Raw genomic sequence first — 43,159 nt, 5'->3', positions numbered from 1 at the left:
CGCGCCCGCCACATAGGCCCAGTCCACCAGAAGCGACGCGTCCTTCAGATCCAGAACACGACGGGCAGCAGGCTGGTGATGAACACTCATGGCAGAACTCCATCGAGTAAAGTGAGGACGAAAACTGAAAGGCATATATGGACCGCCCTCGGGCTTGTGAACCGCAGGAGATGCGGAGCCGGGTTGTCTGTGGAGCGGTCACGTTTCTGAGACCGTGGCTGAAATTAAGATAAAAATCAAAGACCTCTGCGACTTAAGGATGACCATTCTTCTCATTGATCGCGACCGAAGTGGCTGTACCTTTCTGACCATCGTCCGCACGCCTCAGCCTGCGGCTCCGGCAAGGGCAGGATCAATCTGCCTTGAGAATAAAGGGAAGGGACTCAATGCGCATCCTCAACAAGCTTCTGTTTGCCCTCAGCTGCACCGCCCTGGCCTCATCGGCCTATGCACAGCAGGCATCCGACGGCGTGGTCAAGATCGGCATCCTGAACGACCAATCCGGCGTCTATGCCGATTTCGGCGGCAAGTCCTCCGTGGAAGCTGCCCGCATGGCGATACAGGATTACGGCGGAAAGGTTCTCGGCGTACCGGTCGAGATCGTAAGCGCCGATCATCAGAACAAGCCTGACGTGGCCGCCAGCATCGCCCGCCAGTGGTACGACACGGACAAGGTCGATGCCATCATGGAGCTGACGACCTCCTCGGTAGCTCTGGCCGTTCAGGGCCTGTCCAAAGACAAGAAGAAGATCACCATGACGACCGGTGCGGCTACGACCGACCTCACCGGCAAGCAGTGCTCTCCTTATGGCTTCCACTGGGCCTATGACACCCACGCGCTTGCGGTCGGCACCGGCGGCGCGCTGGTGGAGAACGGTGGCAACAAGTGGTTCTTCCTCACCGCCGACTACGCCTTCGGCTATTCCCTCGAGGATCAGACTTCGAAATACGTGAAGTCGAAGGGCGGCCAGGTGGTCGGCGCCGTCCGCCATCCGCTGGCTGCCAGCGATTATTCGTCCTTCCTGCTCCAGGCACAGAGCTCCGGCGCGAATGTCGTCGGCATGGCCAATGCGGGCCTCGATACCGCCAACGCCATCAAGCAGGCGGCCGAATTCGGCATCACCCAGGGCGGCACGCGTCTCGCGGCGCTTCTCTTCACGCTGGCCGAGGTGAAGGGTCTGGGCCTGAAGGCCGCGCAGGGCCTGACCCTCACGGAGGGCTGGTACTGGGATCAGAGCGACGAGAACCGCGCCTTCGCCAAGAAGTTCATGGACAAGACCGGCCGCATGCCGAACATGATCCATATGGGCACCTACTCGGCCGTGACGCAGTATCTCAAGGCGATCGAGAAGGCCGGCACGGATGCGACCGAACCGGTCGCCAAGCTCCTGCACGAGATGCCTGTTCAGGACGTCTTCGCCAAGAACGGCAAGGTGCTGCCGAACGGCCGCATGGTGTACGACATGTATCTCTTCCAGGTGAAGAAGCCGGAAGAAAGCAAGAGCGAGTGGGACATGTACAAGCAGCTCGCCAAGATCCCTGGCGATAGCGCCTACATGAAGGTTGCCGACAGTGGCTGCCAGGTCACGCAGTAAGCGTCTTGAACGAGGTGGGGCAGCATGCAACGCTGCCCCACCTCTATTGTTGTCTGGCGTTGGCTGGTACAAACCATCGCCCTATCCAGAAAGTATCGGCCGAACCCTATGGTCAGTACGCAACCCATCCTCAATGCCACCGGGCTCACCATGGAGTTTCGTGGCTTCCTGGCCGTGAAGGACGTAACGCTGTCCGTCAATGAGGGCACGATTCATGCTCTCATTGGTCCCAATGGCGCGGGCAAGACGACAGTTTTCAACCTTCTCACCAAGTTTCTCACGCCCACCCGCGGGCAAATCACGTTCAAAGGCGCCGACATCACCCGGCTGAAGGCGGCCGAGGTCGCCCGCTTGGGTCTTGTGCGCTCGTTCCAGATTTCGGCGGTGTTTCCCCATCTGACCGTGCTCGACAATGTGCGCGTGGCGCTGCAGCGCCCATCGGGTCTCGCAACGCAGTTCTGGCGCTCGTCCAGCGCCCTCTCGGCGCTCGATGAACGGGCCATGGAGCTGATCGATGCGGTCAATCTCTCGTCCTACAGGGATCTGACGGCATCCGAGCTGTCCTACGGCCGCAAGAGGGCGCTCGAGATCGCCACGACGCTCGCGCTCGACCCGGCCATGCTGCTGCTCGACGAGCCCATGGCCGGCATGGGCCACGAGGATATCGGCCGCATTTCCGAGCTGATCCGGCGCATTGCCCGCAACCGCACCGTGCTCATGGTGGAGCACAACCTGAACGTCGTCGCCGATCTCTGCGACCGCGTCACCGTTCTGGCCCGCGGCGAGATCCTCTCCGATGGGTCCTACGACAAAGTCAGCCAGGATCCGCGAGTGCGTGAAGCCTATATGGGAACTGAGCATGAGTAGCGCTCCTCTCCTCGAAGTCCGCGGGCTCAATGCCTGGTACGGCGAAAGCCATGTCCTGCACGGGGTCGATCTCGACATCCGCGAGGGTGAGACCGTCACGCTGCTCGGCCGCAACGGTGCCGGCAAGACCACGACCCTGCGCGCGATCATGGGCATCCTGCGCCGTCGCGAAGGTGTCATCCGACTGCGCGGCAAGGATCTCCTGAGCCTGCCCCTGCACAAGGTCGCACAGGCCGGCATCGGCTACGTGCCCGAGGAACGCGGCATCTTCGCGAGCCTCAGCGTTTCCGAGAACCTGATTCTCCCGCCGACGGTGTCGGACAGTGGGATGAGCGTGGAGGAGATCTACACGCTCTTCCCCAACCTCTATGAACGGCGTTCGAGCCAAGGCACGAAGCTCTCGGGCGGCGAGCAGCAGATGCTTGCCATCGCCCGCGTCCTGCGCACTGGAGCGAAGATCATCCTCCTCGACGAGCCGACGGAGGGTTTGGCTCCCGTGATCGTCCAGCGCATCGGCGACGTGCTGGTGGCGCTCAAGGAGCGCGGCATGACGATCCTCCTGGTCGAGCAGAATTTCCGCTTCGCCAAGAAGGTGGCGGACCGCTTCTACCTCATGGAGGATGGGCGTATGGTGAACTCGTTCCCAGGGCACGAGCTCGATGCGCGCATGAACGAACTTCACGAAGTTCTTGGGGTGTAGAGTATCATGAATACGATTTTCGGCATTCCCACCCCGGCGCTTTACGGCCAAGTCCTGATCGGCCTGATCAACGGTTCCTTCTATGCCATGCTGAGCCTCGGCCTGGCGGTGATCTTTGGCCTGCTGCGGGTCATCAACTTCGCCCATGGTGCTCAGTACATGCTGGGCGCTTTCGCGGCCTACCTGCTCTTGAACTATGCCGGGGTGAACTACTGGCTTGCCCTCGTCCTGGCGCCCCTGGTCGTCGGCGTGATCGCTGTCGTCATCGAGCGCACCATGCTGAGCCGGCTCTATGGAGTGGACCATCTGTATGGCCTTCTCCTGACCTTCGGCCTCGCACTCATTCTCGAAGGCGCTTTCCGCTACTGGTTCGGGGCTGCCGGCCAGCCCTATGCTGCACCCTCTCAGCTGTCAGGGGGCGTCAATCTGGGCTTCATGTTCCTGCCGATCTACCGCGGCTGGGTGGTCATCGCCTCCCTGGTCATCTGCATCGGCACCTGGCTTCTCATCGAGAAGACCCGGCTTGGCGCCTATCTCCGTGCAGCGACCGAGAATGCCACGCTCGTTCAGGCCTTCGGCGTGAACGTGCCGCTGCTTCTGACCCTCACCTATGGCCTGGGAGCCGCACTGGCGGCCCTTGCGGGCGTGCTGGCGGCGCCAATCTATCAGGTGAGCCCGCTCATGGGCTCCAACCTCATCATCATCGTGTTTGCCGTGGTGGTGGTCGGCGGCATGGGCTCGATCCTGGGCGCCATCGTGACGGGCTACGTGCTCGGCGTTCTCGAAGGACTCACCAAGGTTTTCTATCCGGAAGCCTCGAGCATCGTTATTTTCGTGGTTATGGCCATCGTTCTGCTCGTCAGGCCGGCGGGTCTCTTCGGGCGGGAGGAGTAGTATCATGGCGGTCGGAACCGAATATCTTGCAGAGCAGCCGAAGCTGCGCACCCCCGCCATCGTGCTGGGCGCGATCGCCATCGCGGCTCTCCTGGCTGCTCCCTTCTTCTTCTATCCCGTGCTCCTGATGAGCATCCTCTGCTTCGCGCTTTTTGCCTGCGCGTTCAACCTGCTCATCGGCTATGTGGGCCTGCTCTCCTTCGGCCACGCCGCTTTCTTCGGCGGCGCCGCCTATTTCACCGCCCATGCCGCCAAGGTGTGGGGCTGGGAGCCCTTGGCTGCGATCCTCCTTGGTGTGGCGGGCGCTGCCGTCATGGGCCTCGTCATGGGCTTCCTGGCCATCCGGCGCCAGGGCATCTATTTCGCCATGATCACACTTGCCCTGTCGCAGATGTTCGCGTTCATCTGCCTGCAGGTGCCCTTCACCCATGGCGAGGACGGCATCCAGGGCGTACCTCGGGGATACCTGCTCGGCCTCATCGACCTGAACCAGCCGCTGGCTATGTATTATCTCACGCTGGCGATCTTCCTGTTCGGCTTCTTTGCCATCTGGCGCATCGTCCATTCGCCCTTCGGCAACATTCTCAAAGCCATCCGCGAGAACGAGCGGCGGGCGGTCTCGCTCGGCTACCGGGTCGACCGATACAAGCTCGGCGCCTTTGTCATGTCGGCAGCGCTGGCGGGCCTCGCCGGCAGCACGAAGGCGATCGTGTTCCAATTCGCGACCCTTACAGACGTGCAGTGGCAGATGTCGGGCGAGGTGATCCTCATGACCCTGCTCGGCGGCATCGGCACCCTGATCGGTCCGATCGTCGGCGCCAGCCTGGTGATCGCCCTGCAGAACTACCTCGCGGCCTCGGATTTCCCTGTCCTCGTGCTGATCGGCATCATCTTCGTGATCTGCGTGCTGCTGTTCCGCCGGGGAATTGTGGGTGAGATTCTGGAACTCATGAAGCGCAGATCGAAGGGCGCTGCGTAACTTAAGGGGCATCGGGAACCCTGCCGGCGCTCCTCGTCTTGAGCGTCGGCTCATTCATTGAGCTGGACCATGCCAGACAGCGAAACATTTGATTACGTAATTATCGGCGCCGGCTCGGCCGGCTGCGTTCTCGCCAACCGCCTGTCCAAAGACCCGCGCAACGCAGTCTGCCTTCTCGAAGCGGGCGGCAAAGACAACTGGATCTGGTTTCACATTCCGGTCGGCTATCTCTTCGCCATCGGCAATCCGCGCGCCGACTGGATGTTCAAGACCGAGGCGGAGGCGGGCCTGAACGGCCGCATCCTCAACTATCCGCGCGGCAAGGTCCTGGGCGGCTGCTCCGCCATCAATGCCATGATCTATATGCGCGGCCAGCGCGAAGATTACGACAATTGGCGCCAGATGGGCCTTGAGGGCTGGAGCTGGGACGATGTGCGGCCGATCTTCCGCCAGCATCTCGACCATTATCTCGGTGCGGGCGAGCATCACGGCGCGGGTGGAGAATGGCGCGTCGAAGAGCCTCGGATGCGGTGGCAGATCCTGGATGCCTTCATTGAGGCTGCCGTCGAAGCCGGCATTCCCCGGGTGAGCGATTTCAATACGGGCAGCAATGAGGGCATTTCCTACTTCCACGTCAATCAGAAGAACGGGCGCCGCTGGTCGGCCGCCCGCGGCTTCCTCAGGCCGGCCCTGTCACGCCCCAATATGAAGGTCGAAACGCACGCTCATGCCACACGCATTCTCTTCGAAGGCAAGCGCGCCATTGGCGTGGAGATCCTGCAGAACGGCAACCTTAGGCGGATCCTAGCCCGCAAGGAGGTCATTCTGTCTGCGGGTGCCATCGCGTCGCCGCAACTCCTGCAATTATCCGGCATCGGCAACGGCCCCCTCCTGCAGGAGCATGGGATCGACGTCGTCCACCACCTGCCCGGTGTCGGCGAGAACCTTCAGGATCACCTTCAGCTGCGGCCTATCTACAAGGTCAGCGGCGTCCGAACCCTCAATGAGGAATACCGCTCGCTGTTCAAGAAGGGCCAGATGGCGCTTGAATATGCACTTTTCCGCAAAGGACCGCTCACCATGGCGCCTTCGCAGCTGGGAGCTTTCGCCCGCTCCTCGGCGGACTACGCCACTCCGAACCTCCAGTTCCACATCCAGCCTCTCTCGCTCGATAAGTTCGGCGAGGATCCACACCCCTTCCCGGCTTTTACCGCAAGCGTGTGCAACCTACGGCCCACCAGCCGCGGGGCGGTCCGGATCCGCAGCGGCCAAACCGGAGAGGCACCATTTATTCGTCCGAATTACCTCTCGACGGAAGAAGACCAACGAGTGGCCGTGGATGCCCTGCGCCTCGTTCGGCAGATCATCGCAATGCCGGCGCTTCAGAGGTACCGTCCCGAGGAGTACAAGCCTGGGGCTCAACTCTCTACCGACGAGGAACTCCTAAAGGGTGCAAGGGACACCGGCACGACGATCTTTCACCCTGTGGGCACCGCCAAAATGGGCATCGACGGTGATCCGATGGCCGTGACCGATGCACGGCTGAGGGTTCGCGGCCTCGAGAGCCTTCGCGTCATCGATGCATCGATCATGCCAACGATCACGAGCGGCAATACCAATTCGCCTACGCTGATGATTGCCGACAAGGGAGCCGCGATGATTCTTGAGGATCAGGCGCCGACACGCGTCGAGGTCCTGCGCTCAGCCTAAGCTCTTCGAATCTTTCTTAGTTTTGCCAAAAAGGGAAAGGGAGCCATTGGCTCCCTTAACGACAGCTCCAGCAATCGACCCGATCAGCTGACGGTTGCCGCCCGGTTCGCAGACAGATGACTCGCTGCCCAGATCGCCGCCTGAGTTCGGTTCTTAGCCTGGATCTTACGCAGAATGGCCTTGACGTGAACTTTCACGGTGGCTTCCGTGATATCGTATTTACGCGCGATGATCTTGTTCGAGTCTCCATCCATCAGGCAGCGCAGGATGACTGTCTCTCGGCCGGACAGACCCTTCGCAGGAGGGCTCAGCTCTTGAGGCCCTTCAGGAGCTGACGCCTGCTTGCCCTGCTCGGGGCGGGCTTCCTGATCGCGCAGAAGATCGATAATAGCACCAGGGAAGATGACCTCTCCCAGTAGAACAAGATCCAGCGACTTGACGAGCACCTCATAGGAGATTGATTTCTTGAGGTAAGCATCCGCCCCTGAACGGAAGGCGGTGAGCACATGGGTTAGGTCATATTGCTCGACCAGCATGACCACTTTCGCATTCGGGTTCTGCTCTTTCAGCAGCTTCGTCTGACGGCAGAGTCCCTCGTGATCGCGGCTTGCATCCGTGATGAGGACAACCGTACCGCTGTCTGGCCCGCACTGGGAACTGACCTCGTCGAGGGTTCCCGCTGCAGCCGAAGGGGCATAGACGGTTTCCGACAGAATTCGTCTCAAGCCTTCTCGCAACAAGGCATTGGGCTCGACAAGAAATGTCCTGATCGGTCGGACAGCAGCGTGGTCTGCCGACGAGGGCTCAACCGAACGCGCCAGTTCCATATACCTGGAATATGCGACATCCTTGGCCGATGAGGCACCTGGATGAGGAAGACTATCAAGATCGTAGGTGTTCCGCATTGCAGATGCCTTTCTGGTCTTGATTCGGTGAGACGCAGAGTTAATATTCCCTTAAGTTATCTAGCTTATAATCTTATTAGAAGCAATCAATACCCATTCAAAACATTTTAACAATCGTTCATCAAAAGGTATGAATAAGATATAAAATAACGGACGCAGGGGAATGCGCGGTTCGACCTAGCTCTCCAGTGAAAAGAAACGTTGAACGTTATTTTGCTTCAATTCTGAAGAATTAAACGCCGCAATCCCTGATGATACTCCGAGGCTTTATTACAACAAGTAATGCCCTGAGTCGGGCGTCCTAGATCTACGCACATCAATTCAGGATAGGATCAAGTCTTCAGGTGGCGCGACGCTTCAGGTCGCAACATGCACCCCGACAATCGTGACCTTCGTCACGAGAATTTTGCTCGGGCAGGCTTTGAAGCCACTATGCTCTCCAAGAGAGGATAATCACCTCGAAAGTTTTGGATCATCCTCTGATGGAATATGCACCGACAGCAGCCGATGCAAAATCCATTACCACATCCAAGAACGCAGCTCAGCGCAGATTGTGCGCTGTCAGACTTTCACTCGAGTGGAGTGATGAAGCCTCGCCTCCGCCGGCAGAAAGATGATTGACTGCCCACATAGCCGCCTGCGTTCGATTGGCCACCCGAATCTTGCGAAGAATAGCTTTGATGTGCACTTTGACTGTTGCCTCAGCAACGTCGAGCTTGCGCGCAATCACCTTGTTCGGGGCTCCCTGCATGAGGCACTGAAGGATTTCAGCCTCCCTGCTCGAAAGCGTCCGTATGGGAGAATCCTGGCTCTCGAGAGTAAGAGGTACATGATTGGGAGGAACCGTAATCGCCGATGTCTCCTTCCAAGTATCCGTCTCGTACCGAGTGTCCGAAATTGCATTGAGGAATGCAGCGGATGGAAAAACCACCTCGCCCAGCATGACAAGATCGAGGTACTTGATCAGAGCCTCACATCCTGTCGTCGCAAGACAATAGCCATCCGCTCCCGAATGAAACGCCGATTTCATGTCATCGAGATTAAAGCTGTCGGAGAGAACGACAACTCGCGCTTGAGGATACTGCTCCTTGATGGAAACTATCCCATGCGCCAGCCTTGATGGATAGAGATTTGCATCGAGAATGACGAGAAGCGCCGAACCAGGCATGTCCTGGTTCAGAATGATCTCACCGCGCGTCATACCTTCTGAATGCAACTTAAAGCGCGTGCTTGAGAGAACGTGCTTCAAGCCTTCGCGGAGCATGGAATTCTTGCAACCCAAGACAGTGTTGACCGGCAACAGGTTTGACATGAAATGTGCCTTTTCCGCAGAGATTACCTCTAATTGTACAAAATTGCGCCTCTTCAACCATCCCTAATAAAGAGGTAAAGAGCTATGCTTAGGAGGTAGAAATAAAATACCAATCACAGAGACGCTCACATTAGATTGTTGCGCGCATTATCGCCAACAAATCTGTCGAGCAGGTACCGAAAATGAGGATGTTTCCTGCAGGAATATCTGCTCAATCAACCTGACTACTCGATTGATTACCTTCGGCAGCATTCGCTTCGAATCGGGTGATGTTCGATTCCTTTAGCTCCACTGGGCTCCGTCTAAAGGTATGCTTCCAAGCACCGATGAGCACAGAATCTGAAGAGTAGCCCAGCGTCACATCTCTTACCAAGAAGTGGCAACAGGCAATCATTTCCGCAAAATCCGGGTCACTTCACGGCAGCCTCGCTCGCTTGGCCCGGAGTTTTCGCAGGCTCCTCGACCGGGTTTGTAATGGCCGGCTCCATCATGGAACTCAGCGCGACGGCAGCGAGAGGATAGCCGCTCTCCTGAGCGCTTGTCATGAGCTCGACCGCTCTACCGAGATCGGCGGCGACGCCTAAACCCGATTTATACATGAGCCCAAGCCGATATTTCGCCTCCGGAACTCCCGCGTCTGCAGCCTGCTGCAGCAGAGCGGCTGCCTTCTCTGGCGAGGAATCGACTCCGATTCCTTCTGAGTAAGCATGGGCTAGGCCGATGAACGCTTCCGTGTTGCCAGCAGCGGCTGCCTTCTCCAGAGCCGTGACGATGTCAGAGACCAGATCCCCTGACGGTCGCAGAGCAAGCAGGCGCGAGAGGCTTTGCCCCGCAACAAGATTGCTCTTGTCTTGAGCGGCAAGGCTGTACCATTGTACAGCTCGCCGCTGATCCTCGACGTTGGTGCTGCTGGAGAGCGCATTCGCCAGATGGGCGGCAGCGCCATTATCGCCGCGCTCGGCAGCGACCCGGATCAGATGACTTGCGGCCTCTCGATCCTGGACACCGCGCGTCCCTCGCTCGAGATCGAGAGCAACCTGATAAACGGTGCTGGGTTTGATCTGGGCTGCGCGCTCAAAGAACCGAAGAGCGGACGGCATATCCTGCAAGCCTTCCGTGCCCAGCACGAGAGACCATCCGATCTCAAGGAGAGTGCTCCGCTGTCGCCCCTCGTTCACGCCATCAAGCCATTTTAGAGCAGTAGCCTCGTTACGCTCCAATCCGCGTCCCGTGCCATAGCCATAGGCTGCATGAGCCATAGCGCGCTCGTGCCCGACCCGCGCAGCCCACAGATACCATTCCGCGGCTTTCTTCGTGTCCGCCGGGACACCGTCGCCGCGGTCATACATATTGGCAATGGCGAGGACAGAGCTCGAAGCGCCTCGAAGGGCTTCAAACCGGAAGCGACGTTCCAGCTTTGCACGGTCGTCAGCTCCAAGAATGATCTGATTGCGAGCCATGATCTTGGCCATGAGACGGGTTGCCTCACGGTCTCCACGTGCAGACGCGATTTTGATGGCGTCGAGCCCGGTCACGAAATCCTGCGTATCCATTTCTACGGTCAGCGCCTTCTGTCCAAGCTTCAAAAGGCGCACGGTAGGCATCGCTCGGAGCTGCGCCTGGCTAGGTGGTGTGGCTGGCACGGCAGCCTGAGATGATCTTGGCTGCGCTCTGCTGCCTGAATTCGAGGCCGCCATCGCGGCTGGCGCAGGGATCACCACCAGAGAGCTCAGGAGCACAATTTGGATTGTTCTAAACATTTGTCTCTCCTAACCGCCATATAGAGACGGTTACACCGGCTCCACGTTCCGAATTACAGCTCACTTGCGGGTTGCCCCTTCGGCTGTCTTTAGCCACTCCTGCGCTGCAATGGGATCAATATCCGTTCCAAAACCGAGAGTCATGGCGAGGCTCAGTCCCTGCATGGCCTCTGCATCGCCGGCTTGTGCGGCGCGCTGCAGCCATTCCGTGCTGGAGCGCGCCGAGAGTTCGACGCCATAGCCGGAGGCATAAGCGCGTGAGAGCTCCTTCATAGCAGGGATATCACCTGACTCTGCCGCTCTGCGCAGCCAGGAGGCACCGACATCCGGTCGTGGGGCCATTCCCAGTCCAAGTTGCAGGCTGCGGCCATATTCGCGCATTGCAGGCACAAAGCCGCTCTCCGCGCTATTCTTCAGAATAACAATCGCTTCAGCTCCCTCGGCACCGGGGATAGCGGCTAGGCGGGACAGGTCAGCGGCCACGCTGCCGTCGCCGCTGCGCAGAGCCTTCGATAGCCATTCGACGGCCACTTGCATGTTCCGCTCACCGAATTGGCCCGATATATAGCCGCGTCCCAGATATCGCATCGCATCGACACGCCCGGCATCGGCAGCGAGCTTGATGTAGGTGATAGCCGCCTCTTTATCGGCCATTCCGCCGACGCCGTCGGCCATGGCTCGTCCGACAAGGAACAACGCTAACGGGTCCTTTGCACCATCCCGAACGTTGCTGAAGGCTTTCTCCATCCAGTGGCGCGCACGCTGATCATGCTGAGGGCCAGCTGCTTTGTGATAGGTTTGTGCGAGCTCGACCATATCCCGTGTTGCGCAGACCGGCAGCGCCTCGGCACGGGAAAGCCAACGCGCTGCGTCCGCCTCTTCCTTCGCCGCCGATGCAAGCGCAATGGCCGCGCGGGGGTTGCCTGCCTCTGCAGCCGCTCTCTTCCATTCCTGCGCTGTCCTTCCAGTCGATGACAGCAGTTCGTTCGGAGCCTCGGACAATATCAACATGGCCGCAGCATTTCCTGAACCTGCGGCCACCCGGAGAAGCCGCAGGCCGCGCAGCACATCTGCCTTATCGCCACGTTGAGCGATCAGAAGGCGTCCGAGCTCCAGCTGAGCGCCCGGCTCACCTTCCTGTGCGGCCTGCTCAAGAAGCGTCCTTACCGCGCTATCATCCCGTGTTCCCTCCTCACCGCTCAGGATTCTGCGTGCCATGAGGAGCAGTGCACGGGATCGCCCCTCGCCTGGTGCAAGCGCGGCATCGCGCCACCGATCGGCTGTCTGGGTATCCTGCTTTACACCCAGACCCGAACGATAAGCATGGGAGAGCAAAACCATGCTTTCCCGGTCGTCCCGCTCCGCGGCACGAAGAAGGGCTGCTGCGTTCTTCTGAGCCGACATCTGATCGGACGCCTTTCGGGAGGCGACGGCAAGAATGCTGCGCACGTGGCCCATCTCCGCTGCTCGGTCCAACCAAGCTTTTGCTTGAGAAGCATCGGGAGTGACGACCGTGCTGCAGGCATACAGCTCCGCGAGGACGCCCATGGCTTCAGGATGGTTGCGGGCTGCCGCCTCCTTAAGCAACCGCAATGGGTCTTCAGGGCGTCCCTCCTGCGTATGGTTCAGCAGAAGTTTGGCCATGTCGGTCAGAGCTCCCACATCCCCCCGATCCGCAGCCTGACGATAATAGGTCAGCGCTGCCTTGATGTCCGGTTGGCCATTCACGCCGATGGCATAGAGCCGTGCGAGGCCAACAAGGATGCTCGTGCTGTGGCCAGGCAGACGGCTCGCTTTTGCAAGGGCATCTGCAGCATTCGGCAGGTCTTGGGCAGCACCGAACTCCCCGCGGTAATGTCGCGCAAGAAGCTTGTAGGCCTCAGGATCGGCATTGAGGCCGGCACGCTCCAGCCATGTGACGGCCTTTGGGACATCCTTGGGCGCTTTATCTCCCAGCATGAGGCGCTCGCCCAGCAGAGTCATGGCACGGGGTCTTCCGCCTTCTGCAGCCCGCTCAAGGTGGTGGATGAATCGGTCCGGAGCGGCCTTGGCGCGCTCCTGCAGATAGATCTCGGCAAGGGCGAGATCGGCGTTGGTGTCGCCCTGTCGAGCGGCGGCCTCAAACCACTTTATGGCTTCCGGTACACCACCAGGGACAAGGCTCTCGTCACTGAGGATAAGCCCAATCCGATAGAGCGCGGAGCACCGCCCCCTGCTCAGCTCGCCGTAGAGGGTCTGCAGGGCAAGGTTGACGAGATCGTTGGTTGCCGCCTGAGGCGCCGAGCCAAGACGTCCGCTATGCTGCAGCAGAGCCAAGCCGATCAATCCGTCGACATGACCTGCTGTGGACGCGGCTCGAAGAAGGCGCTCCGCCTCCGCCGCATTGGCGCCACCGACCCGCCCCTGGACATGAAGATCGGCCAGCAGAACAGATGCGTCCATGTTCAACATGGATGAGGCAGTCGCAAGGTGTGCCGCAGCCCGTTCAGGATCGACAGGTCCTGCGATCGGATCGAGAAGCAGTTTGCCAAGGCGGAAGTGAGCCCGCCCCCGTCCTGCCCAGGCCCTGCCGGTCAAGTCCTCAAGCAGGCGTTTCGCCGCGGCAGGGTCGCGTGTGAGAGTAGAACTTCCCTCGGCATACCCGATGGCCGCATCGTACATTTCCTCAGGATCGAGGACGGGCTGAGACTTGTCCCACTTGCTCCAGTCGCGTGTCAGGAACGGCTTGGGAGCCGGCGAGCAGATCTTGCTGAAATCCGAGGTAGGCGCCATCGACTGAGGTGGCAGGACTTGCGCATCAGCGAAACCGCCGAGGAGCATGAAAATGGCGAATGCTGTCCCGGCAAAAATCGCGAGAGATTGCATCATGCCGCTTCTTACTTTTCTGGTGGTGGAGCGGTGGAGAATCGTCATTGTCGCGTTCCGTTCTGCCTGAACCTGTCCCGAAGCCAGCTGCCTCACGCCCGTCGTCACGTCGTCACCCTCTTACCCCGGCTCTGCTGCAGAAGCGGCCAGCTTCTGAAGCGTCTTGGAGGCTTGCGAATGCCCGGCCTGTGCGGCCTTCTCAAGCCACTCACGAGCGGCTGTCTTGTCCTGCTCGGACGCTCCCTGCTGATGACGCATCGCGAGGCGGTACATGGCAGGGGCATGGCCGCTCTGCGCCGCTTGCCTGAGCCAACGCTCTGCCTCGCGCGCATTGGGTTTGGGCCCGACGTCATAAAAGCGGTGGAGCTCGAACATCGCATCCGGTGAGCCGAGAGCAGCAGCGCGTTCCAGCCACATCTTCGCAAGATTAGGATCGGCCAGGGTCCCGAAGCCCTTCATCAGCGCACGCGCCACTTCGATCATTGCCGGCTGCGAGCCCGCCTCCGCCGCGCGAAGGTAGGAGGCGAAAGCTCCCTCCGCATCGACCGTTGCCGCGAGACCGGAGAGTTTAGCGCTGCCAAGTTGAACTTTGGCCTCGATCATTCCGGCTTCACCCGCCCGGGAAAACCAATGATCCGACTTTTGGCTGTCGCGATCCACTCCCGCGCCATAGAGGTATGCGGTTCCAAGGCGAACCTGTCCGTCCGGATCTCCTTGGCGGGCTGCCTGGGCATAGAATTCAGCAGCAAGGCGCCGGTCCAAAGCGACGCCCTCACCCCGGGCATAAGCATCGCCCACCGCAATCTGGATCTTCGTATCGCCTGGTTCCTCGCTGTAGATCTCGCGATAGAGTGCAAACGCCCGAGCAGGATCCCGCTGCAGCCCCTCGCCATTGCGATAGGCCTTGGCGAGGATGAAGCGCGCTCCGTCATGTCCAAGCTGAATGGCACGGCGGAACAGAGCTTCCGCCCGCGAAGGATCACGCTGTATGCCAGCTCCCTGCAGAAGCGCGGACGCCAGCAGCGTCATCGCTTCCGCATTGTTCTTCCGAACCAATGCTTCGAGTGCAGAAGAGCCGTGCTCGATGGACCCTGCATCAGGCAGCCGCAGATACATCGATGCAATCTGGCCGGCCTGATCGTCATCCTTCGCCATGGATTTCTCCGCGAAGGCGAGCCACCGGCGCGCGGCGCTCTGCTGCTCTGCCGTTGCCTGTCCGGAGAGATAGAGCTCCGCCAGACTCAATGCTGCTTCAGCACTGCCGCTATCTGCGGACCTCTTGAGGGTCATCTCGGCGAGCGTGCGCTCACCACGGACGAGATAGAGCTTCGCCAGGGCAATGGGAGCGCGAGCATCACCGGCCCGGATTGCTTTCTCGAGCGCATCGCGAGCCAGGTTGAAATGTCCCGGTCCGCCGGCGCGTGAGTAGAGAGAGCTCAAATCGACCATGGCTGCACCGCTGCCCGCCGCCGCTGCGCGGCTGAACCATGTTGCGGCGAGCGCCTGATCCTGCGGCACGCCCCTGCCCTCATTGAACATCTTGCCGAGGCGGATCATGCCGATCGCGCTGTTGGCTTCTGCGGCTTTGCGGTACCACTCCAAGGCTCGCGGCGCCTCCAGCCCTGCGGAGCGGCCGGCGTAAACGTCACCAAGACGAATATACGCGACGGGAGATCCGCTCTCAGCTGCTCTGCGGTACCAGCCCATGGCTGATTCTTGTGACTCCGGAACCCCATGGCCACGCAGCAATGCGTCTCCCATGGCAACGGATGCCTTCACGTGACCGCGCTCCGCCGCAATCTTGAGTCGATCGACTGCCGATTGGAGCACTCCTCCCATTGCTACATCCTGATGGTTCAACGCGGTACGGGCGAACTCATAATATGCCATCGTGTTGTCGCTGATTGAGGCTCGGTCGAAGAGCTTCAACGCAAGCGGAACATCGCGTTCGATCAGAACACCATCACGCACGTGACGTCCAAGCGCCAAGAGTGCCGTCACATCGTCATCAACCCGCTGCAGCGCCTCATGCAGGAGACCCTTGGCAGCTGCACGCCCTTCATCGCCATACTGGCTTCGGATTTCCGCTGCCAGAACCAGCGCCCGCGGCGCTTTCGTCTCGATGGCTCGGTTGAGCCACAGTTCCGCAATACTGCTCTGAACGCCGAGAGCAGCGCCATTGTAGGGATCCTCTGCAAGGATCATGGCAGCCTCAACAGAGCCGCGCTCGGCAGCCCTCTCAAAAGCATTTCGGGCCTCCTGCGGCTGGCGCAGAGGCGACTTCGGATCGAGACGCAGACGGCCCAATCGCAAGGCAGCCTCCGCATCACCAAGTTTGACAGCTCGCTGATACCATTCGATCGCAACGCTCAAGCGCTCTGGTCCATCACCCGTTGCCCGGTAGTGATCAGCCAATGCTCTCGCAGCTTCGGCCGATCCTTGTCTTGCCTCTTGGAAGAGCAGCCGCAATCCTTGCGTTGCGAACACGTTTGCCTTAGCGGGATCCGTCTCCAAGCGAGCAAGCGCAAGGCCCGAGGGACCGTGTTCTGAACGCAGAGCAATCTGGTACAGATTCTTCGCCGCTTCGAGATCGCGCTTTCCCCCAATGCCTGCTTCCATCAGACCTGCCAGAAGGAAGGCGGCCTCATGGTTCTGCATCGCTGCGGCCCGGCGCAGAAAGTCCATTGCCTTGTGGATCGAAGGCTGATCCTTATCGCGCGATAGCATCAGCTTGGCCCGGCGCACCGCGGCAGAGGGCCAATGGGTTCCCGGCACTGCAAGTGCTTGGTCGTACAAGCGTTCTGCCTCGTCGAGGCGCCGGGCCTTGAGGGGATTGGTTTCGCTGACCGGGCTTCCGTCCTGGAGCAGCTGTGCCTGCTCGACGAGGGCGGCGGGATCCGCCCGCTGTTTCAACTCATCCAGCTTCGCCGTTGCAGCGCGGTAGCGAGCTCTAATATCGGCACCCACTGAATCCTGCGCCTGAACTGCCGGACACAACAGCAGGGCGAGGAGTGCGACAGTGCTGGCGAGGAACGGTTTGATTCTAACCATCAGCGTCCCCAAAAGCATGTAGCATTGCCGCCGATGAACTCATCGATAAGCGGCCGATCCGAGCGGAAGCTACGAACATACATTGCCTTCAGTCTTTTCGTCGCAAGGCCTGCCCGTTCCCGCGATACGAGGGGCTCGGTCCAAGCCATGTAATGCCGTCCCTGGCTGCGCTTGGTCATGAAACCAAGATCCTGTCGGCGGGGATCCATTTCTCCGCCGGGGATGTAGTTCTCGGACGCGTAGGCCATGACGACACTGGGCTCCGCTATGCCGTTGAGAAGGTAGGACACGATGCGGTCGAAATTCACCTCTCCCGCCCGGAGCTCGTAGAGATCGGTGCCGCGCGTGGCGGCCACCTCCGCCATCACGGTCAGACTCGCCAGGGATTGGCGCATGTACCAGAGAGCCCGAGCGCCTCGCCTGGTCTCCAGTGCAAGGCTCCCATCAGGGCGCGCCTCCGCCAGGATTGCGCGATAGCGGTCAATCCCTTTTGCGTAGAGAGCCTCATCCTTGACGGTAGATCCCCATGTCATCAGCAGACTGTCAGCAAGGTATCGGTGGTTGTTGCGGTCGACGACGCCATCGAAAACTCGATCCGTTCTACGGACCAGAAGATCGATCCATTCGACGAGCACCCGCCTCTGCCCTTCGTCCAGCCCGCGCTTCAGGACGGAATAGGCTACGACGGTGGGCAGAAGGACACGCTTCAAGGCGTAATAGGCGTCGTGATCGATCTCTGTGTTTTCAAATGCCTTTGTCTTAGCCCAGGCCAGCAGAAGATCGCGCAGGGAGGCCTCCGAAGCTGCATCACCCGCGAGCGCACGCCCGGTGAGCACCATGACGGCCCAAGCGTAATCATTGCCAGCCCCATCCGTCCCATAGCCTTCGGTCGCCTTGAGGCTGTCGATGGGCCTGAGGCTGTTCCAGGCGGGGTCACGTGGTATGGCAAGGCAAGCCGCGCGCACACTGGTAAGAGCCGGTTGTGCCAGTGCGGCCCTGCGGAGTTCCACGTCAAAGAGACCTTGCCCTTTGGTCTGAGCGTAGGACGACCCGATCGTCAGGATGTTCATCAGAAGAACAATGAGGACCTGTTTCATGCTGCCTCTATGTGCCCTGAGGCGTGCTGGAGAAGGCCCGATGCTGGACACTTCCGTTGACATCGGTACAGTCGGATCCTCCCTGAGCGCTGAAGGCCTGCAGTTCACTGCCTCCCTCGAAGAAGCCTTGGTCCCGCAGGCGGCACGATGCAACGGGCTTCGCCGGACGGCATGTGCTTGCGACGACGACATCCGATTGGGAAGTAAGGCGCAGGATCTGACCTTCCAACCCGCGGATATCGCCTCCGAGGAGACGACGGGATTGTTTCACGAAACTGTTGGAGGACATCGCCAAGCTCGACACGCCCTGGGTGTTGATGCCAACTCCATTGGCCGAGAAGCGATTGTTCCTGAGAGAGAGGCTGGTCAGCGGAAGATATCTGGAAAGATCGATACTTTGGCCTTCCCCGCCTTTCTGCGCTACGATGTTGGCGATATAGGCGCTGACACCGGAATTGGCGTTGGCTTCAATGCGGTTAGAATAAGCTCCCACATCAAAACTGTTGCGCACCTTCAAACCGTCCCTTCTGTTGCTCGCAAGATAGTTATTGGTCAGAACGTTGCAGGAGCTCTCGAAAACGGTCACCCCATCCTGTGCATTCTGGAAGGAGCTGTTGGCATGAATGACATTGTTCGTGCTGTTTCGGTCAAGAACGATCCCTGACCCGGCGTTGTCGAATGACATGTTTCCGACGATCAACCCATCACTGACCTCGCGCGAGATGATGATCCCGTGGCGCTGCTTTGTGCCATAGACCGTGTTGAGGGCAATAATGGCCTCTCTCGTGCGGTCATGAAGATCCAGAGCATAGACGACGCTGTCGCGGAACTCGTTGCCGACGACTTGGATGCGGTCCGCCTCGTAGGAGTGGAGGCCGAAGTGAAGGTTGTGAAATAGGTTGTCAACGACGGCGCCTGTGGGACGTTCCTGGTCTCGCAGTTCCGCCACACGCTCTGGTCCTGACGAATAGCTCAACCCGAAGGACTTAGCGTTGTCATAGCCGAGAGCCACGAGAGTGGACGAAGCTACGTTCATGCGCCCATCTCCCCAGGTGAGGAGGAACGGTCGGAACTCGGTGGATCTGTCAGCGGCGGCCCAGAGGGGCTGCCCTGATGTCTCATCGTATCCGACGACCTTGGCATCGACGATATGGACATTGCCCGCATTGACGATGAAGGCGCCGGCGCTCGCGCTGAGCCGATAGACCGGGCTGTCAAAGCGGGACAGAATGAGCGTAGCTCCGGGGGCGACGAAGATGGGCGCACGCACCGTCACAGCGTCAGCACTATATTCGATGAGATCCCGTGCGTCGGTGCCCTGTAGCTGGCGAGCAACCATTCCTAATGTCGCGACACCGCTTTGAACCACGATAATCCTCGGCGAGGACAGGCCCTGATGCCGGATTGCTCGCTCCAGACGTGTGGTTCCGCCTTCATCATCCTCGAAGAATTTTGCGATATAGGGGTTGTGGTTTGCAAAGGTACTCCCGACCACTGCACCAATCGGCCATGGCGTGCGAGCCCTGACGTCTGCAGCCGTTACGAAGCTACGAGGGAGCTGTCCTACCGCGCTCATGGACTTTTCGGCCTCTCCAGTGATGAGCGCAAGACCTCTTCGGGTCTGGATCTCCTGGGTAGTTTCTTCAGGCTCTTCGGCAACGGATGCGACCGTCTCAACGTCATTGGATCCGCCGATGCCGGGCTCTTCCGCTGAAGGTGTCCTGAGACGATCAGCCTGCGCTTCGGTGAGGCGCCGGAAGGCCGCCTGCCGAAGCCGTTCATCCTGAATGGACCGGATCAGATCGGCGGCATGGATACTACCCTCAGAGAGAGTGGCGAGTTCAAGCGTAAGCTCCGCCTTATTCTCGTCACCGCCCACTTTCCTGATGCCGCGCAACAGAAGAGCATCGGGAATTTCACCCCGTCTCCTCTTCCCGACCAGATCTCTTGCGTCAGCTGCAATGATCAACTGTTCGGCGCGTGTGCGGATGCCATGGTCACCGATGCGTCTGACGAGATCACTCGCCCGAGCTTTGTCCGCTTCCGCTGCCAGAATCCTGATGATCTCCAGGAATGCCTTATCCCGCGCTCCAGCTTCCAGGCCTTCGGCAGTCTTGACGGCATCGTTCAGCGCGCGAGCACTGACATCGCTTTTGTTCTGCTGCCTCGCCTGACGCGCGACTTCCGAGAGAGCTGAAAGACGGTATTCTGTATCCTGGATGCTTCCAGCCAGTGACATTGCCTTGTCGAGATCGCCGGAACGGGAGTGATTGCTAGCAGCGGACGCGAGAACACGTCCCACATCCGCCGTCCCGACGAGTTCGGGAATGACCTGCATGGCAGCGGGTGTATCTCCAGCCTTCGCCTTCGCCTGTGCAATACCGCTCAGCGCATGCGAGCGATGATCATTATCAACGAGGCGCGGCAGCAAGGCCTCCGCATCTAGCACTCGGCCGCGATCCGCCAGCGTTCTCACCAGTTCACCGAGGGCAGATGCTCCCTCTGCGTCAGAGCCGACTCGTCCGGCATAACGCAGCGCTTCGTCAAGGCGCCCGGATCGTGTGAGTGCTCGGACGACGTCGGGAAGAACGGCGCGTTGCAGGGCCTCGTCATAAGCATCGACGTGCCGGGTGCCTGCGAACAGGAGCTGATCGGCCATGGCATCATAGCCGGATTGCTTCAGGTCTGCGCCAAGTTTCAGCTGCAAGGAGACCTTGCTGGGGCTATCCTGCATGGCGTTGAGTATTTCTGAGGCTTTGAGTGCAAGGCCTCGATCAATATAACTCCTGACAAGCGCACCGATTGCTTTGCCCTGGCTGCTCGGATTGACAAATCCTTGTGCCGCAACAAGGGCTACTCTATCCTCTTTCCTGGAAATTGCAGCCTCGACGAGGCTGGAGAGCAGGTCATCTCTTGCTGTGCTGTCCACAAGTGAGAGCGCCAGGAATGTGCTTCCGGGAAGATCACCTGCCTCCAGGCGCCTCTTAGCCTCTGCCATCAACTTTACATCCGTGACCTTCTCCCAAACACTGCCCTTGAGCTGAATGCGCGCCAGTTCATGCCGCGCATGAGCACGGTCACGAGATTGAGGAATTCGGGTGACTGCACGATCGGCCAGATCCATCCCCGGCGGCCCCAGCCCCGCTGCGACGCGGACCGCTGCCGCGTAGGCTCCCCCTCGCGTCCCTTGCTCATGGATCTGATCAGCCGCCTCTATCGCCAGGGAGGCATATCTCAGTGCCCGATCCTGAGCGCCTGCCTTGGCATAGGCATGGGCAAGATCCACGAAAGCGGCAGACTGGTAGGCCGACGATCTCTGTTCACTAGAAATCTGATGCAGCGATACACCGACCTCTATACGATCCGCGGCGGATGTAGCATTTGTGATATCGCCGAGGGAAGACTGCAGAAGGAAGGCGCTGAGAATGTCATGGTTCAACCCATCATCTGCAAGCCGCATGAGTTCGGCACGCGCTCCTTCGCGCAACTCCGCCGAACCTGCAATATCCTGGCCGGCAAATTTCTCAAGCAGCTTCACCCTTGCCCTTGCAACCTGATAGAAACCTGCCTTCTGCTTCAGGTTGACGCCGTTCTGCTCGGCGGAAAGAAAGGCCTGACGGGCTTCTTCCGCAAGGCGCGAGATCTCATTGCTGCCCTGTGCCATGGCGCTGGAGGTCAGCGCCATGGACACGAACAGGAAGGCGAAACGCAATCGACGTCGACCGTCAGATCGTGACGATGCGGTCATACTGATCCTCCAGACGCACGATGTCGTCTTCGCCGAGATACGTGCCGCACTGAACCTCGATCAGGTGAAGTTCGTCGTCACCAATATTTTCCAGCCTATGGACATCGCCTTTGGGAATGTAGACGGACTCGTTGGCCTTCATGACGAAGACCCTCTCACCGACCGTGACACGGGCAGTTCCAGATACGACCGTCCAGTGCTCGGAGCGATGATGGTGATATTGCAGCGACAGCCGCCCCGCCACATCGACAATGATGTGCTTTACCTGGAAGGCCTCGCCCACACGCAGGGACTCATAAGAGCCCCATGGACGCCGCACTCTCTTATGGATGTTGGCTTCCGGACGCTTTGCCGCTGCAAGCTCGGCTGCGAGCCGACCAACATTCTGAGCCTGATCCAAGGAGCTTACGAGAACAGCATCAGCGGTATCGATCACGACGACCTTCTCGACACCCATGACGGCAACAAGCCTGGAACTGCCGAGAACATAGCTATCACGAACATCCTGGAGGAGCGTGTCGCCACGAGAAACGTTTCCGTTGAGGTCCTTGCCGCCTACGTCCCACAGAGCCGACCATGAGCCAAGGTCACGCCACTCGGGCGCCACAGGAACGCAGACCAGCCGGTCGCTTCGCTCCATGACAGCGTAGTCAATCGAGATCACCGGAGCCGTATCGAAATCAGCGGCGAGACGGATCGTGTCGTTGCCGCGCTGGGCCGTCGAAAGAGCCCGACGGGCGCAGGCTAGGACGTCCGGCGCATACCGCTCGAGTTCCTCAAGAATAGTCCGTGCGGTGAACATGAAGATACCGCTGTTCCAGAGGTGTCGCCCGCCAACCACCAATGCCTCAGCCGCAACGCGATTCGGCTTCTCGACAAAGCCCGCGACCTTGAAGCTGGCCTCATCGAAAGCCTCACTGACCTCGATGTAGCCGAAGCCCGTCTCTGGATGGGTAGGGCGGATGCCGAAGAGAACAATCTGCCCCTGACGTGCTGCCATCGCGGCTTGCGATACAGCCTGCGTGAACACCTCAGTCTGCTCGATGACATGATCGCTCGGGGCGACAAGCATCAACCGATCCGGATCCTCTTCCGCGATCAGAGCCGCGGCTGCTGCTATGGCCGGCCCCGTACTGCGAACGCATGGCTCGACTAGGAGTCGGGCCGCCCCCGTGCTCAGCTGTCCGAATTCTCGCAAGGCGAGATCGCGATGATTGGTGTTTACGACAATAAGAGGTTCGGCATACTGCTCGGAACGGAAGCGCTGAACCGTCTGCTGAAACAGGCTCTCGCTACCAGAAAGAGCATGAAATTGCTTTGGCTCACTGGACCGCGAAATCGGCCATAGACGGGTGCCTGAGCCGCCGCACATGAGAACCGGAATAATATTGTCCATTGTTGATCTCCAGAAAATCCAAGTGATGTCCTCCGGTTAGTGGCCCGGACTCATTCATTCCCCGGAATTGAGTCCGGCTAGCCGCCTTCCATTCTCACTTTGAGGCTCTGTGGCCTTTCTTGGTGCATGGGCCGTCGCGCTGTCCCCAGACAGGATAGCTGCAATCTTGTTTCCTGCCCAGTTGACCGCTGTTTGCACTTTGTTGACGGCAGACCCGACTGAGGACCCGGAGAATGTGTTGAAGACTACTGATACAGGCTGGCCGATCGTCGATGCCCCGAGTTCACGACCAGGTGCCAATTTGACGATCATTCGCCCGGCAAGGGACGGATCTTCAAAGGATGGCAGGCGCTCAATATTAGCTTCCCTTACGCGAGCACCGTCAGCATATTCGATTACGGCGCTTGCCCCTTTATAGAACCGCAATGCCTGTTCTTGTGGAATGCTGGCAGTAACATAGGGATGACTGGTCTTCTCCCGCAGAGTAAGGATCGGTGCACCCTCACGAACAAAGTTGGTAGTCCGGCTGTACCGGGCCTGAACCACGCAATTGCAGGGGCTATCGAGAACGATGCTGTTGCCTTGAGTTCCTTGGATGGTGAGGAGTGGTTCGCCGGCCTTAACCTCGTCTCCGGTGGCTACGAAGGTGAGCTGCCCGTTCGATGGAGCTGGCACTGTGACCAGATCAGCTGTGATCTGAGCCGATTGAGCCGGGATCAAGTAGAAGCGGTCGAACAGGCTCGTTCCGATAAAGCCCAGAAGAAGCAATGTCGCCGCGCCGATGCCGATGTAGCCTGCAGCGCTTCGGCCATGGTGGGCGAGGTTGGCTACGAGCCCTTGAGGTTGAGGCCGCAGAGGAACCTCGCGAGTCTTTCCCTCGTTGCGCCTGGAGACAACATCCAGCACATCCCCCGCCTCTACGACCTCCCCTGCAAGATAGGCATCAAGGATGAAACGCAGGAGACTATGCTGACGCGGAGAGACGTCGACGAAGCGGAGGCCGATTCTATTGTGCTCGCTGGCGACATAGCGCACCTCCGCATTGATCGGCAGGGTCAGCTCATAACCGCTGAACGGGAAGGCAAGCGTGAGATCGAGCATCTGTCCAGGCCTAGCGTCCAGCAATCCGGTCCGCAGCCCCAGGCCTCCAACTGAAACATCAACGACCGCGAGCTGCACTCCATTGTGAATGCATTTTACAGGAAGGCGGTATCGAGGATGCTGCCTCTGGACCTCGGCCTCATGCGTAATTTTCGTCATAGAAACGTTCTCCAAGCGGCACCGCTGTCATCAAGGAAGAAAGAACATGGGATTTGGTGTCGGAAGGACCTTCATGCCCCATGCCAAAACCGATACGAATGCGATAAGCGCGACACTGTGCATGTAGGCTGACATGAAGTTGCTTGCGATCAGAGGGCGCTTTGCCACATTCGCAGATGTCGTCTTCTGTCGTGTCCACTTCTGACGGTCGAGACGGAATGTCACGTGGACCTTGATCAGCGATCCGAAGATCTGGTTGAAATAGAGAAGGAAGGGATAGAAAACCGACACTCTCTGGCGGGAGGCCAGGAGAGAGAGGGTCAGGATGTAACGGGTGGTCAGAATCCAGAGCGCATACAGGAGGAGGGCGTATCCGCTGATGAAGATCCCGGCGAGAAGTGCAACGAAAAAGCCGACGAGCGAGGTCCACATCGACATGCGCTGATCGAGGATAGACCACCATGTGAACAATCCGATCTTCCGGGGTCCGAGAGCAAGGGCCCTCGAGTTCGTGCGCAGCATGTTGCCGAACCACCGTACCATCAGCATGGCCGCAGCCGAGACGAAGTTCTCCGATGGGGGATCCTCTACCGTCAGGACAACTACGTCCGGTACATAGAGCATCTTGTAGCCGTTCCGCAGAAGCCAGAACCAGCTCGACTTGTCGTCACCGGTGAGGAACTTGAAGCGGCCTAGACGCCAATGGTCGACATAGTCGAGTTCCACCTGGCGGATGAACTCCGGATCGCAAACGATGCTTGCGCGGAACATCGACATGCGGCCGGTTAGTGTCAGAACACGTTCAGACAGGCCTACGGAGGACATCAGAGTATGCCGCTGCGCGAACCGCAGAGCGTACCATTCCTGGAAAATGCGACTGCCGCGGACCTCGCTCATCTCATCAGTCGTCAGCGCACCCACATTCGAATCGAGCTGGAAGAAGCCGACGCATTTCTTGACGAGATCTCGCGGAACGATGCTGTCACCGTCGATCACGGCAACAACATCATCAGCGGCCGGAGCGCGTCGGGCGACGGCCCTGAACCCGTAAGCAAGCGCATCACGCTTGCCTGTTCCCGCAATTCTTACGATGACCAGATCCACCCTGTCCTGCTGACCGCAGATTGCCTGAAACAGGCTCTTGATGAGCCGCTGATCACCAGCCTCAACGATCGATGCAACCACCGTGGTCTTTCCCGGCGCGGCCAAAGCAGCTTCGAAAGCCGCTCTGTAAACGCGCGTAGTAACGGCACTGTCGATCCGGAACGTCGTTACAAGAAGAAACGTATTGGGAGGATCGTGTCTAACTGCCTCATCGGCAGCCTTTCGCTGCCGCGGAAAGGCCAGCTTCCGGAAGATGAGCGCACGGATGAAGTGCAGCAGGCCCCACCCGTAGCGCCACATGGCCAATATTCCGATGGCTCCGATCACCCCGGCTCCGACAGAGACATAGGCCTCAGATGGAAGCGCGGCGGCAAAAGCCGCCACGGCAACCACGTAGAGGATATGCGCCCCTATCGAATCCGAGAGACGGATACTGCCTTTACCAGCAGATTCCCTGATAGAAGTCACCTGAGCACCTTGTTTGGTCGATACGGACGAGGTCAATAAGAGGCCGGTCATCCTGAACGACACTCAGGAGACGCTTGGCTTCATCACGATTGCCGAGAACAAACACTTCAGCGTGATCGACGACCTCGTTGACATCGGCCGTCAGTAGCGACGTCAGATGAGGTAGATGTGCTTTTACGAATTGGAGGTTTGCGCCGGTAAGCTTAGAGACCTGAATATTCGGATCATAGATGCGAATGTCGTAACCGCGACCATAAAGGCGTTCCGCGAGCTCCACCAGCGGGCTCTCGCGCAGATCATCGGTCTCCGGCTTGAAGCTCAGGCCGATGATGCCAATCCGACGCTTGCCCGTTGCGGCAACCATCGAGTATGCGCGCCGCAGCTGCTCTTCGTTGGCGTCCATCGTCGCGTCAAGGATAGGCGTTGGAACATCCAGCTTTCGAGCTGCAAAGCGCAGAGCGCGCAAGTCCTTGGGTAGGCAGGATCCACCGAACGCGAACCCAGGCTTTAGATAGGCTTTGGAAATGTTGAGCCGCGTATCGGCGCAGAGCACGTCCAACACGGCATGACCATCAATCCCTGCTTCCTTGCAGATATTGCCGATTTCATTGGCAAAGCTGATTTTCAGAGCATGCCATGCGTTGTTGGTATACTTCACAGCTTCGGCAGTCCGAATGGAAACAACTCTCGGCTCAACCTTGAAAATCTTGTGGAGTTCAATCAGCCGGTCAACCGTAGCCTGATCATGACGTCCGAAGATGATGGCGCCTGGATCATAGTAGTCGCTGATGGCAGTGCTTTCCCGCAGGAACTCCGGATAATAGGCAACGCCGAAGCCCACACCAGCCTGGCGGCCGGAAGCACGCTCAAGAGCAGGAAGAACGATGCTCTCCATAGTGCCCGGCAAGATCGTGGAGCGCATGACAATCGAATGGAAGGAGTTCTTCTCTCGGATCGCTGCGCCGATCTGCTCAACGGCAGCACTGACATAGGAGGTATCAAGAGATCCGTTTGGACGCGAAGGCGTTCCAACACACACGAACGATAAATCTGAGCCATTGACGGCTTCGCGAACGTCGCTGGTTGCCACAAGGCGCCGGCTACGGATCCCACTTTGTATCAGCTCTCCCAATCCCGGTTCGACAATCGGGCTGATGCCCTCATTGAGAGGGCCCACTTTCTGAGGGTTCGGATCGACTGCGATGACATGATGGCCATCATTGGCCAAGCACGCCGATGAGACCGCTCCGACATAGCCAATCCCAAAGACACTAACTTGCATTAGGCTGTTCCTGCCGATTAACAGTGAAATCAAGGCGCCAAATAGAAATGCGCCGGGTGCAGCCCAATAAATACTCCTGCTTTACTCAAAAGCGCTTCACTATTTCGGCTGGAGAGATACCCCCTACGGGTTAAGTAGAGAATTACTCCTATCAATAGATCCCACTTAACTCAAAAGAGTACACATACCCACTTGATTATTTTGCTGCACCGCACACTGCATGTTTTACGAAACTATACTATGATTATCTATGATTTATGCTTTGTTTAGCCGAACAAATGGAAATTGAGTTTAGAAAATTGAGGGATTTCACGCACATAGAGCTAATTCAGCAAACAGGCTCAATCGGGTTCTTCTTTCAAACATCCCAATTGATGAACGACAAGGAGCATCGGAGTGCATGCTTGATCGCAATGCGAGCATCATGAAATTGCTATGTGAGGATTACACCAAGTTGAAGACTTGTAGCTCTGATGAGAAGTTACCCCCAAGATGCGTTATATCAGACTAATCCGTTTGGGTGAGGCAGGAGCCAGCATCATCTGTGTTTCTAGATATGCTTAGCTTGCACGATGTCGCATGGATGCACCTGGCATCACCGAGACAAGCAGCACGTGCGAGTCAGGAATGACATTTTTACCATTCAATTTAGGAAAATTTTGTACTTCTGATGCTACGGATATGGGACCCTCTACTCTCAGGTTCGTGTGAGCAAAAGCCCTCGGCAGCATCATAGCGACAGCGAGTCTCTATAACCTTACAGGAAGGTCTGACTTCTATAAAAATCGAGCCAATCAAAGCTCAGGCATTTTGGGGCATCAACAAGTTGACTTCACATTCATCACAAGCGCCAAGTCATACTTTCAGTTTGACTCATTGGAAGATCACTCTTCCGACAGATCGGAATGGTTCATTCGTAGGCATGGCCTATGAGGTGAAGAACCTCAGTGGCTACGTGAATCCAAACTACTTCTACACCGGATCTGACGGAGCCATGATCTTCAAAGCTCCCGTGGAAGGAGCGACGACGAGCGGTTCGCGATATGCGCGCTCTGAGCTTCGGGAGATGAATGGCTCAGAACGAGCAGCATGGACCATCAAGCAGGGTGGCTTCATGAAGGCTACCCTCAAAGTCGATCAAGCTCCTACCCTCTTCAACGGGACGAAAGGGCGCGTCATTGTCGGTCAGGTTCATGGACAGGACGACGAACTTGTCCGTCTGTACTGGGAGAAAGGCACACTCTACTTTGTGAACGATATTGCAGGTGCTACAGGTCGGGAGGCGAGGTTTGCCTTGACTAACAAGGCTGGCTCAAGGCCCGACGTCGCCCTCAATGAGAGATTTACCTACTCGATCGATGTCACCATTGACCGTGTGAAAGTGACTGTCTTGGCCGACGGCCAGACCTATACGGCCAGCGACACAATCAACCAGGCATGGAGAAGCGATGCGTTCTATTTCAAGGCGGGCGCTTATCTCGGCGTGAACGAAACGCAGGGTGTCGGCTATGGCCAGACTTCCTTCTACGGCCTCAAATTCAGCCACCCCGTCAATGCATTTCAATCCTCATTCAAGATAAACGGCCTTCCATCGACTTCGAAGAAATATGAAGGCACGAGCAAAGGCGACAAGCTCACAGGATCAAGCGGAAATGACAGGATTGAGGGCAAGGGTGGAAACGACATGATCTGGGGAAAGAGCGGGAACGACATTCTCGCCGGGTTGTCCGGCAAGGATTCCTTCACGTTCGATACAAGGCTCGGGGCCAACAACATCGATGTCATTCTGAACTTTAGTACTAAGGACGACACGATCCGCCTCAACGACATTGTGTTTACGAACCTCAAATCCGGAAAGCTGTCGTCGGAAAGCTTTGTCACTGGGGCGAAAGCATTGGATGAACAGGATCGGATCATCTACAACAACAAAACAGGCAGCCTGTTCTATGATCCTGATGGATCCGGCCAAACCCGCGCCATACAGTTCGCCAAGGTCGACGCGGGCCTGAAGTTGACGGCAGCTGACTTCCTGATCATCTAGCGACAACACGCTGTGTTTCAGACATCTCGCATCGACTTCTTCCTAATGATCGTATGACAGCTGTTAGCTGTGCATGAATGGATCCTACCCCGAAGGAGGTAGGTGGCTGAATTTTTGGCCGCGTGCCTCCCTTGCTGGGCCTCATCAGTGCTATTTTCAGTGTCGTTACAGCCAAGCTGACCTTCTATTGCCACGATTGGTGATGAGAAATTCCCTCAACCAAGGGGATATGCATGATTTCTCGTCTTCTTCTTGCCTGCGCCGCCATCGCTTGCTCTCTGCCGGCAATCGCATCAGATCGCGCGACGATTGACTCGCTTGTCGCACAACATGCCAGAGCTCATGGCGTCCCGGAAACTCTGGTTCATAGAGTCATCAGAAGAGAAAGCAGCTATAATCCGCGAGCACTGAGCAAAGGCAATTTTGGCCTGATGCAGATCCGCTACGCAACAGCCCGTGGCATGGGATATCGGGGAAGCCCATCGGGTTTGCTTGATGCCAACACCAACCTCACTTACGCAGTCCCGTATCTTGCCAATGCGTATAAAGTTGCAGGCGGCAATGCCGATCGGGCAGTCGCCCTCTATGCAGGCGGCTACTATTACGAGGCGAAGCGGAAGGGGTTGCTTCAGGCCCTCGGCACGGCTGTTGCCGATCCAGCCTCGACTGGCTCCATCTCGGCAGCTCGAGGTGCCTTGGGCTCTTCGGCATTCACATCTGCCAACGCCCAGTGACATTGCCGAATGGGGCAACTAAGGCCCTCATGTTCGACGCTCGGCCACAGACAGGGCCGAGCGTCTTCGCTTTCGAGGCTCGGTCTTCGGCAATCAAGCCGGCTCCGTATCGATGCCGGCTTCAGCCAGATCCTTGAAGCCGCCGATGTTGAACACCGCCGTATAGCCCATGTCCTGCAGGGTCTTGCCTGCCAAAGCAGAGCGCCCTCCGGAGGCACAATGCAGAAGGATGGTTTTGTCCTTCCGAAACTCCGGATTGTGATACTGGCTCTCCGGATCGGCCCGAAATTCCAGCATGCCGCGGGAGACGTTGACCGCTCCCTTGAGCTTTCCACTTTGCTGAACTTCCGTTGGATCACGCACATCCACCACTAGCACATCGCCGGTGCGCATCTTCTCAGCAGCCTCGTTGGGGGACAGCCTGGGCACTGAGGAATTCGCTTCCGCCAGCAGATCCTTCACGTTTCTTGCCATGGTCCTCTCCACATAGGGTTCTGCCATATGACAGCCGGGCAAGGCTCGGCCCAAGAGTGCATTGTGTCAAGGAAGATGCAGTCTCGGCTGTGATGCGTTGATGCCCTTGGAGCATCTACAGACCTCAGGCGTTGACGGGGGTTGGTGCACTTCTGCATGCCTGAAAGGACGATGACATGCCACGCGAGGTGGGTGATGCGGAGGGCATCACGTGGACTTGCATTCAGGCTTTCGCCGGTCTCGGCAATGATCCGGAGAAAGCGGATGCCGCGCGCGTCGATGGCGCGGGCGACCGGATCCATGTGGTCTGCACCCCGTCGGGAGGCGCCAAGTCCGTGCGCCTCGAACTTCCCGGAGATTGGGAGACGAACCTATCCGATGACGACCTGCTGCGGGCCGTCCGTTCACAACTGGCCGAAGAGACATCGGCATCTCAGGTTTAGCCGCAACCGAAACAGGCTGTCACCATAGGCACAGACACGAGGACAACGGACCCGCAATGCCGGATTGGCCAAAGATCGCGTTCCTCGACTTCGAAGCCTCGTCTTTGGGCAAGCATGGGTATCCCATCGAGGTGGCTTGGGTTCTCTCAAATGGCGAAGAAGAGAGCCACCTCATTCGACCTGATCCGACCTGGATCGACTGGGACCCCAAGGCACAGACTATTCACGGAATTTCACGGGATCGGCTACATGCGGAAGGAACGCCCGTGGCGGATGTCGCACGGCGGATGAAGGACGTTCTGACAGACTATGCCCTTTATGCAACCGCACCGTCATGGGATGGGAAATGGCTGAGCCGCCTGCTCCGGGCCGCCGGGCTCCCACGGCATGCCCTGCGCTTGCAGGATACGGAAGAAGTTCATCGGCAGACCGTGCATGAGGTCTTGCTTGGAATGAGCATACCGACTGACCTGTATGATGGCCTCATGAAGAAGGTTCTGTCTCAGGCTCAGAAGAAGGACAATGACCTCGGCCCTGCCGAGCATCGCGCCCTTGCGGATGCCCGACGCGAGCAGCGCCTCTGGCTCGATATTCGTCGTCGGACGCAGGAGATTGCGGGACGTCTGGACGATGTCGACATTCATTCTGCGAAAGCCGATCAGGAACCCAGCCAGCCCTCTTCATAGAAGTTGACCTGCTTTTACAAGGCATCACGGCGACCTCTCCAGCAGTGCTTCGTTCAGTAACCGTCCGGGAGTTCGCCTGCGATATCCTGATTGGGGCGCGTCAGAATTTCGATGCGCCGACCGTCGGGGAGTTGGATCGTCCGAAGTCGCATGACCTCCAGCCCTGCATCGACTCCCTCTTGAGCCGATCCATAGCGTGTTACCCGAGCCCGCCGCTCAATCCCGTTGCGTGGTGCACGCGCCTGGGAAACCTCTAATCCTGGCTCACGCCGCCGCACTGCCTGCTCTTCGCGTCTCTGAGGACGTGTGACACTGCGCGCCTGCTGGTTTGAACGGCGCACCTTCCGCTCGACGACACTCTTTTGCTTGGCTTGGTTAGTTGCTTCCTCTTTGCGAGGGGAGGCCTCAGAAGGCGTTTGCGTTGCCACCGCTGCTTTCTCCTTGGCGGCTTCTGGAGGGGCAGAAGCTGAGGAGGGCTGAGGCGGCGATGGCGCAGGGATCGGGGCAGCAGCCTGTGGCGGCTGAGTTGCAGGTGCAGGTGCCGACGAGGACGGCGTGGCCCCGCTTTCCGGCGGAGGATCGATCCAAGGGCGCCCCGCCTGGGCAAGCGCGGGCGCTGCAGCCGACAGAACGCTGATGAGCGACGCCGTCAACAGCCAACGTCCTGATGACCCTGCCATAACCCAACTCCATTCCTGCAATGAAAGAACGCTTGTGCCGCCATTGCCGGTTCCATGGCTTCAGCCCTATTCGGGGGCGGAATGAGCAAATCACTGTGAGCTCTAGAGCTGCTTCCACTAAAGTGGAATCATCTCATTTTTTGGTTCGCCGCTTTTTTGAAGGCAACCCGGATCCACTTCGCCGGGAGATGCTCTAGGCTTTTGGCCAACAAAGCTCAGCTTTCACAGGGGAATAGCACCCTTTTTCAGCACTGAAACTTGGCTGTTTGGACCCTATGATGCTGGTGATGGGAGCCTCTGATCCGATGGTTTGTGATGCAAAAGAGGCTGGAAAGACGGCTTAGCCCTTGTGCAAGCTCTACAGTAACCGAAATAAGGGTCACAACCACGGAAGGCCTCATGGACCAACTTCTTGCACTTTCAGCGGACCCAACCGCATGGGCTGCCTTGGCGACCCTCATCGTCATGGAGGTTGTGCTTGGAATCGACAATCTCATCTTCATCTCAATTCTGACCAACAAGCTGCCCCCTCATCAGCAGGCAAGAGCTCGGCGCATCGGCATCGGACTGGCTCTCATTCTTCGTCTAGGCCTGCTCGGGACCATTGCCATCATCGTTCAGCTGACCGAGCCGCTCTTTACCGCCTTCGGCCACGGCTTCTCGTGGCGAGACCTGATTCTAATTGCGGGCGGCCTATTCCTCGTCTGGAAGGCCACTAAGGAGATCCACCACCATGTGGATCCCGATCCAGGTCCGGATCTCTTCGAGGGCGAGAAGGCTCAGATGAACTTCGCCTCAGCAATCGTGCAGATCCTGCTGCTGGATCTCGTCTTCTCCATCGACAGCATCATCACGGCAGTCGGAATGACAGATCACGTGCCGATCATGGTGATTGCCGTGGTGGTGGCTGTAACGGTCATGTTGCTGGCGGCCGATCCTTTGGCGCGCTTCATCCAAACGAACCCGACAGTCGTCATGCTCGCGCTCGGCTTCCTGCTCATGATCGGCATGGTGCTGATTGCGGAAGGCTTCGGCGCTCATGTACCCAAGGGCTACATCTACGCGGCCATGGCGTTCTCGGCTCTGATCGAGGGCCTGAACATGCTCTCCCGACGCACCAAGAAGGGGCACTAACCTTAGGAAGACTGGCGCAGCGGTGGGAAGCCGCTGCGCCGGCGGGCCTAGTGGTTAAATTCTAACGCTTGGTACCGCCAACCAAGCTGGTGCTTTGAGTAGAGCCTGTGTGAAAACTCAAACCAACCTCATCGCGGCGAACTATTTGTACAAGTTCATGCCGCTGAACCGGAGATTGTCCGGCCGACTGAAGATTGTAAGACATGAAACTGCTTAAAAGATTGGCACACCAGCGTTTTCGCACAGGCTCGGAAAAGCGGACCTTCATCCCGTTTTTCGGCGCGGAGGCGGAGGGCAACGACGGCCAGTACTCTACCCGCTGAGGACAGATCGTGAAGATACCGGTGCCCACCACCATTGCGGGCGGTGCGTTCATCGGCATCGTGCCCGACAAGCACAAGCGCGTCAGTATCATCATCAGTCGTGGCAATGTGGTTCCGAAGGTGCTGGCGCACTTCCTCGCGGGATAGAAGCCGAGACGCCTTTGCACGCGCGAGAGCACTCACCTCGACGAAGTGAGTGCTCCTTACGTCGAATATTGACACTTAGAGGATGAAATCGGTCCTGGAGAGTGTTCCGACGTCCCTGACAAGGATCTCGAAGTCGCGCGTGCCATCACCGTTCACGTCGCCTTGGACGATTACATTGTCACCCAGATCGCGAATGCGAAGTTCGCCGGCACTGTCCGAGAAGTCATTGGTTCCGATGAACCTGAATGCATTGTTCCCGCTCCGGTCGGTATTGGCATCTATGGTGCGCAGGTCGATGTCGTCCTGCCGCCGATGGAAGTCGAGGATCTGATCCCGAGCCGAGGTCGTCCTTCCCGTCTCGTTCACGGCGTTGAAGTCGAACAGGTCGGCACTTGAGCCGCCAGTCAGGAAATCACGTCCCAGACCGCCAGTGAGAACGTCGCGGCCTGCACCACCGTCCAGAGCATCGGATCCCGCGCCACCATTAAGATTGTCGTTGCCGGCGTCACCAAAAAGGAAGTCATTGTCGTCGCCGCCATTCAGGATGTCGGCATCGAACCCACCGCTGATGGTGTCGAGGCCGGCACCACCATTGAGGAAGTCCGCGCCTGCGCCGCCATCAAGGAAGTCGTTTCCGGCACCACCGTCAGCGGTATCATTGCCGGCATCACCATAGACGATATCATTGCCGTCACCGCCATTGAGGATGTCGGCGCCTGCGCCGCCATCGAGGTAGTCATCCCCGACACCACCGTCGGCGGTGTCGTCGCCGAAGCCGCCGAGGAGACTATCGTTGCCGTTCCCGCCGTCCAGACTGTCGTTACCGTTCCCGCCATCGATGAAGTCATTGCCGTCGCCGCCAAAGAGGCCGCTCACAAAGTAAACGCCGGAATAACCAAGTACGATTCCGGAATCATCACCATCGCCGCCATAAATAACATCATCACCATCAGCGCCATAGGCAGCGTCATTGCCGGAACCTCCTTCCAGATAGTCGTTCCCGGAAGGTCCAAGGTTCCAATTTCCATATGGGTCGGCAAGGGTCCCCGTGCCCGAATTAATTAAGGTCACGTATTGCGCGCCGAGCAGGACATCGTTGCCTTGTCCCCCATAGATTTGATTGGTAGCGGCAGTGCCCGGCAGGAAGTCGTTACCGTCGCCACCGTAGATATTATCGAACACTTGGAATTCGGTCGAATTATCAGAGTCATTACCGTAAAAGTTCGCCATGGCCTCGATCTCCTTGCGATCAGAGTAGCCCACCCCTGGATTTTAGGCGAAAACCACCATTGAAGGCTTGTTGCGCAAACATTACTCCGTTGAACCTTAGCCTGATAGGAGGGATGCCCACGCGTTGCTGCGATTGGGGATTAATCACTGCAGGCAGTGTGGAGTTTATACATTGCCTTTTTTGTAAGCTGTTTCGAGAGAGCGCTCCATGTGATTGACCGAGCATAGGACTGTCATGGAACCGAGGGCGCAGGTGCCGGGGGTGATGCATGCACAACCTGCGGTAATAGCCCTCATCCCTGGCAACTGCGGAAGTTGTCTCTTGGCACGACGATGCCGTTTGCCCAGCTTCCGCTTTGGATTGGTTGAACATCGCGGATTGGGTACCAAGTGTTAGATTTTAACCACTAGCCCTATCCGGTTGCTCAGTCCCCGGCCTCCGCCGCCTCGGCGGCAGTCCAGAGATTTAAGATAGCATCGGGGTCAGTCATCCTGAAAAGCTCTTCCACGCTGAGCCCGGAGGAGGCGCCGTATCGAAGCATCTTCTCGCGATCGGCCTCGAAAGTTTCCTTGTCGGCCCATTCTGGACGAGCATCGATCAGAGCACTCATCATCCGCCAGATCCTGTGGGACTGTGAGGGGCCGAACATCATAACCGTCTCTCTTGAAGCCGCTCTTACAATCACGAAAGTAGAAATCGATCATTGCCACCATATCAATGGATGACAATTCAATATGTTATAACTTGAGTGCATCTCGTTAAGTTCTAATGAATTCGTCTTAGGCTCTTCAAGATAGCAGACCTGCGCTAGCCTTTGCGTCGACAATTCTATTGGCTAGCGCTAATGCTTTGGCTTATAGAATATATTCAAAGTTGATTGTTGTGCGGTCGAATGAAGCGCCTGTTATCAGAAGTCTATTTGCACCTGATTGCAGGCGTCATTGCTCTTGGCATCCTTGGGATTTCCGCCCACACGCTCTGGATGGATCGGCTCGGCACCTGGCAGGAAGCCGAAAAGTCCTCCAGGAATGTGTTGACCACCATCGTTCGCGATCTCGATAGCAATCTTGAGCTGCTCGATCTGTCCTTAAAGGGAGCGATGGAGGGGCTTCGCCATCTCAGCTCCCAGCAATTGTCCCCGGACCTCCAGTACCGGATGCTGTTCGACCGCGCGGCTTCGGCCAACTTCATGGCATCCCTTCTGCTCATCGACAGAAACGGCGACCTGATTGCCGATGCAGGACCCATGATCGCCTCACGATTGCTCAACGTCTCAGACCGCGAGTACTTCACGGCTCACAAGAACGCGCATCACCTCGGCCTCTACGTGAGCCGCCCCTACCGGAGCAAAGCACCCCATGGCGATCTCACCATCGGGATCAGCCGCAGACTCTCCGACTCCGATGGTGGCTTCGCCGGAGTGGTCATGGGGTCGATTGCCCTGAACACCATCAATCAGCGATTTGAGCACCTGAGCCTCGGCCAGCAGGGAGCCATCAATCTCTTCCGAGGTGACGGCGTTCTGCTGACGCGCTACCCCTTTGACGAGAGCCAGATCGATCAAGAGCTGGGCGGCTCTCCTCATGTCCAGCGGCTTTTGAGGGACAAGTCCGGCACGTTCGACTCGGTATCGCCTATCGATGGCATACACCGCATCATCTCGTTTGGGCGGTTGGAAAAGTACCCTCTCGTGCTCACCGTGGCTCTGTCGGTGGATGAGGTTTTCGCCGCCTGGGAGAGGAAGGCTCTTGTTCTCAGCCTCGTGACGCTGGTGCTCTGCTGTGCCGTCGTTGGATTGACGTTCCTCTTCCAGCGGGAGCTGAAGCGCCGCACGCGAGCCGAGACCAAGCTCAGGCGGATTGCCAGAACGGATGATCTGACCGGCCTGCCGAACCGTCGTGCCTTCCGCGAGACCTTTGAGCGTGAATGGCGCCAAGCTGTCCGCTCAGGCACAGCCCTGTCGCTGCTTTACATCGACGCCGATTATTTCAAGAGCTTCAACGATCGCTACGGACATGGCCGCGGCGATGAGGTTCTGCGCGCGATCGCCGGCACTCTCGACGCCAGCATCCGGCGCCCCCGGGACATCGCAGCTCGTTATGGCGGCGAGGAATTCGCCGTCATCCTGCCAGAGACGGATCTGGCAGGCGCTATGAGGATCGCCGAAACCATCCGTCAGACCATCACCGCGATGGCGATGTTGCATGAGGGCAGCCCTTATCACATCGTCACGGCCAGCATCGGGGTCGCCTCGGCGCAGCCTACCCGCGGGATTGAGAGGAACGCCCTTCTCGAGGCAGCTGACCGAGCCCTCTATCGAGCGAAAGGCGCAGGCCGCAACGCCGTTCGCAACCCTGCAGAGGATGTAGTCCCGTCCTGGGCATCGCTCCCGGACGCGGCAGCCTGATCGTGATCCTTCGACCGAGCAGGTCAGGCCAATGCGATGCACTCGATCTCGATGTCGAACTCCATGGGCCAGGACGCGACCGGCACGAAGGTCCGCGAGGGCGGGTTCTCAGGGAAGAAGCGGGCATAGACGCGGTTGATGGCGCCATAGAACCCGGCATTGGCCGCATAGATCCGCACCATCACGACCTTGTCGAGGGAGGTGCCGGCACTCTCCAGGCAATGCTGAAGCGCCCGGAGGCAAGCTTCCGTCTGCACCTCGATGTCGCCCTTCACGAAACCACCGCTCTCCATGTTGAAAGGCGGCGTTCCCGACACGAACACGAACCCGTTCGCCCTCGTCACCATGGACAGCGGCACGCCCACCTTCCGCACGCCTTCGGACAGAATGGGAACCTCGACGACTTCCTTGGACATGGATGACCCTCTCAGAACAACAGGCACTGTAGCGAATGGTGAACGTCGCGCCAGCCCCGCGAGTCGTTGCTGTTGTGGAGACGCTCCTAGAGCTTGGCACGGGTGCTGCGGGGCGTTGCCAGCAGGAGATTCGTCTCTGAAGCGATGACACCTGGAATCAAGCGCACCCGCCGCAGGATTGCGTCGAAATCCGAGAGGCTGCTTGCGCCGAGTTCGACGATGAGATCCCATTTGCCGTTCGTCGTGTGAATGGCGCTTACCTCCGGAAAGCCGCCGAGCGCATCCACCACCCGGTCGCCTGCCCTCCCCTCCACCTCGATCAGCATGATCCCGCGCACGGGCAACGCGACGGCATCGGCCCGGAGGATCACCGTGTAGCCGACGATGTCACCAGACCGCTCAAGACGCTCCATACGGGACCGAACCGTCGCGCGCGAGGCGCCAAGGGCGAGTGCAAGGTCCGAGACGCTGCGCCGCCCGTTATGCCGCAGGAGCGTGATCAGGCGCTGGTCGAGATCGTCCATTGGGTGCCATTATGATTAGCTGAACTGACCAGAGTGATCACAAGTTCTGCGCTCTTTGTCAAAGTACCTTGTTCATTCTGCCAACGCTACAGGATAGCTTGACGGCTGGATATGGAGAGATGAATGGCTTCGACCACGTGCATCGTTCTGGGCATACCCGTGCAGGAGGGCGCCGGCCGGCTCGGCTGCGACATGGGCCCCAGCGCCTTCCGGACGGCGGGCCTGGTGACGGAACTTCGCAACCTCGGCTATGCGGTCGAGGACCGTGGCAACATCGCGCCCGCGCCCCAGCGCGAACTGCGCCACCCTAACGGCGCCATCAAGGCCTTAGCCGAAACAGTGGCCTGGACCGAGACCATCACTGATGCCGCCTATCAGGCAAGCGGCGACGGCATGCCGATCTTCATTGGCGGGGATCACAGCTTGTCTGCCGGTTCCATGACGGGGCTGGCCCGCCGGGCCGCCAAGAAAGGCCGCGAGTTCTTCGTCCTCTGGCTCGACTCCCATCCGGACTTCCATACCCTCGAGACGACGACGAGCGGCAACCTGCATGGCGTGCCGATGGCCTATGCGACGGGCATGAGAGGCTTCGAGGGCTTCTTCCCGAAAGTGGCAAACCCGCTCAAACCGCAGAACGTGTGCATGATGGGAATCCGCAGCGTCGATCCGGCGGAACGGGCTGCACTCTCCACGGCCGGCGTGACGGTCCACGACATGCGCGCCATCGACGAGAACGGCGTCGCGCCCCTCCTCGACGCTTTCCTCAAGCGCGTTGCGGCCGCAGACGGCATTCTCCACGTGAGCCTGGACGTGGATTTCCTCGATCCGGGCATTGCTCCCGGGGTCGGCACATCGGTTCCCGGCGGCGCCACCTTCCGCGAGGCTCATCTCATTATGGAGATGCTTCACGACAGCGGCTTGGTGCGGAGCATCGATCTGGTCGAGCTCAATCCATTTCTCGACGAGCGCGGGCGCACGGCCCTTCTGATGGTCGACCTCGTATCCAGCCTCATGGGCCGGCGCGTGCTCGACCGCCCGACGCAGAGTTACCGTCACACGCCAAAGAACCATTAAGCCATGAATCTGAAACTGAACGTCGTCCCATTCGTCAGCGTAGACCGTATGATGAAACTCGTTCTCGCCATTGGCGTGGAGCGCTTCCTGCTGGAGCTTGCGGAGTGCATCGAAGCCGACTTCCGACGCTGGGAATCCTTCGACAAGACCCCGCGGGTTGCCTCACACAGCCGCGAGGGCGTGATCGAGCTCATGCCGACCAGCGATGGCGAGGTCTATGGCTTCAAGTATGTGAACGGTCACCCGAAGAACACCCGCGAGGGACGCCAGACCGTGACGGCCTTCGGCGTGCTGGCCGATGTGGCGACCGGTTATCCCGTGCTCCTAACCGAAATGACCATCCTCACGGCCCTGCGCACCGCCGCCACATCGGCGGTCGCCGCCAAGCACCTCGCCCCCAAGGGCGCGCGCGCTATGGCCATCATCGGCAATGGGGCACAGGCCGAGTTCCAGGCCCTCGCCTTCAAGGCGCTGCTCGGCATCGATACCTTGCGGCTCTACGACATCGACCGCTCGGCCAGCACGAAATGCGTGCGCAATCTCGCGGGCCTAGGCTTTGGCATCACGGTGTGCAACTCCATTGAGGAGGCGATGGAGGGTGTTCAGATCGTCACGACGGTCACGGCCGACAAGCAGAACGCCACGATCCTGACCGACAACATGGTCGGCTCAGGCCTGCACATCAACGCGGTCGGCGGAGACTGCCCCGGCAAGACCGAGCTGCATGCCGACATCCTGCAGCGCTCCGACATCTTCGTGGAATATCCGCCGCAGACCCGCATCGAGGGCGAGATCCAGCAGCTCCCGCCCGACTATCCGGTCAAGGAACTGTGGCGTGTGATTGCAGACCTCGAGCCCGGCCGCACGGGCGAGCGGCAGATCACCCTCTTCGATTCCGTGGGCTTCGCCATCGAGGATTTTTCAGCCCTGCGCTACGTGAAGCGCCAGATCGAGCAGACGGGCCTCTACGACGAACTCGATCTCCTCGCCGACCCCGACGAGCCCCGCGACCTCTTCGGCATGCTGCTGCGCGCGGCAGCTACGCCGAATGCGGCGTGATCATTGGCGAACAGGCCTGAACTCAGGCAATCGATAATCTTACTGGCCATTACAAAATGCGATAGCAAACCGAGACCTCAGTGAGGGGCACAGGAGAATCCCGCGCGCCCTTCAGAGGGATGGATTGCTCACAGGCCGCCGACGAGAATCGCATCACACCTTACGGCCTTCATGCGCATAGCCTTCAGGGGAGCGTACTCGGGCGAGTTGTACCAAGCCTTGGCTTTCTCGACCGATGGGAACTCGATTACCACAATGTAATTTGGCGACCACTCGCCCTCGGAGCGAACGATGTCCCCGCTGAGCGCGCGGTAACGCCCGCCGTAGGCTTCTGTTACGGGAGCGACTGCCGTTTTATAGGCCTCCAAAGCCGCCGGATCCCGGACCTCGCGATTGTCGAAAATGTAGAATGCGCTCATTGCCATCAATCCTGTCTGTGACTGGTGGAGAACGATAGGGCCAAGGCCAGTCGACAGGATAGATCGCCAATGCTAGCCAATGTGTCCATCAGGATGGACAATGATGGATCTGAACGCTCTGACGACCTTTGTGGAAGTGGTGACGTCGAACGGTTTCTCGGCTGCCGCGCGTCGGCTTGGAATGCCGCGATCAACCGTGAGCCTGCGTATCCGATCGCTTGAGGATGCTCTGGGAGTGAGATTGTTCAAGCGCTCCACCCGCACGGTTACCCTCACGGACGATGGGCGTCGCCTGTTTGAGCAGGCGCAAGGCGCACTGAGTACGCTGCGTAGCGTTACCCAGGAATTTCGGTCCTCACACCAGGAACTGACCGGCACCGTCCGGCTTACGGCGCCGGCGGATTTTCCGACGAGTCCCCTGGCGGAGGCGATTGCCGCGTTCCGGCGGACTCATCCGGGCGTGTTCGTCGATGTCATCCTCACCAATACGGTCTTGGATTTGGTAGCGAACGACATCGATGTGGCAGTTCGCGTTGGCCTGGATAACCCACAGGATATGATCAGCCGTCAGGTTGCTACATTCGATTATGGCTTGTTTGCCAGTGCCACTTGGCTCGACACGCACGAGTTGCCGGCTCACCTGAGCGAGCTTCAACACTTTATCGGCCCACCTGCCTCCATCCGCAATCTCCTGGGTCGTATCATCTTTGGCGGTGAGCGGCTTCCTGTCCCGTCAGTTGAGGCAAACGACTACCGGATGATCCTGGACCTCGTTCAATTAGGGGCTGGGATCGGCCTTCTTCCGTGTGTTCTGTGCAGGAAAGATGTTCAAGAGAGGCGGCTGATTCAGGTGCGTACCGAGTGGATTCGAGCACCGGTGCAGATATCGATTTCATTCCCGACGCGCAAAGACATTACCCCACGGGTCAGGACCTTTGCTGATCACCTCGTCACAACCTTGCGCGCATTTGCATAGGATTGATATTGATCGCCGCCGCTTGTGTCAGAATGACTAAGTTAGGTCGTATGAAAATGTCTTCTTCAAATGCTTATGGAGATTGGTAGCGGAGGACCGATACCGTCAATACGCCCAAACTAATTATCTCAGTTTCAGGCTATGTTCGTTTGGATAAGCGCAAAGATTCAGATTGCCATAACTAGGCTTTTGGCCTGCGCCCTCGCATGCTGATCCCGCTGATATTGGCATATGGGTATAGATTGGCTGGAAAGAAGCGCCCACGGATCTTTTCTAAGAAATTCCAAGCAGCTGTCTTAGCTTTTGTCTTAGAGGGGTAGAGACTTACGGCTTGAAGAACATCAGCATGCGACTGTCGCCCTTCCTCTGGGCTCTCATAGGCACCATAAGCTCGAGGAGCACCATTAGGTCCTGGTTCGCCTCTTATAGTGGAACACGGAATCTCCAATGCGCCATAACATTCCGCAACAACATCGTCTGGCAAGTTGTCAGCCGCTCGATCAACTAGGAAGCGAGCGAGAGCCTCAATCTCTTGCTGAGTTCTTTCATTAAAATCTCGGCGTAAGACAGATAGTCCCAACCGACTAACATCCGAGATGCAACTCTCGCCCAACTCCATTGAAGGTGGCTTTTCAAGATCCCGAGGAGAAATGATAACTCGGACAAGAACCTCTTCTAGAAGAACCGGACGTCCAGTCGAATAGCGACTAACCCTCTGCATCTCGCATCGGAATTGCCCAGACGGTTGATCAATCAATTCCGCAAAGTTGTTCGGACGAGGATGCGCATCGAAGAATTGCGCCAGATCTTGGCACTGGAGACTTGAGGTATCCATGCAGTAAGCTCTTAAAAGAGCGCTTGCAAAACCACCTCGGCCTCGGCGGGGACTCGGAGGCCGGTGGTGAGAGGGTAAGGTCCCTCATCCTGCCAAACACCTTGAACCCGCTTGAGAATTGCCAGAGTGCCGCTTCCCTCGAAGACGAAAACTACTCGCGATCCATTCCCTTCGGCTGTCAGATGAACGCTTCCATCTGGATCCGCTGATACTGTGAAAGCTCTGTCCTTCCGCAGTTTCTCAAGAAAGCTAATAGCCTCGCTTATAGCTTGAGGGTTTGGTGCAGCCGCGTCGTAGCCGTCCCAGCCAGACGCATAATTCGCAAGCTTGCGTACGTCTCTGATGGCATACTCGATTGCACGAGTATTACGCTTGTACGCATTGTGCTTAGGAAAATCTTCTACGCCGCGCAAGTCAACACTTGCTCGATCCCGCGTTGGCACAGCGGTTGTGTGCTCGGCAAATGCCTGCTCAACAAAGAATGCTGTCGCCGGAAATTGGGAATTTCCATAAAGATCGCGCGGCACGCGAAGAGCGGTGTTCATATCAACTTCTCATCCACA

General features: G+C 58.4%; 35 protein-coding genes (1 of these 35 only partly in view). 16 read left to right on the top strand and 19 right to left on the bottom strand.

All coding sequences use genetic code 11. From position 1 onward, the window contains the following. The first annotated feature begins 386 nt into the window (after positions 1–386). From VB618_RS06135 to VB618_RS06110, 6 genes are all read left to right on the top strand, one after another. Positions 387–1,595, top strand: coding sequence for an ABC transporter substrate-binding protein (locus tag VB618_RS06135; RefSeq protein ID WP_329795680.1), 1,209 nt, complete (start codon positions 387–389; stop codon positions 1,593–1,595). Positions 1,596–1,703: 108 nt separating this feature from the next. Then, entirely contained in the window at positions 1,704–2,462 is a 759-nt protein-coding gene (locus VB618_RS06130) for an ABC transporter ATP-binding protein (RefSeq protein WP_329795679.1), read from the top strand. Continuing rightward, on the top strand, positions 2,455–3,162 hold the full coding sequence (locus tag VB618_RS06125) for an ABC transporter ATP-binding protein (RefSeq protein ID WP_329795678.1): 708 nt from the start codon (positions 2,455–2,457) through the stop codon (positions 3,160–3,162). Before VB618_RS06130 ends, VB618_RS06125 begins: the two co-directional genes overlap by 8 nt. A 6-nt stretch (positions 3,163–3,168) precedes the next feature. Next, the gene (locus VB618_RS06120; RefSeq protein WP_329795677.1) at positions 3,169–4,056 is read left to right on the top strand and encodes a branched-chain amino acid ABC transporter permease; all 888 of its coding nucleotides are present in this window, start codon (positions 3,169–3,171) and stop codon (positions 4,054–4,056) included. Between the two features lie 4 nt (positions 4,057–4,060). Next, positions 4,061–5,035, top strand: coding sequence for a branched-chain amino acid ABC transporter permease (locus VB618_RS06115; protein WP_329795676.1), 975 nt, complete (start codon positions 4,061–4,063; stop codon positions 5,033–5,035). Between the two features lie 69 nt (positions 5,036–5,104). After that, positions 5,105–6,745 (top strand): GMC family oxidoreductase, encoded by a 1,641-nt coding sequence (locus tag VB618_RS06110; protein ID WP_329795675.1) that lies wholly within the window; start codon positions 5,105–5,107, stop codon positions 6,743–6,745. Positions 6,746–6,828: 83 nt separating this feature from the next. Here VB618_RS06110 and VB618_RS06105 read toward each other — a convergent pair whose 3' ends face one another. The 11 genes from VB618_RS06105 to VB618_RS06055 form a co-directional block, all read right to left on the bottom strand. Then, the gene (locus tag VB618_RS06105; RefSeq protein ID WP_329795674.1) at positions 6,829–7,470 is read right to left on the bottom strand and encodes a response regulator transcription factor; all 642 of its coding nucleotides are present in this window, start codon (positions 7,468–7,470) and stop codon (positions 6,829–6,831) included. Between the two features lie 721 nt (positions 7,471–8,191). Beyond that, a complete protein-coding gene (locus tag VB618_RS06100) occupies positions 8,192–8,962 on the bottom strand; it encodes a response regulator transcription factor (protein WP_329795673.1) in 771 nt (256 codons plus the stop codon). Positions 8,963–9,372: 410 nt separating this feature from the next. Then, entirely contained in the window at positions 9,373–10,566 is a 1,194-nt protein-coding gene (locus tag VB618_RS06095; protein WP_329795672.1) for a tetratricopeptide repeat protein, read from the bottom strand. 216 nt (positions 10,567–10,782) lie between these two features. Further along, the gene (locus VB618_RS06090; protein WP_329795671.1) at positions 10,783–13,635 is read right to left on the bottom strand and encodes a tetratricopeptide repeat protein; all 2,853 of its coding nucleotides are present in this window, start codon (positions 13,633–13,635) and stop codon (positions 10,783–10,785) included. Between the two features lie 72 nt (positions 13,636–13,707). Further along, entirely contained in the window at positions 13,708–16,638 is a 2,931-nt protein-coding gene (locus tag VB618_RS06085) for an SEL1-like repeat protein (RefSeq protein ID WP_329795670.1), read from the bottom strand. Then, positions 16,638–17,735 (bottom strand): alginate lyase family protein, encoded by a 1,098-nt coding sequence (locus VB618_RS06080; RefSeq protein WP_329795669.1) that lies wholly within the window; start codon positions 17,733–17,735, stop codon positions 16,638–16,640. The genes VB618_RS06085 and VB618_RS06080 overlap by 1 nt, the downstream gene beginning before the upstream one ends. A 7-nt stretch (positions 17,736–17,742) precedes the next feature. Further along, a complete protein-coding gene (locus tag VB618_RS06075; protein ID WP_329795668.1) occupies positions 17,743–21,483 on the bottom strand; it encodes a right-handed parallel beta-helix repeat-containing protein in 3,741 nt (1,246 codons plus the stop codon). Further along, positions 21,461–22,855: a mannose-1-phosphate guanylyltransferase/mannose-6-phosphate isomerase gene (locus VB618_RS06070; protein WP_329795707.1), complete on the bottom strand. Its 1,395-nt coding sequence runs from the start codon at positions 22,853–22,855 to the stop codon at positions 21,461–21,463. The genes VB618_RS06075 and VB618_RS06070 overlap by 23 nt, the downstream gene beginning before the upstream one ends. Positions 22,856–22,933: 78 nt before the next feature. After that, the gene (locus VB618_RS06065) at positions 22,934–24,139 is read right to left on the bottom strand and encodes a PilZ domain-containing protein (protein WP_329795667.1); all 1,206 of its coding nucleotides are present in this window, start codon (positions 24,137–24,139) and stop codon (positions 22,934–22,936) included. A gap of 30 nt (positions 24,140–24,169) precedes the next feature. Beyond that, a complete protein-coding gene (locus tag VB618_RS06060) occupies positions 24,170–25,711 on the bottom strand; it encodes a glycosyltransferase (protein WP_329795666.1) in 1,542 nt (513 codons plus the stop codon). Next, positions 25,683–26,993 carry a UDP-glucose/GDP-mannose dehydrogenase family protein gene (locus VB618_RS06055; protein ID WP_329795665.1) on the bottom strand — a complete coding sequence of 437 codons (1,311 nt, stop codon included), beginning with the start codon at positions 26,991–26,993 and terminating at the stop codon, positions 25,683–25,685. Before VB618_RS06055 ends, VB618_RS06060 begins: the two co-directional genes overlap by 29 nt. Before the next feature lie 826 nt (positions 26,994–27,819). On the opposite strand from VB618_RS06055, the gene VB618_RS06050 reads away from it, so the two are divergent. Both VB618_RS06050 and VB618_RS06045 read left to right on the top strand, forming a co-directional pair. After that, positions 27,820–29,034, top strand: a complete 1,215-nt coding sequence (locus VB618_RS06050) for a polysaccharide lyase family 7 protein (RefSeq protein ID WP_329795664.1) — start codon at positions 27,820–27,822, stop codon at positions 29,032–29,034. Between the two features lie 233 nt (positions 29,035–29,267). After that, entirely contained in the window at positions 29,268–29,768 is a 501-nt protein-coding gene (locus VB618_RS06045; protein ID WP_329795663.1) for a lytic transglycosylase domain-containing protein, read from the top strand. Between the two features lie 93 nt (positions 29,769–29,861). On the opposite strand, the gene VB618_RS06040 is transcribed toward VB618_RS06045, so the two are convergent. Continuing rightward, complete coding sequence (locus VB618_RS06040) at positions 29,862–30,242, bottom strand: rhodanese-like domain-containing protein (RefSeq protein WP_329795662.1); 381 nt, start codon at positions 30,240–30,242, stop codon at positions 29,862–29,864. Between the two features lie 176 nt (positions 30,243–30,418). On the opposite strand from VB618_RS06040, the gene VB618_RS06035 reads away from it, so the two are divergent. From VB618_RS06035 to VB618_RS06020, 4 genes are all read left to right on the top strand, one after another. Further along, positions 30,419–30,685: a hypothetical protein gene (locus tag VB618_RS06035; RefSeq protein ID WP_329795661.1), complete on the top strand. Its 267-nt coding sequence runs from the start codon at positions 30,419–30,421 to the stop codon at positions 30,683–30,685. A 56-nt stretch (positions 30,686–30,741) separates the two neighbouring features. Then, the gene (locus VB618_RS06030) at positions 30,742–31,371 is read left to right on the top strand and encodes a 3'-5' exonuclease (RefSeq protein WP_329795660.1); all 630 of its coding nucleotides are present in this window, start codon (positions 30,742–30,744) and stop codon (positions 31,369–31,371) included. A gap of 1,079 nt (positions 31,372–32,450) precedes the next feature. Next, positions 32,451–33,185 (top strand): TerC family protein, encoded by a 735-nt coding sequence (locus VB618_RS06025; protein WP_329795659.1) that lies wholly within the window; start codon positions 32,451–32,453, stop codon positions 33,183–33,185. Between the two features lie 332 nt (positions 33,186–33,517). Continuing rightward, positions 33,518–33,655: a hypothetical protein gene (locus VB618_RS06020; RefSeq protein ID WP_329795658.1), complete on the top strand. Its 138-nt coding sequence runs from the start codon at positions 33,518–33,520 to the stop codon at positions 33,653–33,655. A 75-nt stretch (positions 33,656–33,730) separates the two neighbouring features. Here the strand turns inward: VB618_RS06020 and VB618_RS06015 are convergent, their stop codons facing one another. Together VB618_RS06015 and VB618_RS06010 are read right to left on the bottom strand one after the other, a co-directional pair. Beyond that, positions 33,731–34,885: a calcium-binding protein gene (locus tag VB618_RS06015; protein ID WP_329795657.1), complete on the bottom strand. Its 1,155-nt coding sequence runs from the start codon at positions 34,883–34,885 to the stop codon at positions 33,731–33,733. 425 nt (positions 34,886–35,310) lie between these two features. Beyond that, positions 35,311–35,538: a hypothetical protein gene (locus VB618_RS06010; RefSeq protein ID WP_329795656.1), complete on the bottom strand. Its 228-nt coding sequence runs from the start codon at positions 35,536–35,538 to the stop codon at positions 35,311–35,313. A gap of 267 nt (positions 35,539–35,805) precedes the next feature. Between VB618_RS06010 and VB618_RS06005 the strand changes: the two genes are divergently transcribed. After that, positions 35,806–37,293, top strand: a complete 1,488-nt coding sequence (locus VB618_RS06005) for a sensor domain-containing diguanylate cyclase (protein WP_329795655.1) — start codon at positions 35,806–35,808, stop codon at positions 37,291–37,293. 23 nt (positions 37,294–37,316) lie between these two features. Here VB618_RS06005 and VB618_RS06000 read toward each other — a convergent pair whose 3' ends face one another. Next, the gene (locus VB618_RS06000; protein WP_329795654.1) at positions 37,317–37,709 is read right to left on the bottom strand and encodes a RidA family protein; all 393 of its coding nucleotides are present in this window, start codon (positions 37,707–37,709) and stop codon (positions 37,317–37,319) included. A gap of 86 nt (positions 37,710–37,795) precedes the next feature. Next, complete coding sequence (locus VB618_RS05995; RefSeq protein WP_329795653.1) at positions 37,796–38,233, bottom strand: Lrp/AsnC family transcriptional regulator; 438 nt, start codon at positions 38,231–38,233, stop codon at positions 37,796–37,798. A gap of 123 nt (positions 38,234–38,356) precedes the next feature. Between VB618_RS05995 and rocF the strand changes: the two genes are divergently transcribed. Further along, positions 38,357–39,307: an arginase gene (gene rocF, locus VB618_RS05990; protein WP_329795652.1), complete on the top strand. Its 951-nt coding sequence runs from the start codon at positions 38,357–38,359 to the stop codon at positions 39,305–39,307. Positions 39,308–39,310: 3 nt separating this feature from the next. Next, positions 39,311–40,366 (top strand): ornithine cyclodeaminase, encoded by a 1,056-nt coding sequence (locus VB618_RS05985; RefSeq protein WP_329795651.1) that lies wholly within the window; start codon positions 39,311–39,313, stop codon positions 40,364–40,366. 128 nt (positions 40,367–40,494) lie between these two features. On the opposite strand, the gene VB618_RS05980 is transcribed toward VB618_RS05985, so the two are convergent. Next, positions 40,495–40,785: a DUF1330 domain-containing protein gene (locus VB618_RS05980; protein WP_329795650.1), complete on the bottom strand. Its 291-nt coding sequence runs from the start codon at positions 40,783–40,785 to the stop codon at positions 40,495–40,497. Positions 40,786–40,885: 100 nt separating this feature from the next. Here VB618_RS05980 and VB618_RS05975 point away from each other — a divergent pair, with 100 nt between their 5' ends. After that, positions 40,886–41,761, top strand: a complete 876-nt coding sequence (locus VB618_RS05975) for a LysR family transcriptional regulator (RefSeq protein ID WP_329795649.1) — start codon at positions 40,886–40,888, stop codon at positions 41,759–41,761. Between the two features lie 846 nt (positions 41,762–42,607). On the opposite strand, the gene VB618_RS05970 is transcribed toward VB618_RS05975, so the two are convergent. Together VB618_RS05970 and VB618_RS05965 are read right to left on the bottom strand one after the other, a co-directional pair. Then, on the bottom strand, positions 42,608–43,141 hold the full coding sequence (locus VB618_RS05970; RefSeq protein ID WP_329795648.1) for a hypothetical protein: 534 nt from the start codon (positions 43,139–43,141) through the stop codon (positions 42,608–42,610). Beyond that, a protein-coding gene (locus VB618_RS05965) for a TIGR04255 family protein (protein WP_329795647.1) crosses the window boundary here: on the bottom strand, positions 43,138–43,159 show its 3' end. 821 nt of this gene lie beyond the right edge of the window; only the last 22 of its 843 coding nucleotides appear in the window; the start codon falls outside the window, past its right edge; the stop codon is at positions 43,138–43,140. Before VB618_RS05965 ends, VB618_RS05970 begins: the two co-directional genes overlap by 4 nt.

The sequence above is a fragment of the Microvirga sp. CF3062 genome, assembly GCF_036314045.1.
In the GTDB taxonomy this organism is placed as follows: Bacteria; Pseudomonadota; Alphaproteobacteria; order Rhizobiales; family Beijerinckiaceae; genus Microvirga.
Note: the sequence above shows the minus strand (reverse complement) of the source record. Positions and strands in the feature narration are given on the sequence as shown.

What these genes read in the sequence shown, in the direction of transcription:
- VB618_RS06100 (WP_329795673.1), bottom strand. Translation starts at nt 8,962, where the DNA reads ATGTCAAACCTGTTGCCGGTCAACACTGTCTTGGGTTGCAAGAATTCC.
- VB618_RS06115 (WP_329795676.1), top strand. Translation starts at nt 4,061, where the DNA reads ATGGCGGTCGGAACCGAATATCTTGCAGAGCAGCCGAAGCTGCGCACC.
- VB618_RS06095 (WP_329795672.1), bottom strand. Translation starts at nt 10,566, where the DNA reads ATGCCTACCGTGCGCCTTTTGAAGCTTGGACAGAAGGCGCTGACCGTA.
- VB618_RS06055 (WP_329795665.1), bottom strand. Translation starts at nt 26,993, where the DNA reads ATGCAAGTTAGTGTCTTTGGGATTGGCTATGTCGGAGCGGTCTCATCG.
- VB618_RS06040 (WP_329795662.1), bottom strand. Translation starts at nt 30,242, where the DNA reads ATGGCAAGAAACGTGAAGGATCTGCTGGCGGAAGCGAATTCCTCAGTG.
- VB618_RS06015 (WP_329795657.1), bottom strand. Translation starts at nt 34,885, where the DNA reads ATGGCGAACTTTTACGGTAATGACTCTGATAATTCGACCGAATTCCAA.
- VB618_RS06080 (WP_329795669.1), bottom strand. Translation starts at nt 17,735, where the DNA reads ATGAAACAGGTCCTCATTGTTCTTCTGATGAACATCCTGACGATCGGG.
- VB618_RS06085 (WP_329795670.1), bottom strand. Translation starts at nt 16,638, where the DNA reads ATGGTTAGAATCAAACCGTTCCTCGCCAGCACTGTCGCACTCCTCGCC.
- VB618_RS05980 (WP_329795650.1), bottom strand. Translation starts at nt 40,785, where the DNA reads ATGAGCGCATTCTACATTTTCGACAATCGCGAGGTCCGGGATCCGGCG.
- VB618_RS06120 (WP_329795677.1), top strand. Translation starts at nt 3,169, where the DNA reads ATGAATACGATTTTCGGCATTCCCACCCCGGCGCTTTACGGCCAAGTC.
- VB618_RS06130 (WP_329795679.1), top strand. Translation starts at nt 1,704, where the DNA reads ATGGTCAGTACGCAACCCATCCTCAATGCCACCGGGCTCACCATGGAG.
- VB618_RS06075 (WP_329795668.1), bottom strand. Translation starts at nt 21,483, where the DNA reads ATGACCGCATCGTCACGATCTGACGGTCGACGTCGATTGCGTTTCGCC.
- VB618_RS06025 (WP_329795659.1), top strand. Translation starts at nt 32,451, where the DNA reads ATGGACCAACTTCTTGCACTTTCAGCGGACCCAACCGCATGGGCTGCC.
- VB618_RS06110 (WP_329795675.1), top strand. Translation starts at nt 5,105, where the DNA reads ATGCCAGACAGCGAAACATTTGATTACGTAATTATCGGCGCCGGCTCG.
- VB618_RS06010 (WP_329795656.1), bottom strand. Translation starts at nt 35,538, where the DNA reads ATGATGTTCGGCCCCTCACAGTCCCACAGGATCTGGCGGATGATGAGT.
- VB618_RS05975 (WP_329795649.1), top strand. Translation starts at nt 40,886, where the DNA reads ATGATGGATCTGAACGCTCTGACGACCTTTGTGGAAGTGGTGACGTCG.
- VB618_RS06135 (WP_329795680.1), top strand. Translation starts at nt 387, where the DNA reads ATGCGCATCCTCAACAAGCTTCTGTTTGCCCTCAGCTGCACCGCCCTG.
- VB618_RS06035 (WP_329795661.1), top strand. Translation starts at nt 30,419, where the DNA reads ATGCCACGCGAGGTGGGTGATGCGGAGGGCATCACGTGGACTTGCATT.
- VB618_RS05985 (WP_329795651.1), top strand. Translation starts at nt 39,311, where the DNA reads ATGAATCTGAAACTGAACGTCGTCCCATTCGTCAGCGTAGACCGTATG.
- rocF (WP_329795652.1), top strand. Translation starts at nt 38,357, where the DNA reads ATGGCTTCGACCACGTGCATCGTTCTGGGCATACCCGTGCAGGAGGGC.
- VB618_RS06125 (WP_329795678.1), top strand. Translation starts at nt 2,455, where the DNA reads ATGAGTAGCGCTCCTCTCCTCGAAGTCCGCGGGCTCAATGCCTGGTAC.
- VB618_RS05995 (WP_329795653.1), bottom strand. Translation starts at nt 38,233, where the DNA reads ATGGACGATCTCGACCAGCGCCTGATCACGCTCCTGCGGCATAACGGG.
- VB618_RS06090 (WP_329795671.1), bottom strand. Translation starts at nt 13,635, where the DNA reads ATGACGATTCTCCACCGCTCCACCACCAGAAAAGTAAGAAGCGGCATG.
- VB618_RS06065 (WP_329795667.1), bottom strand. Translation starts at nt 24,139, where the DNA reads ATGACGAAAATTACGCATGAGGCCGAGGTCCAGAGGCAGCATCCTCGA.
- VB618_RS06030 (WP_329795660.1), top strand. Translation starts at nt 30,742, where the DNA reads ATGCCGGATTGGCCAAAGATCGCGTTCCTCGACTTCGAAGCCTCGTCT.
- VB618_RS06000 (WP_329795654.1), bottom strand. Translation starts at nt 37,709, where the DNA reads ATGTCCAAGGAAGTCGTCGAGGTTCCCATTCTGTCCGAAGGCGTGCGG.
- VB618_RS06045 (WP_329795663.1), top strand. Translation starts at nt 29,268, where the DNA reads ATGATTTCTCGTCTTCTTCTTGCCTGCGCCGCCATCGCTTGCTCTCTG.
- VB618_RS06070 (WP_329795707.1), bottom strand. Translation starts at nt 22,855, where the DNA reads ATGTGCGGCGGCTCAGGCACCCGTCTATGGCCGATTTCGCGGTCCAGT.
- VB618_RS05970 (WP_329795648.1), bottom strand. Translation starts at nt 43,141, where the DNA reads ATGAACACCGCTCTTCGCGTGCCGCGCGATCTTTATGGAAATTCCCAA.